The sequence below is a fragment of the Paracoccus tibetensis genome (assembly GCF_900102505.1).
Taxonomy (GTDB): domain Bacteria; phylum Pseudomonadota; class Alphaproteobacteria; order Rhodobacterales; family Rhodobacteraceae; genus Paracoccus; species Paracoccus tibetensis.
Window position 1 is genome coordinate 109,924 of the sequence record NZ_FMVT01000006.1, and the last position, 55,352, is coordinate 165,275.

The 55,352-nt window shown below is 70.5% G+C and carries 55 protein-coding genes (2 of these 55 only partly in view); 35 read left to right on the plus strand and 20 right to left on the minus strand.

What is annotated here, in order from left to right; translation table 11 throughout:
• Positions 1-84: the 3' end of a transporter associated domain-containing protein gene (locus tag BLP73_RS10005; RefSeq protein WP_090743438.1), read on the plus strand. The gene continues 816 nt to the left of window position 1, outside the view; the window shows 84 of its 900 coding nt (coding positions 817-900); its start codon lies beyond the left edge, outside the window; the stop codon is at positions 82-84.
• Positions 85-153: 69 nt separating this feature from the next.
• On the opposite strand, the gene BLP73_RS10010 is transcribed toward BLP73_RS10005, so the two are convergent.
• Positions 154-1,101 (minus strand): alpha/beta hydrolase, encoded by a 948-nt coding sequence (locus BLP73_RS10010; RefSeq protein WP_090743441.1) that lies wholly within the window; start codon positions 1,099-1,101, stop codon positions 154-156.
• 5 nt (positions 1,102-1,106) lie between these two features.
• Entirely contained in the window at positions 1,107-1,397 is a 291-nt protein-coding gene (locus tag BLP73_RS10015) for an SCP2 sterol-binding domain-containing protein (RefSeq protein ID WP_090743444.1), read from the minus strand.
• A 62-nt stretch (positions 1,398-1,459) separates the two neighbouring features.
• On the opposite strand from BLP73_RS10015, the gene BLP73_RS10020 reads away from it, so the two are divergent.
• The 11 genes from BLP73_RS10020 to BLP73_RS10065 all read left to right on the plus strand — a co-directional run bounded on the left by BLP73_RS10020 (position 1,460) and on the right by BLP73_RS10065 (position 11,052).
• On the plus strand, positions 1,460-2,053 hold the full coding sequence (locus BLP73_RS10020; protein ID WP_139165932.1) for a tetratricopeptide repeat protein: 594 nt from the start codon (positions 1,460-1,462) through the stop codon (positions 2,051-2,053).
• A 10-nt stretch (positions 2,054-2,063) separates the two neighbouring features.
• Positions 2,064-5,069 carry a helicase-related protein gene (locus BLP73_RS10025; protein WP_090743904.1) on the plus strand — a complete coding sequence of 1,002 codons (3,006 nt, stop codon included), beginning with the start codon at positions 2,064-2,066 and terminating at the stop codon, positions 5,067-5,069.
• A gap of 1 nt (position 5,070) precedes the next feature.
• Positions 5,071-5,391, plus strand: coding sequence for an RNA-binding S4 domain-containing protein (locus BLP73_RS10030; protein ID WP_090743453.1), 321 nt, complete (start codon positions 5,071-5,073; stop codon positions 5,389-5,391).
• 33 nt (positions 5,392-5,424) lie between these two features.
• Entirely contained in the window at positions 5,425-5,763 is a 339-nt protein-coding gene (gene fdxA / locus BLP73_RS10035) for a ferredoxin FdxA (protein ID WP_090743456.1), read from the plus strand.
• Between the two features lie 35 nt (positions 5,764-5,798).
• The gene (locus BLP73_RS19390; protein WP_175453303.1) at positions 5,799-5,954 is read left to right on the plus strand and encodes a hypothetical protein; all 156 of its coding nucleotides are present in this window, start codon (positions 5,799-5,801) and stop codon (positions 5,952-5,954) included.
• A 146-nt stretch (positions 5,955-6,100) separates the two neighbouring features.
• Positions 6,101-6,610 (plus strand): CarD family transcriptional regulator, encoded by a 510-nt coding sequence (locus BLP73_RS10040; RefSeq protein ID WP_090743459.1) that lies wholly within the window; start codon positions 6,101-6,103, stop codon positions 6,608-6,610.
• Between the two features lie 140 nt (positions 6,611-6,750).
• Positions 6,751-7,668: a manganese-dependent inorganic pyrophosphatase gene (locus tag BLP73_RS10045; protein ID WP_090743462.1), complete on the plus strand. Its 918-nt coding sequence runs from the start codon at positions 6,751-6,753 to the stop codon at positions 7,666-7,668.
• Complete coding sequence (locus BLP73_RS10050; RefSeq protein WP_090743466.1) at positions 7,668-8,537, plus strand: TIGR01459 family HAD-type hydrolase; 870 nt, start codon at positions 7,668-7,670, stop codon at positions 8,535-8,537. The genes BLP73_RS10045 and BLP73_RS10050 overlap by 1 nt, the downstream gene beginning before the upstream one ends.
• Before the next feature lie 105 nt (positions 8,538-8,642).
• On the plus strand, positions 8,643-9,572 hold the full coding sequence (locus BLP73_RS10055) for a bifunctional riboflavin kinase/FAD synthetase (RefSeq protein WP_090743469.1): 930 nt from the start codon (positions 8,643-8,645) through the stop codon (positions 9,570-9,572).
• On the plus strand, positions 9,572-10,012 hold the full coding sequence (locus tag BLP73_RS10060) for a YcgN family cysteine cluster protein (RefSeq protein ID WP_090743472.1): 441 nt from the start codon (positions 9,572-9,574) through the stop codon (positions 10,010-10,012). Before BLP73_RS10055 ends, BLP73_RS10060 begins: the two co-directional genes overlap by 1 nt.
• A complete protein-coding gene (locus BLP73_RS10065) occupies positions 10,009-11,052 on the plus strand; it encodes a threonine aldolase family protein (RefSeq protein WP_090743475.1) in 1,044 nt (347 codons plus the stop codon). The genes BLP73_RS10060 and BLP73_RS10065 overlap by 4 nt, the downstream gene beginning before the upstream one ends.
• A 79-nt stretch (positions 11,053-11,131) precedes the next feature.
• On the opposite strand, the gene BLP73_RS10070 is transcribed toward BLP73_RS10065, so the two are convergent.
• The 5 genes from BLP73_RS10070 to BLP73_RS10090 all read right to left on the minus strand — a co-directional run bounded on the left by BLP73_RS10070 (position 11,132) and on the right by BLP73_RS10090 (position 16,592).
• Positions 11,132-11,602 (minus strand): CinA family protein, encoded by a 471-nt coding sequence (locus BLP73_RS10070; protein WP_090743478.1) that lies wholly within the window; start codon positions 11,600-11,602, stop codon positions 11,132-11,134.
• Positions 11,599-12,093: a phosphatidylglycerophosphatase A family protein gene (locus BLP73_RS10075; RefSeq protein ID WP_090743481.1), complete on the minus strand. Its 495-nt coding sequence runs from the start codon at positions 12,091-12,093 to the stop codon at positions 11,599-11,601. The genes BLP73_RS10070 and BLP73_RS10075 overlap by 4 nt, the downstream gene beginning before the upstream one ends.
• 3 nt (positions 12,094-12,096) lie before the next feature.
• Positions 12,097-13,239 (minus strand): bifunctional 2-C-methyl-D-erythritol 4-phosphate cytidylyltransferase/2-C-methyl-D-erythritol 2,4-cyclodiphosphate synthase, encoded by a 1,143-nt coding sequence (locus BLP73_RS10080; RefSeq protein WP_090743484.1) that lies wholly within the window; start codon positions 13,237-13,239, stop codon positions 12,097-12,099.
• Positions 13,236-15,416, minus strand: a complete 2,181-nt coding sequence (purL, locus tag BLP73_RS10085) for a phosphoribosylformylglycinamidine synthase subunit PurL (protein ID WP_090743487.1) — start codon at positions 15,414-15,416, stop codon at positions 13,236-13,238. Before purL ends, BLP73_RS10080 begins: the two co-directional genes overlap by 4 nt.
• Before the next feature lie 270 nt (positions 15,417-15,686).
• Positions 15,687-16,592: a LysR family transcriptional regulator gene (locus tag BLP73_RS10090; RefSeq protein WP_090743491.1), complete on the minus strand. Its 906-nt coding sequence runs from the start codon at positions 16,590-16,592 to the stop codon at positions 15,687-15,689.
• Positions 16,593-16,751: 159 nt separating this feature from the next.
• Here BLP73_RS10090 and BLP73_RS10095 point away from each other — a divergent pair, with 159 nt between their 5' ends.
• The 8 genes from BLP73_RS10095 (at position 16,752) to BLP73_RS10130 (ending at position 26,057) form a co-directional block, all read left to right on the plus strand.
• Positions 16,752-20,147 (plus strand): indolepyruvate ferredoxin oxidoreductase family protein, encoded by a 3,396-nt coding sequence (locus BLP73_RS10095; protein ID WP_090743494.1) that lies wholly within the window; start codon positions 16,752-16,754, stop codon positions 20,145-20,147.
• Between the two features lie 66 nt (positions 20,148-20,213).
• Positions 20,214-21,026, plus strand: a complete 813-nt coding sequence (locus tag BLP73_RS10100) for a glutamate racemase (RefSeq protein WP_090743498.1) — start codon at positions 20,214-20,216, stop codon at positions 21,024-21,026.
• Positions 21,027-21,045: 19 nt separating this feature from the next.
• Positions 21,046-21,495 (plus strand): cytochrome c maturation protein CcmE, encoded by a 450-nt coding sequence (gene ccmE / locus BLP73_RS10105; RefSeq protein WP_090743907.1) that lies wholly within the window; start codon positions 21,046-21,048, stop codon positions 21,493-21,495.
• Between the two features lie 75 nt (positions 21,496-21,570).
• Positions 21,571-22,182, plus strand: coding sequence for a holin-associated N-acetylmuramidase (locus BLP73_RS10110; protein ID WP_090743502.1), 612 nt, complete (start codon positions 21,571-21,573; stop codon positions 22,180-22,182).
• The gene (locus BLP73_RS10115; protein ID WP_090743505.1) at positions 22,173-22,688 is read left to right on the plus strand and encodes a holin family protein; all 516 of its coding nucleotides are present in this window, start codon (positions 22,173-22,175) and stop codon (positions 22,686-22,688) included. The genes BLP73_RS10110 and BLP73_RS10115 overlap by 10 nt, the downstream gene beginning before the upstream one ends.
• Before the next feature lie 112 nt (positions 22,689-22,800).
• The gene (locus BLP73_RS10120; protein WP_090743509.1) at positions 22,801-24,768 is read left to right on the plus strand and encodes a heme lyase CcmF/NrfE family subunit; all 1,968 of its coding nucleotides are present in this window, start codon (positions 22,801-22,803) and stop codon (positions 24,766-24,768) included.
• Positions 24,768-25,223: a cytochrome c-type biogenesis protein gene (locus tag BLP73_RS10125; protein ID WP_090743909.1), complete on the plus strand. Its 456-nt coding sequence runs from the start codon at positions 24,768-24,770 to the stop codon at positions 25,221-25,223. Before BLP73_RS10120 ends, BLP73_RS10125 begins: the two co-directional genes overlap by 1 nt.
• A 66-nt stretch (positions 25,224-25,289) precedes the next feature.
• Complete coding sequence (locus BLP73_RS10130; protein ID WP_090743513.1) at positions 25,290-26,057, plus strand: enoyl-CoA hydratase-related protein; 768 nt, start codon at positions 25,290-25,292, stop codon at positions 26,055-26,057.
• Here the strand turns inward: BLP73_RS10130 and BLP73_RS10135 are convergent, their stop codons facing one another.
• The 3 genes from BLP73_RS10135 to BLP73_RS10145 form a co-directional block, all read right to left on the minus strand.
• The gene (locus BLP73_RS10135) at positions 26,058-26,738 is read right to left on the minus strand and encodes an NUDIX hydrolase (protein WP_090743911.1); all 681 of its coding nucleotides are present in this window, start codon (positions 26,736-26,738) and stop codon (positions 26,058-26,060) included.
• Positions 26,735-27,160 carry a DUF983 domain-containing protein gene (locus BLP73_RS10140; RefSeq protein ID WP_090743516.1) on the minus strand — a complete coding sequence of 142 codons (426 nt, stop codon included), beginning with the start codon at positions 27,158-27,160 and terminating at the stop codon, positions 26,735-26,737. The genes BLP73_RS10135 and BLP73_RS10140 overlap by 4 nt, the downstream gene beginning before the upstream one ends.
• A gap of 88 nt (positions 27,161-27,248) precedes the next feature.
• Positions 27,249-28,640, minus strand: coding sequence for a diguanylate cyclase (locus tag BLP73_RS10145; protein WP_090743519.1), 1,392 nt, complete (start codon positions 28,638-28,640; stop codon positions 27,249-27,251).
• A gap of 111 nt (positions 28,641-28,751) precedes the next feature.
• On the opposite strand from BLP73_RS10145, the gene BLP73_RS10150 reads away from it, so the two are divergent.
• The 3 genes from BLP73_RS10150 to BLP73_RS10160 all read left to right on the plus strand — a co-directional run bounded on the left by BLP73_RS10150 (position 28,752) and on the right by BLP73_RS10160 (position 30,738).
• Positions 28,752-29,036 carry a DUF3572 family protein gene (locus BLP73_RS10150; RefSeq protein ID WP_090743522.1) on the plus strand — a complete coding sequence of 95 codons (285 nt, stop codon included), beginning with the start codon at positions 28,752-28,754 and terminating at the stop codon, positions 29,034-29,036.
• 67 nt (positions 29,037-29,103) lie between these two features.
• Positions 29,104-29,673, plus strand: coding sequence for a hypothetical protein (locus BLP73_RS10155; protein ID WP_090743524.1), 570 nt, complete (start codon positions 29,104-29,106; stop codon positions 29,671-29,673).
• A 3-nt stretch (positions 29,674-29,676) separates the two neighbouring features.
• Positions 29,677-30,738: a GGDEF domain-containing protein gene (locus BLP73_RS10160; RefSeq protein ID WP_139165933.1), complete on the plus strand. Its 1,062-nt coding sequence runs from the start codon at positions 29,677-29,679 to the stop codon at positions 30,736-30,738.
• 49 nt (positions 30,739-30,787) lie between these two features.
• On the opposite strand, the gene BLP73_RS10165 is transcribed toward BLP73_RS10160, so the two are convergent.
• Both BLP73_RS10165 and BLP73_RS10170 read right to left on the minus strand, forming a co-directional pair.
• Positions 30,788-32,701, minus strand: coding sequence for a propionyl-CoA synthetase (locus BLP73_RS10165; RefSeq protein WP_090743530.1), 1,914 nt, complete (start codon positions 32,699-32,701; stop codon positions 30,788-30,790).
• 216 nt (positions 32,702-32,917) lie between these two features.
• Positions 32,918-35,197: an NADP-dependent malic enzyme gene (locus BLP73_RS10170; protein ID WP_090743533.1), complete on the minus strand. Its 2,280-nt coding sequence runs from the start codon at positions 35,195-35,197 to the stop codon at positions 32,918-32,920.
• A 113-nt stretch (positions 35,198-35,310) separates the two neighbouring features.
• On the opposite strand from BLP73_RS10170, the gene BLP73_RS10175 reads away from it, so the two are divergent.
• From BLP73_RS10175 to BLP73_RS10195, 6 genes are all read left to right on the plus strand, one after another.
• Entirely contained in the window at positions 35,311-35,721 is a 411-nt protein-coding gene (locus BLP73_RS10175) for a cytidine deaminase (protein WP_175453304.1), read from the plus strand.
• Positions 35,718-36,998: a thymidine phosphorylase gene (locus BLP73_RS10180; protein ID WP_090743539.1), complete on the plus strand. Its 1,281-nt coding sequence runs from the start codon at positions 35,718-35,720 to the stop codon at positions 36,996-36,998. Before BLP73_RS10175 ends, BLP73_RS10180 begins: the two co-directional genes overlap by 4 nt.
• Complete coding sequence (locus BLP73_RS19395) at positions 36,995-38,173, plus strand: phosphopentomutase (protein ID WP_175453305.1); 1,179 nt, start codon at positions 36,995-36,997, stop codon at positions 38,171-38,173. Before BLP73_RS10180 ends, BLP73_RS19395 begins: the two co-directional genes overlap by 4 nt.
• Positions 38,170-39,129, plus strand: a complete 960-nt coding sequence (locus BLP73_RS10185) for an adenosine deaminase (protein WP_175453306.1) — start codon at positions 38,170-38,172, stop codon at positions 39,127-39,129. The genes BLP73_RS19395 and BLP73_RS10185 overlap by 4 nt, the downstream gene beginning before the upstream one ends.
• Positions 39,129-39,758 (plus strand): uracil phosphoribosyltransferase, encoded by a 630-nt coding sequence (gene upp, locus BLP73_RS10190; protein ID WP_175453307.1) that lies wholly within the window; start codon positions 39,129-39,131, stop codon positions 39,756-39,758. The genes BLP73_RS10185 and upp overlap by 1 nt, the downstream gene beginning before the upstream one ends.
• 65 nt (positions 39,759-39,823) lie before the next feature.
• Positions 39,824-40,804: an SPOR domain-containing protein gene (locus BLP73_RS10195; RefSeq protein ID WP_090743547.1), complete on the plus strand. Its 981-nt coding sequence runs from the start codon at positions 39,824-39,826 to the stop codon at positions 40,802-40,804.
• On the opposite strand, the gene hemE is transcribed toward BLP73_RS10195, so the two are convergent.
• Complete coding sequence (gene hemE / locus BLP73_RS10200; protein ID WP_090743550.1) at positions 40,805-41,833, minus strand: uroporphyrinogen decarboxylase; 1,029 nt, start codon at positions 41,831-41,833, stop codon at positions 40,805-40,807.
• Between the two features lie 73 nt (positions 41,834-41,906).
• Here hemE and hemC point away from each other — a divergent pair, with 73 nt between their 5' ends.
• Positions 41,907-42,848, plus strand: coding sequence for a hydroxymethylbilane synthase (hemC, locus tag BLP73_RS10205; protein ID WP_175453308.1), 942 nt, complete (start codon positions 41,907-41,909; stop codon positions 42,846-42,848).
• 10 nt (positions 42,849-42,858) lie between these two features.
• On the opposite strand, the gene lexA is transcribed toward hemC, so the two are convergent.
• The 7 genes from lexA to BLP73_RS10240 all read right to left on the minus strand — a co-directional run bounded on the left by lexA (position 42,859) and on the right by BLP73_RS10240 (position 48,459).
• Positions 42,859-43,581 (minus strand): transcriptional repressor LexA, encoded by a 723-nt coding sequence (gene lexA, locus BLP73_RS10210; RefSeq protein ID WP_090743553.1) that lies wholly within the window; start codon positions 43,579-43,581, stop codon positions 42,859-42,861.
• Between the two features lie 94 nt (positions 43,582-43,675).
• Positions 43,676-44,854, minus strand: a complete 1,179-nt coding sequence (locus BLP73_RS10215) for a molybdopterin molybdotransferase MoeA (protein ID WP_090743556.1) — start codon at positions 44,852-44,854, stop codon at positions 43,676-43,678.
• Complete coding sequence (gene moaC / locus BLP73_RS10220) at positions 44,851-45,324, minus strand: cyclic pyranopterin monophosphate synthase MoaC (RefSeq protein WP_090743559.1); 474 nt, start codon at positions 45,322-45,324, stop codon at positions 44,851-44,853. Before moaC ends, BLP73_RS10215 begins: the two co-directional genes overlap by 4 nt.
• Positions 45,321-46,112, minus strand: coding sequence for an indole-3-glycerol phosphate synthase TrpC (gene trpC, locus BLP73_RS10225; RefSeq protein WP_090743562.1), 792 nt, complete (start codon positions 46,110-46,112; stop codon positions 45,321-45,323). The genes moaC and trpC overlap by 4 nt, the downstream gene beginning before the upstream one ends.
• A gap of 99 nt (positions 46,113-46,211) precedes the next feature.
• Entirely contained in the window at positions 46,212-46,856 is a 645-nt protein-coding gene (locus BLP73_RS10230) for a uracil-DNA glycosylase (RefSeq protein ID WP_090743563.1), read from the minus strand.
• On the minus strand, positions 46,853-47,872 hold the full coding sequence (trpD, locus tag BLP73_RS10235) for an anthranilate phosphoribosyltransferase (RefSeq protein WP_090743566.1): 1,020 nt from the start codon (positions 47,870-47,872) through the stop codon (positions 46,853-46,855). The genes BLP73_RS10230 and trpD overlap by 4 nt, the downstream gene beginning before the upstream one ends.
• Positions 47,869-48,459, minus strand: coding sequence for an anthranilate synthase component II (locus tag BLP73_RS10240; protein ID WP_090743569.1), 591 nt, complete (start codon positions 48,457-48,459; stop codon positions 47,869-47,871). The genes trpD and BLP73_RS10240 overlap by 4 nt, the downstream gene beginning before the upstream one ends.
• 195 nt (positions 48,460-48,654) lie before the next feature.
• On the opposite strand from BLP73_RS10240, the gene BLP73_RS10245 reads away from it, so the two are divergent.
• The 5 genes from BLP73_RS10245 to BLP73_RS10265 all read left to right on the plus strand — a co-directional run.
• Complete coding sequence (locus tag BLP73_RS10245) at positions 48,655-49,425, plus strand: hypothetical protein (RefSeq protein WP_139165934.1); 771 nt, start codon at positions 48,655-48,657, stop codon at positions 49,423-49,425.
• Positions 49,422-50,600 (plus strand): aminotransferase, encoded by a 1,179-nt coding sequence (locus BLP73_RS10250; protein ID WP_090743575.1) that lies wholly within the window; start codon positions 49,422-49,424, stop codon positions 50,598-50,600. Before BLP73_RS10245 ends, BLP73_RS10250 begins: the two co-directional genes overlap by 4 nt.
• A gap of 63 nt (positions 50,601-50,663) precedes the next feature.
• The gene (locus BLP73_RS10255) at positions 50,664-52,685 is read left to right on the plus strand and encodes a SurA N-terminal domain-containing protein (protein WP_245686623.1); all 2,022 of its coding nucleotides are present in this window, start codon (positions 50,664-50,666) and stop codon (positions 52,683-52,685) included.
• The gene (gene trpE / locus BLP73_RS10260) at positions 52,685-54,193 is read left to right on the plus strand and encodes an anthranilate synthase component I (RefSeq protein WP_090743578.1); all 1,509 of its coding nucleotides are present in this window, start codon (positions 52,685-52,687) and stop codon (positions 54,191-54,193) included. The genes BLP73_RS10255 and trpE overlap by 1 nt, the downstream gene beginning before the upstream one ends.
• Positions 54,194-54,289: 96 nt before the next feature.
• Positions 54,290-55,352 carry the 5' portion of an FAD-binding oxidoreductase gene (locus tag BLP73_RS10265; protein WP_090743581.1) on the plus strand. It continues 404 nt past the right edge of the window, so 1,063 of the gene's 1,467 nt are visible here — the first part of the coding sequence; it begins with the start codon at positions 54,290-54,292; the stop codon falls past the right edge of the window.

Genomic DNA, 55,352 nt, shown 5'->3' on the forward strand with positions numbered 1-55,352 from the left:
CGCGTCCGCCTGCGGATGCCGAACGTGGCCACCGCCACCGACCGGCCCAAGCGCGCCGAGGCGAAGGCGCAGGCCGCGGAATGACGATGACGGACGGAAACATCGTCACGGGTTAAGGCTGGCCGCCGGCCAGGTGGGGGCGCAAGCGCCCCCTCAAGCCGCCCCGAAGCGCCGCAGCGCCGCCTGGAGGAACAGGTCCCGCAGCGGGGCGACCTCCATCATCACCTCGTGCCGCGCGCCGGGCACCTCCAGCAGTTCGGCCCCCGGCCAGCGCGCCACCCGGTCGCGGATCGCCTGGCCCGACACGATCCGCTCCTCGCTGCCGAGCGAGACCAGCATCGGTACCTCGGGCGAGGCGATGCGCGAGAGCCGCGTGCATTCGTTCAGCGCCTTGCCGACCCAATCGAAGCTGGCCCCGCCGATGGTCAGGTCTTTCCAATGCGCCGCCTCGCGCAGCAGACGCGCCCATTCGTCGACGTCATGCGTCAGCAGGTTCTCCGAGAAGGACTCGTCCAGAAGGTAGGTGCGGATGCTGCCGCCGCTGCCGGGCGCGGGCAGGCCGCCCCGCCCGATGCGGCCCGCCAGATAGGCGATGCCGAGTGCCACGCCGTGCTGGATGCGGCGCAGGTTGATGCCCCACATCGGCGCCGAGAAGACGGCGCTGTCGACGGGCAGGTCGGCCTCCAGCGCGGCCAGGCCGATGCAGCCGCCCATCGAATGGGCCAGAAGATGCCAGGGGCGGGGAAGGTCCAGCTCGCCCGCGGCCACGACCATCTCGACCACGTCGCGCTGGTAGTCGGCGAAATCGCGGATATGGCCGGGGCGCGGATCAGCCTGCAGCCGGTCCGAGGCACCTTGCCCGCGCCAGTCGATCGCCAGAACGTGAAGGCCCGCCGCGGTGAGGCGGCGGGCGATGGGGGCGTATTTCTCGAGATACTCGGTGCGGCCGGGAAACAGCAGGACCGTTCCCGCGGCCGCGTCGGGGCGGTCGGCCTCCCACAGCCCGAGGCGCAGGCGCACCCCGTCGTCGCTGCGGACCCAGAAGGTCCGCGCCGGGACGAGCGGGTCGCCCGGCAGCTGGTGGAAGGGCGCCGGCTCCACGGAGATCAGGACAGCTTCTGGCCCAGCTGCATCGCGACGGCCATCGAGCCGTCCAGCGCCAGCTTGCCGGTCATGAAGGCGGTGGTCGGGTTCACGCTGCCGTCCATGATCCCCTCGAAGGTCTCGCGGCTGGCGGTCAGCGTCACCTCGGCCTCCTCGCCGTCCTCGGCCGGACGCACGCCGCCCTCGTCGATCATGATCGCCCCCTCGCCGGTGATCACGAACTTGGCGGAGCTGTCGAAGCTGTCGATCTTCTCGCTCAGTTTCTCGACGGCGGCATTCACGACTTCGCTCATGGTCTTCCTTTCACATGCGCTTTGGCTGGCGCCCGGCGCGCGGGCTGGGTTACACCTGTGATATGAGCGCCCTTCGGCCCGATTACCACAGTATCGTCACGGCATTCCGTCAAGGAGTTCTGACGATTTTCCTCGTCCTGACAACCGCTTTCGCGGCGTTCGGCCAGAACGCGGCGCGCGATGCGGCCCTCGACGAGGCCTTCGCGCGACTCGCCGCGCCCCAGGGCGAGGGCTGGCGCATCGCCGAGGCGGACATCCTGCGCGAATGGTCCCGCTCGGGCTCGGCGGCGATGGACGTGCTGCTGCGGCGGGGCGAGCAGGCGCTGGACCGCGGCGACATTCCGGCCGCGATCGGGCACCTGACGGCGCTGACCGACCATGCGCCGGACTTCGCCGCCGGCTGGCACACCCGCGCCGCCGCCTTCGCCCTGTCCGGGCAGGTCGGCCCCGCCATTTCCGATCTCGCCCGCACGCTCGAGCTGGAGCCGCGCCACTTCGCGGCCCTGACGCAGCTCGGCGCGCTTCTCGAGGACATCGGTGATCCGAAGGCCGCGCAGGCGGCCTATCGCGAGAGCTTGAGGATCCATCCGCACCAGCAGGAAGCCATCGATGGCCTCGCACGTCTGGAACGCGGCGATCAGGGCACCGATATCTGAGGCCATGAACATGACGACGCGCGGGCGGATCACCGCCATCCTTGGGCCCACCAACACGGGCAAGACGCATCACGCCATCGAGCGGATGCTGGGCCACCGGACCGGGGTGATCGGCCTGCCGCTGCGGCTTCTGGCGCGCGAGGTCTATGACCGGATCGTGAAGGCGCGCGGCCCCTCGGTCGTGGCGCTTGTTACCGGCGAGGAGCGCATCGTTCCCGACCGCGTGCAGTACTGGGTCGCCACGACCGAGGCCATGCCCGAGATCGGCGCCGACTTCGTCGCCATCGACGAGATCCAGCTCTGCGCCGACCCCGAGCGGGGGCATGTCTTCACCGACCGCCTGCTTCACATGCGGGGTCTCCACGAGACGCTGTTCCTCGGCTCGGACACGATGCGGCCCGCCATCGCGGCGCTGGTTCCCGAAACGCAGTTCGTGCGGCGCGAACGGTTCTCGGCCCTCAGCTGGGCGGGGTCCAAGAAGCTGTCGCGCATGCCTGCGCGCAGCGCCATCGTCGGCTTCTCGGTCGATGACGTCTATGCCATGGCCGAGCTGATCCGCCGCCAGAAGGGCGGCTGCGCCGTGGTCATGGGCGCGCTGTCGCCCCGCACGCGCAACGCGCAGGTCGAGATGTACCAGAACGGCGAGGTGGATTACCTCGTCGCCACCGATGCCATCGGCATGGGTCTCAATCTCGACATCCGCCACGTCGCGTTCAGCGCCACGCACAAGTTCGACGGCCGCCGCGTCCGCCCGCTCTTTCCGCACGAGATGGGCCAGATCGCGGGCCGCGCCGGCCGGCACACCGAATCCGGCACCTTCGGCGTCACCGGCGAGGCGCAGATCCTCGACGACGGCCTGATCGACGCGCTCGAGAACCACCGCTTCGCGCCCATCAGCCGCCTCATGTGGCGCAACGCGGCGCTGGAATTCGGCACAATGGACCGGCTGGTGCAGTCGCTGGAAACCGCGCCCGCGCATGAGTGGCTGTCGCGCGGGCGCGAGGCGGACGATCTGTCGGCGCTGAAGCTCCTGCGCGAGATGCCCGAGATCCGGGACCGCGTGCAGGGCGGCAAGGATGTGCGGCTGCTCTGGGACGTCTGCCGCGTGCCCGATTTCCGCGGCATTTCCAGCATGGAGCACGCGACGCTGCTGGCCCGCATCTACGGCTTCCTGCAGGAGGGGCACATCCCGGCCGACTGGCTGGAGCGCTCCATCGCGCGCATCGACCGGACGCATGGCGACATCGACGCCATCTCGAAGCGCCTCGCTTATATCCGCACCTGGACCTACGTGGCGCAAAGAACGGGCTGGGTGGCGGACGAAAAGCATTGGCGCGAACAAACGCGCGCTGTAGAAGACCGCCTGTCAGATGCGCTGCACGCGGCGCTGACCCAGAGATTTGTGGACCGGCGCACCTCGGTTTTGCTGCGCCGGCTCAACCAGAAGGAGAGCCTGGTGGCTGAAGTGAACGACAAGGGCGAAGTGACGGTCGAGGGCGAGTTCGCCGGCCGTCTGGAAGGGTTCCGCTTCCGCCCCGACCAGACCGGCTCGGCCGACGAGGCGCGGATGCTGAACCGCGCCAGCTACGAGGCGCTGCGCCCCGAGTTCCACCTGCGCGCCGACCGCCTCTACAACGCCCCCGACACCGAGATGGACTTCACCGAGCAGGGCGGCCTGATGTGGGGCAGCCAGGCGGTGGGCAAGCTGGTCAAGGGCAGCGATCCGCTGCATCCGGGCGTCGAGGCCTTCGTCGATGAGGAAGCCGGCCCCGAGATCACGGACAAGGTCCGCCGGCGCCTGCAGCACTTCATCGACCGCAAGGTCGCTGCCGCCTTCGAGCCGCTTCTGACGCTTCAGCGCGACGAGACGCTGACCGGCCTCGCCCGCGGCTTCGCCTTCCGCCTGGTCGAGGCGCTTGGCGTCCTGCCCCGCGAGGGCGTGGCGACCGAGGTGAAGGAGCTGGACCAGGACTCGCGCGGGGCGCTGCGCAAACACGGCGTGCGCTTCGGCCAGTTCACCATCTTCCTGCCCGCGCTTCTGAAGCCCGCGCCGACCCGGCTGCGGCTGGTGCTGTGGTCGCTGCATCAGGGACTGGACGAGTTCCCGGAAAGCCCGCCGCCGGGCCTCGTGACGATCCCCCACATTCCCGACGTGCCCTTCGGCTATTACATCCTGTCCGGCTACCGTCCGGCGGGCGAGCGCGCCATCCGCATCGACATGCTGGAGCGTCTGGCCGACATGCTGCGCCAGCAGGACACGCGCGGCGGCTTCGAGGCGATCCCGGACATGCTGTCGATCACCGGCATGACGCTGGAGCAGTTCGCGGGCCTGATGGAGGGCCTCGGCTACGCCGCCGAGCGCGGCGAGCGGCCGAAGACCCGCGCCGCCGAGCCCGCGCCGGTGGCGCCCGCGCCGGAGGCGCCCGCCTCGGACGCGCCGTTGACCGAGGAGGAGTCGGTGCTGGCCGCCGAGACCCGCGCCAAGTGGGAGGCCGAGCAGGCCGAGAAGCGCCGCGCCGAGGCCGAGGCCGCCGCGGCGGATGCGGAGGCGATGGCCGCCGAGACCGGCATCGAGCCGGCCGGCGAGGCGGTCGAGGCGCCCGCGCCGGCCGAGAGCGAGGTCTTCTACACCTTCCGTTGGGCGCCGAAGCCCCGCGGTCCGCGTCGTCCGCAGGGCGAGGGGCAGCAGCGCCGCGGCGCGCCGCGCCGCGACGCCCCGGCCGAGGGCGAGACACGCGAGGCTCGCGGGCCGAAACCGCCGCGCCGCGAGGGCGAGGGTGGCGGACGCCGCGAGGGTGACGGCGGCGGACGCCGTGAGGACCGCGGCGAGAAGCCGGGCGGCAAGTTCGGCGGCAAGCCGCGCCGCGAGGATGGCGGGCATCAGGGCGGGCCGCGCAAGGGCGGCAAGCCCCAGCATAACAAGCCGCAGACCTTCTCGTCGCGCCCCGAGCGCGAGAAGAAGGCCGATCCCGACAGCCCCTTCGCGATCCTCGCCGCGCTGAAGGACCGCAAATAGGGTGCAGCCCGCGCCTGTTCCCGGCCTGCGGCTGGACAAGTGGCTGTTCCAGGCGCGGGTCTTCAAGTCCCGCGCCCTGGCGGCCGAGCGGATCGAGAAGGGCGGCATCCGCATCAACGGCCAGTCCTGCGCCAAGCCCGGCCGCTTGGTGCGGGTGGGGGACGAGCTGGTCATCTCGGCCCATGGGCGGCTCAGGGTGCTGACCGTCGCCGCCCTGGGCGAACGGCGCGGCCCGGCGACCGAGGCGCGGCTGCTTTATGATGAGGCGCCGCAGCCGGGGACGGGGGACGGGTTGATTGATCCCGGTGAAGGGACTAGGTGAAGCCCGAAAGAGCAAAGCACGAGAGCGCGCCAGATGACCTATGTCGTGACCGACAACTGCATCATGTGCAAATACACCGACTGCGTCGAAGTCTGTCCGGTGGATTGCTTCTATGAGGGCGAGAACACGCTGGTCATCCACCCGGACGAGTGCATCGATTGCGGCGTCTGCGAACCGGAATGCCCCGCCGACGCGATCCGCCCGGACACCGAGCCGAACATGGACAGCTGGGTCGAGTTCAATCGCAAGTATTCCGAGCAATGGCCGGTGATCACGCGCAAGAAGGACCCGCTGCCGACCGCCGCCGAGATGGACGGACAGCCCGGCAAGCTGGAGAAATACTTCTCGGAAGCGCCGGGCGAGGGCGACTGACACCGCCCTTGGCGTGGGTGATTCGCGGCGCCGGGATGATCGACCTTGACTTGCAGATCGCGCAAGTCACCTGCGAACAAGGCAAAAACGCGCCGCCCGCCATGCGGCCGATGCCGCGACGCGGCGCTTTTTTCGGCGTCGTTTTTATGTTACGTTGTCTCTCGCTGCGCCATCAAGGATGCTTTGCGTAAAGGTCCCGGTGCGCCGCCCGGACTGCCATCCCTCGCCCTCTGCCGGGCTCGGGGCAACAGACATATAGGAAAATCGGATCGAAGGTGGCTGGCGCCGCTCTCGGTCCTTTGTGCCCTTGTCATGGGGCGCTGCAAGAGGAAGCCAGATGTCGAAAGCCAAGAAGAACGAATTCCGCCCCGATGACTTCGTCGTCTACCCGGCCCATGGCGTGGGCCGCATCGTGTCGATCGAGGAGCAGGAGGTCGCGGGGCTGCGGCTGGAAATGTTCGTCATCTCGTTCGACAAGGACAAGATGACCCTGCGCGTGCCGACCGCCCGCGCGGCCGAGATCGGGATGCGCTCGCTCTCGACACCCGACCTGATCGACCGCGCGCTCGAGACGCTGAAGGGCAAGGCCCGCGTGAAGCGTGCGATGTGGTCGCGGCGGGCGCAGGAATACGAGCAGAAGATCAACTCGGGCGACCTGATGTCCATCGCCGAGGTTGTGCGCGACCTGCATCGCGCCGACGACCAGCGCGAGCAGTCCTATTCCGAGCGTCAGCTCTACGAGGCCGCGCTCGACCGCCTGACCCGCGAGGTTGCCGCCGTGGGCGGCCTCGACGAGGGCGGGGCTCAGAAGCGCGTGGGCGAGGTCCTGCTGACCCGCGCCGCCTGAGCCGGCCTGTCCCTTTCCGTTCCGGGGCGCCCTTGTGGGCGCCCCTTTTCCATGCCCGCTTCGGCCGCGCGCGACGTGGACAACAACCGGCCCGCCGCCTATAAGGCGCGCGACACCGCATGACCCCAAGAGGCGCATCCATGATCAAGGTTTTCGGCCACACCGCTCCCGACACGGATTCCACCGGCTCGCCCATCATCTGGGCCTGGTATCTCTCCGAGGTCCGCAAGCAGCCGGCCGCCGCCGTCCTTCAGGGCGAGCCGAACACCGAAGCCGCGTGGATGCTGAACCGCTGGAACCTGACGAAGCCCGAGATCATCGCCGACGTTGCCAAGGGCGAGAAATGCGTGATCGTGGACACGAACAACCCGGCTGAGCTGCCCGCCTCGATCAACGAGGCTGACGTGATCGAGATCATCGATCACCACCTGCTGGCCGGCGGCATCAAGACCCGCAGCCCGATCAACATCACCATCCGCCCGCTGGCCTGCACCGCGACGATCATGCACGACCTGATCGGCGAGGACATGGCCCGCGCGCCGGAAGGCATCAAGGGCGCGATGCTGACCTGCATCCTGTCGGACACGCTGGAATTCCGCAGCCCGACCACGACCCCGCACGACCGCTTCGTGGCCGAGAAGCTGGCCGCCGAGCTGAACGTGAACATCACCGACTACGCCTCCGAGATGTTCGCGGCCAAGTCCGATGTCAGCGCCTTCTCGGACGAGGCCCTGCTGCGGATGGACAGCAAGGAATACGAGCTGGGCGGCAAGCAGCTGCGCGTCTCGGTCCTCGAGACGACCGCGCCGCAGACGATCCTGTCGCGCAAGGCGGCGCTGCTGGCGGCGATGCCCAAGGTCGCGGCCGATGACGGCGCCGACGAGGTGCTGCTGTTCGTCGTGGACATCCTGCGCGAGGAGGCGACGCTGCTGGTCCCCAACGACTTCGTCAAGCGCGTGGCCGAGCGCAGCTTCGCCGCCACCGTCACCGGCGACAGCGTGGTCCTGCCGGGCGTGATGAGCCGCAAGAAGCAGATCATCCCGGTCCTGGCGGTCTGATGACCCAGATCATCGGCGCGCTGTCCGAGATCGCGGCGGATTACGACGCGCTCTTCTGCGATCTCTGGGGGTGCCTGCACAACGGCAAGGCGGCCTATCCGGCCGCCGTCGCGGCCCTGCAGGGGTTCCGCGCGCAGGGCGGGCGGGTCTGCCTGATGACCAACGCCCCGCGGCCGAACAAGTACGTTGTCCAGCAGCTGGACCGCATGGGCGTGCCGCGGGACTGCTGGGACCTGGTCGTCAGCTCGGGGGATGCCGCGCAAGAGGCGATGTTCGCCGGCGCCGTCGGCCGCAAGGTCTGGCACATCGGCACCGACAAGGATGCCGGGTTCTTTACCGACGTGCCGCCCGAATTCGCGGACGCGCCGGCGATCGAGCGGGTTGGGCTGGACGAGGCCGAGGGCATCGTCGCTTCCGGCCCCTTCTACGAGGACAGCGAGACGCCCGAGCATTACCGCGCCCAGTTCCTGCTGGCGCGCGAGCGGGGGCTGCCGATGCTCTGCGCCAATCCCGACATCGTCGTGGATCTGGGCGAGACGCGCATCTACTGCGCCGGCGCGCTGGCCGAGTTCTACGAAAGCATAGGCGGCAAGGCCTTCTACTTCGGCAAGCCGCATCCGCCGATCTACGACCGCGCCCGCCGCCTGATGGAGCTGGGCGAGGATGCCCGCATCCTGGCCGTGGGCGACGGCATCGCGACCGACGTGAAGGGCGCCGCGCAGGAGGGGATCGACGCCCTCTTCGTGACCGGGGGCCTTGCCGCAGACGCCTTTGGCACCGATGTCGAGGCGCCCGTGCTGGAGGCGTTGCTGGCCTGGCTCAGGGTGCACCAGATGGAGCCGCGTTACGCCATCGGGCGGCTGCGTTAGGCGCGTGACGTGACGGGGTGGGCGCTTGCAACGGCGCCCCCTCCGCAATAGGTCGGGCGGACAGGCGGCTTTGAGATCCGCCGCGGCAGACCTGATGGGGGCGACTTGCAGATCCACCACGACTGGACCGGACTTCCCGCCTCGGCTCGCGGCGCCAGCCTCGCCATGGGGAACTTCGACGGCGTCCATCGCGGCCACCGCGCGGTGATCGACGCGGCCCGCGCCGCCGCCGATGCGCCCTTGGGTGTGCTGACCTTCGAGCCCCATCCCCGCCAGTTCTTCGTCCCGGGCGGCCCCGCCTTCCGCCTGATGAATGCCGAGGCGCGAGCCAACCGCCTCGCGCGGCTCGGCGTCGAGCAGCTTTACGAGCTGCCCTTCAGCGCCGTTCTCGCCGGCCTCACGCCCGAGGCCTTCGCGCGCGAGGTGCTGTGCGACGGGCTGGGCGCGGCGCATGTCACCGTCGGCGCGGATTTCTGCTTCGGCAAGGACCGCAAGGGCACCGCCGAGACGCTGGTGGAGCTGGGGCGGCAGATGGGCTTCGGCGTCACCATCCTGCCGCTGGTGGCGCAGGACGGCCACGAGTTCAGCTCGACCGCGGTGCGGCAGGCGCTGACCGAGGGGCGCACGCGCGACGCCGAGCGGATGCTGGGCCACTGGCACCGGATCGAGGGCGAGGTCGTCCATGGCGAGAAGCGCGGCCGCGAACTGGGCTGGCCGACCGCGAACATGCTGATGGACGGGCTGCACCTGCCGCGGCTCGGCGTCTATGCGGTGCTGGTCGATGTGCTGACCGGGCCGGACAAGGTGTCCTGCCAGGGCGTCGCCTCGCTCGGCGTCAGGCCGATGTTCGGCGAGAACGCCCCGAACCTTGAGGTGCATCTCTTCGACTTCTCGGGCGATCTCTATGGCAAGCACCTCTCGGTCGCGCTGGTCGAGTTCCTGCGCGACGAGGCGAAGTTCGAAAACCTTCAGGCGCTGATCGACCAGATCGCCGCGGATGCCGAGGACGCGCGCCGCGCCCTCAAGGGGGCCTGATGCGCGAGAGGTTCTGGGAGCTGCCGCTGCGACAGCTGACGGGCGAGGAGTGGGAGGCGCTCTGCGATGGCTGCGGCAAGTGCTGCCTGAACAAGATCGAGTTCGAGGACACGAACGAGCTGGCCTTCACCCGCATCGCCTGCAAGCTGCTGGACGGTCAGAGCTGCGGCTGCATGAGCTACCAGAACCGCCACGACTTCGTGCCCGATTGCGTGGTGCTGACCCCCAGGAAGATCGACGAGATCGCCTGGTGGCTGCCCGCGACCTGCGCCTATCGCCTGCGCCACGAAGGGCGGCCGCTCTATGATTGGCATTACCTCGTCTCGGGGGACCGCGAGGCGGTTCACGCGGCGGGTGCCAGCGTGCGCGGCTGGACGATCAGCGAACTGACCGTCCGCGAGGAGGATTGGGAGGACCACATCATCGAGGACCTGTCGTGAACTTCGCCTCGGACAATGCCTGGGGCGCGCATCCCGCGGTGCTGGCCGCGCTGGCTGCGGCCAATGACGGCGCGATGATGGGCTATGGCGCCGACCCGGTCACCGCCCGCGCCGAGGCCGCGATCCGCGAGGCGCTGGAGGCGCCCGAGGCGGTGGTGCGCTTCGTCTCGACCGGCACGGCCGCCAACGCGCTGGTCTGCGCGCAGCTCTCGCCGCCGCATGGCCGGATCTACTGCCACGAGGACGCCCATATCGAGACCAGCGAATGCGGGGCGCCCGAGTTCTTCTCGCACGGTGCCAAGTTGGTGACGCTGCCGGGGGCGGATGGAAAGCTGGCGCCCGAGACGCTGCGCCCGGCGCTGCGGGTCGGGGCGGGGGCGGGGCTGAACGGCGGGCTGAGCGCCCTGGTGTCGATCACCAACGCGACGGAATGGGGCACGGTCTATGCGCCGGCCGAAGTCGCGGCGCTGGCCGCGGCGGCGCACGAGGCCGGCGTGCCGCTGCACATGGACGGGGCGCGGTTCGGCAACGCGGTGGCCTCGGCCGGTTGCAGCGCGGCCGAGATGACCTGGCGGGCGGGCGTGGACGCGCTCTGCTTCGGCGGCACGAAGAACGGCGCCATGGCCGCCGAGGCGGTGGTGTTCTTCGATCCGGCCCATGCCGAGGGCTTCGACTATCGCCGCAAGCAGGCGGGGCATGTGTTTTCGAAGCAGCGCTTCCTGGCGGCGCAGATGCTGGCGCTGGTGGAAGGCGGGCTGTGGCTGCGCCTGGCCGCCGAGGCGAATGCCAAGGCGCAGGCGCTGGCCGAGGCGGTGACTGCGGGCGGCGGGCGGCTTCTGGCGCCGGTGCAGTCGAACGCGGTCTTCGCCGCCATTCCGGCCGAGACGCATGCGCGGGCCCGGGCGGCGGGGGCCATCTACCACCTCTGGCCCGACAAGTCGGCCGAGGGACTGGACCCGGCGCCGGTCCGGATGGTCTGTGCCTGGGACACGCCCGCGGCGGATGTGGCGCGGCTGGCGGCTATCCTGGCCGGGCACTGAAACCGGCGCAGGCAGGGGGCGCTGCCCCCGCCGCGCGTGCCGCGCGACCCCCCCGGGGTATTTCGGCAACGAAGAAGGCTCAGGCGCGCAGGGCGTGGAGGAGCATTTGCAGCGCGTGCTCGACGGTGGCGGCGCGGACGCGGTGGCGGCCGATGGCGCTGAATTCGACCGTCTCGGTGCGGGTGCCGAACGGGTCGGCGATGCCGAAGCAGACGCGGCCCTCGGGCTTGTGCTCGGAGCCGCCGGGGCCGGCGATGCCGGTGACGGCGACGGCGATGCCGGCGGCAGACTGGCGAAGGGCGCCGGAGGCCATCTCGGCGGCGATCTGTTCACTGACGGCGCCGTGGGCGGCGAGGGTTTCCGCGCGCACGCCCAGCATCTGCTGCTTGGCAGCGTTGGAATAGGTCACGAAGCCGCGGTCGAAGGCGTCGGACGAGCCGGGGGTTTCCGTCAGCGCCCCGGCGATGAGGCCGCCGGTACAGCTTTCGGCGGTCGCGATCATGACGCCGCGGGCGCGGGCGGCGTCGAGGACGTCGGCGGCGAGGCTCATAGCATCATCGGGATATGGAAGGCGGCGGCGGCGATCATGGTCGCGATGCCGGCAAAAAGGCCGGCCCAGAGGTCGTCCTCCAGCACGCCGCGGGCGTCGTGGCGGCGGTCGGCGCGGCCGACGAGCCAGGGCTTCCAGATGTCGAAGAGGCGGAAGAAGAGAAAGGCGGCGAGCCAGCCGGGATAGGGGAAGGTCTCGGCGGGCAGGCCCATCATCCAGAAGCCGAAGGAGGGGAAGAGGAGGGCGAGCCATTGGCCCGCAACCTCGTCGATGACGATCTCGCTGCGGTCCGGGTCGGCCATGCCGGCGGTGTGGGTGCGGATGGCCCAGAAGCCGATGATCGTGACCGCGACGGTCGCGACTGCCAGCAGGGGGAAATGCCCGATGCGGTGGATCAGAAGGCCGAGCGCGACGGCGACGGCCGAGCCCCAGGTGCCTGGGGCGGGCTTCAGCAGCCCGACGCCGAACCAGATGCAGAGGATGCGGGCCATGCGCTAGTCCTTGATGAGGGTGACGGTGGCGATGGCGGCAATGCCCTCGCGCCGGCCGGTGAAGCCGAGCCGTTCCGAGGTGGTCGCCTTGACGCTGGTGCGGCCGGGCTCGATGCCTGCAATCCCGCTGAGACGGTCCTGCATGGCGCTTGCATGGGGGCCGATCTTGGGCGCCTCGCAGATCAGCGTCACGTCGGCATTGCCGATGCGGAAGCCCTGCGCGCGGGCGAGGTCCGCAGCATGGGCGAGGAAGATCGCGCTGTCGGCGCCCTTCCATTGCGGGTCCGACGGGGGGAAGTGGCGGCCGATGTCCCCCTGCGCGAGGGCGCCGTAGATGGCGTCGGTCAGGGCGTGCATGCCGACATCGGCGTCGGAATGGCCGACGAGGCCGGCCTCATGCGGGATGCGGACGCCGCAGAGCCAGACATGGTCGCCGGGGCCGAAGGCGTGGACGTCGTAGCCGTTGCCGAGGCGGATATCCATGGCACCTCCCAAGATGCGTTCGGCCCGCGCGAAATCGGCGGGGAAGGTGATCTTCAGATTGTCCTCGTCGCCGGGCGTGATGTCCACCCGGTGCCCGGCCTTCAGCGCCAGTTCCACATCGTCGGCGGCGTCCTCGGGATGGGCGCGGTGGGCGGCGAGGATGGCGTCGAGGCGGAAGCCCTGCGGGGTCTGGGCGCGGTGCAGACCTGCGCGCGGTGCGGTGGCGGTGACGCGGCCGGCCTCGCCGCGCCAGAGGGCGTCGGAGATGGGCAGGGCGGGGGCGGCGGCCTTGGCGCCGGAGGTGAGCGCGTCGATGACGCTTTGGATCACCGCATCGCTGACGAGGGGACGGGCGCCGTCATGGATCAGGACATGGGTGGCCTGGCCCTCCAGCGCCTCGAGGCCGGCGCGGACGCTGGCGGCGCGGGTCTCGCCGCCGGTGACGAGCGTGACGGGGCCGGCATAGCGGGCCATCGCCTCGGCGATGTCGTCCGGGTGGACGACCAGCAGGACGCGCTGAAAGCCCGCGAAGGCGGCCAGCGCGTGGTCGAGGACTGGGCGGCCCTTGAGGGCGCGCCATTGCTTGGGCTGACCGCCGCCGGCGCGGGTGCCCCGGCCGGCAGCGGTGACGATGGCGGCGAAGCCCTGCGGCGCGCGGATCATGCGTGGTCGGGCATGTCGCCCCTGATCGCCTTGGCGAAGGCCGTGCGGTAGAGGTTCGACAGATCCGCCAGAGGCGCGCTGTCGCCGCCGAGGATCACGTCGGTGCCGCCGAAGCGGCCGACTTGCGTGACGGGGACGCCCGCAGTTTGTGCGGCGGCGAGAAGCGCCTCGGCTCCGGTCGCGTGGCAGGCGACGAGGTAGCGGGCTTGGTCCTCGCCGAAGAGCTGGGCGATGTCGGTCGGGTCCAGCGTGACGCCGAGGCCGGCGGCCTCCGCCATCTCGAAGGCCGCGAGCGCCAGGCCGCCATCTGAGAGGTCGGTCGCGGCGCGCAGCGCCTTGCGGTTCGCGCGGAGGAACTCGCCGTTCCGGCGCTCGGCGGCGAGGTCCACATGCGGGGCGTCGCCGACCTCGATGCCGAAAGCCTCGTAAGCAAGCGCTGACTGGCCCAGATGGCCGCGCGTCTCGCCGATGACCAGCGCCAGGTCGCCCTCGGACGGCAGGCCGGCGATCAGCTCGTCGAGGTCTACGATCAGGCCGACGCCGCCGATGGTCGGGGTGGGCAGGATGCCCTTGCCGTCGGTCTCGTTGTAGAGCGAGACGTTGCCCGAGACGATGGGGAAGTCGAGCGCGCGGCAGGCCTCGCCAATGCCCTTGATGGCTCCGACCAGCTGGCCCATGATTTCGGGCTTCTCCGGGTTGCCGAAGTTGAGGTTGTCGGTGGTGGCCAGCGGGGTGGCGCCGACGGTGGTCAGGTTGCGATAGGCCTCGGCCACGGCCTGCTTGCCGCCCTCATAGGGGTTCGCCTTGACGTAGCGCGGGGTCACGTCGCTGGTGAAGGCCAGCGCCTTGCGGGTGCCGTGGACGCGGACGACGCCGGCGCCCAGACCGGGGCGGCGAACCGTATCGGCGCCGACCTGCGTGTCGTACTGCTCCCAGACCCAGGCCTTGTGGGCGTGGTTCGGGCTGCCGATCAGCGCGCGGAGGGCGGCGATGGGGGCGATCTGCGGCAGGTCCGGTGCGGCGCCTGCGGGGGGCGTCTCGACCCAGGGGCGGTCGTATTCGGGCGCCGAGGAGGACAGTTTCGACAGCGGAAGGTCGGCCATGACCTCGTTGCCGTGCAGGATCAGGAAGCGGTCCTCGGGGATCGTCTCGCCGACGATGGCGAAGTCGAGGTCCCATTTCTCGAAGATGGCGCGGGCCTCGGCCTCTTTCTCGGGCTTGAGGACCATCAGCATCCGCTCTTGGGATTCCGACAGCATCATCTCGTAGGCGGTCATGTTCGTCTCGCGCTGCGGGACGTGGTCGAGGACCAGCTTGATGCCGAGGCCGCCCTTGTCGCCCATCTCGACGGCCGAGCAGGTCAGGCCCGCCGCGCCCATGTCCTGGATCGAGATGACCGAGCCGGAGGCCATCAGCTCCAGACAGGCTTCCAGCAGCTTCTTCTCGGTGAAGGGATCGCCGACCTGCACGGTGGGGCGCTTCTCCTCGATCGTGTCGTCGAACTCGGCGCTGGCCATCGTCGCGCCGCCGACGCCGTCGCGGCCGGTCTTGGCGCCGAGGTAAACCACCGGCATGCCGACGCCCGAGGCGGCCGAGTAGAAGATCTTGTCCGCATCCGCGAGGCCCGCCGCAAAGGCGTTAACGAGGCAGTTGCCGTTGTAGCTGGCATGAAAGCGCACCTCGCCGCCCACGTTCGGGACGCCGAAGGCGTTGCCGTAGGCACCGATGCCCTCAACCACGCCCTTGACCAGATGCGCGGTCTTCGGGTGCGAAGGCAGGCCGAAGGACAGCGCGTCCATCGCGGCCATGGGCCGGGCGCCCATGGTGAAGACGTCGCGCAGGATGCCGCCGACGCCGGTCGCGGCGCCCTGGTGCGGCTCGATGTAGCTGGGGTGGTTGTGGCTCTCCATCTTGAAGACCACGGCCTGGCCGTCGCCGATATCGACGACGCCGGCATTCTCGCCCGGCCCGCAGATGACCTGCGGCCCCTCGGTATGCAGCGTCCTCAGCCACTTCTTCGAGGACTTGTAGGAGCAGTGCTCGTTCCACATGGCGCTGAAGATGCCCAGCTCGGTAAAGCTGGGCTCGCGGCCGATGATCTGCAGGATGCGGTCGTACTCGTCGGGCTTGAGCCCGTGCGCGGCGATCAGGTCTGGGGTGATCGTCGGTTCCTGCATGATGGGCCCTTCCTGCGCATGAAATCACGCGCCTTTTAGGCGCAAGGGCGCAGCATGGAAAGGGCAGGCGCGCGAGCGGCAGCGCAAAAAAAAGCCGGGCACGAGGCCCGGCCTAAGTCCAACAGGGAGGTAGAAGGTGATGAGCGGTTAGGCTCGGGTTCGCCTTCTGAGCCCGATCTATGTGCAGTTTGTGAAGGCTTCAAGAGGTACGCGCCGAAACGACTGCATAGCGGCCATGCAGTTGCGGAATGGCTACACGCATCGGTTGTTCTACAGCAGCCCGGCCTCGGTCTGCGCCCGGCGATAGGCCTGGATCTCCTCCAGCACGAAGTCGCGGAAGACCGCGACGCGGCGGGTCTGGCGCAGCTCCTCGGGATAGGCGAGGAAGACCGGCACCTCGCCGGACTCGGTGTCGGGCAGCACGCGCACCAGCTCGGGGTTGTCGGCGGTCAGGTAGTCCGGCAGCACGCCGATGCCAAGGTTGGCCAGCACCGCCTGAAGGACACCGAAATAGTTGTTCACGGTTAGGGTCGAGCCGACATTCTGGGCCATCAGCTCCTGCACCAGCCGGGCGCCGGCGGCGACCTGCGGCTGGTCGGGCTTCTGGCAGATGAGGCGGTGCTTAGTCAGGTCGGCCAGCGTCTCGGGCGTGCCGCGATGGGCGAGATAGTCCGGGCTGGCGTAAAGGCGCATGCGGATGTTCAGCAAGCGCCGGCGGATGAGGTCGGACTGGCTGGGTTCCTTCATGCGGATGGCGACGTCGGCCTCGCGCATGGGCAGGTCCAGCACCCGCTCCTTCAGCATCAGGTCGATGCGCAGGTCGGGGAACTTCTCGTAGAGCTTGACCAGACGCGGCGCGAGCCACAGCGTGCCGAAGCCCACCGTCGTCGTCACCTTCAGCTCGCCAAAGACGTTCTCTTCGCTATCGCGGATGCGGGCCGAGGCGCTGTCCAGCTTGCGGGCCATCGAGGAGGTCGCCTCGAACAGCAACTCGCCCTGCTCGGTCAGAATCAACCCGCGGGCGTGGCGGTGGAACAGGGTCGTGCCAAGCGAATCTTCCAGCGCGCGGATCTGCCGGCTGACCGCCGACTGCGACAGGTGCAGCGTGTCGCCGGCATGGGTCAGGCTGCCCGCGTCGGCCACCGCGTGAAAGATTCGTAGCTTGTCCCAGTCCATCGGCGTTACATTCCTGTCATGCCTGCCATGCGTCCTTTGCAGGTCTGACCTTCCCTGCGTTTGCGCGAACAGAACGTCAAGACAAGATTTTTCGACTTCTTCGGTCAGCGTTTCTGACCTATAATCCTACCCAGCCATCGCGCATTGGAGGAGAGCAAGATGAGCAAGCAAGAGTTCTCGCTGGCCGACCGCTTCGACCTGTCGAAGCCCGAGGTCCTGCTGAACGGCACGCAGGCACTGGTGCGGCTGATGCTGATGCAGGCGGCACGGGACAAAGCGGCGGGCCTGGATACGGCGGGACTGGTCACGGGCTATCGCGGATCGCCATTGGGGGGTGTCGATCTTGCGATGATGCGCGAGGGCAAGCGGCTGGAGGCGTCGCAGGTGCGCTTCATGCCGGGCCTTAACGAGGATCTTGCGGCCACGGCGATCTGGGGCAGCCAGCAGGCCGAGCTGCGCGGCGAGGGGCGGCATGACGGCGTCTTTGCGCTGTGGTACGGCAAGGGGCCGGGGGTCGACCGCACGGGCGACGTGATGCGCCATGCGAACATGGCCGGCTCCTCGCGTCATGGCGGCGTCGTGATGGCGATGGGCGACGATCACACGGGCGAAAGTTCGACCGTGCTGCACCAGTCGGATTGGGCGATGGTGGATGCTTATATCCCGGTCCTGTCGCCGGCGGGGGTGCAGGAGATCCTCGATTTCGGCCTCTACGGCTTTGCGCTGTCGCGCTATGCGGGGGTCTGGACCGGCCTCAAGACGATGAAGGACACGGTCGAGGCGACGGCGGTGGTGAACGGCGATCCGAACCGGATGCGCTTCGTGCTGCCGCAGGATTTCCCGATGCCCGAGGGCGGGCTGAACATCCGCCTCGGCGACTCGCCGGTGGCGCAGGAAGCGCGGATGATCGACCACAAGCGGTGGGCGGCCGAGGCCTTCAGCCGCGCCAACCGGATCGACCACCGGGTCTGGGGCAAGCCCGGCGCCAAGATTGGCTTCGTCGCGGCGGGCAAGAACTGGCTGGACCTGGTGCATGCGCTGTCGCTGCTGGGCATCGACGAGGCCGAGGCCGAGCGGCTTGGCCTGACCACGTACAAGGTCGGGCAGACCTGGCCGATGGACATGAAGTCCATCCAGGAATGGTCCGAGAACCTCGAGCTGATCATCTGCGTCGAGGAGAAGCGCAAGCTGATCGAGGTACAGCTGAAAGAGGCGATCTTCGACAATCGTCGCGGCCGCCGCGTCCATGGCTGGAAGCACGACCGCACGGGCGAGGAGCTGTTCCCGACCCGCTACGCGCTGGACCCCGTCATGATTGCCCAGAAGATCGGCGCCATCCTGATCGAGGAAGGTCGCGGCACCGAGCATATCCGCGCCGGCCTCACGCGCCTGACCGAGGTGCGGCGGGCTGACAACGCACCTGAGATAGCGACGCGAACCCCTTGGTTCTGCTCGGGTTGTCCGCATAACAGCTCGACCCGCCTGCCCGAGGGCAGCCGCGCCTATGCCGGGATCGGCTGCCACTACATGGTGCAGTGGATGGGCCGCGAGACCGAAGGCTTCACCCACATGGGCGGCGAGGGCGTCAACTGGGTCGGCGAGGCGCCGTTCAGCACAAGAAGCCATGTATTCCAAAACCTTGGCGACGGAACCTACAACCATTCCGGGTCCTTGGCGATCCGGGCCGCCTTGGCAGCAGGCACGAACATCACCTACAAGATCCTCTACAACGACGCCGTCGCCATGACCGGCGGGCAGCCGAACGAGGGCGGCTTGACCGCGCCGCAGATCGCGCGCGAGCTGGTGGCGATGGGCGTCTCGCCCCTGGTCGTCGTCTATGACGAGAAGGAGGATGTGGACCGCGCTCAATTCCCCTCGGGCCTGCGCTTCGAGGAGCGGGCCGAGATGATCGCCGTCCAGCGCGAGCTGGAAGAGGCGAAGGGCGTCAGCGCGATCCTCTACATCCAGACCTGCGCTGCCGAGAAGCGGCGCCGGCGCAAGAAGGGACAGTTCCCCGACCCCGACCGCCGCATCTGGATCAACCCGGAGGTCTGCGAGGGCTGCGGCGACTGCTCGGTCCAGTCGAACTGCGTTTCGGTCGTGCCGCTGGACACCGAGCTTGGCCGCAAGCGCCAGATCGACCAGTCGAGCTGCAACAAGGATTTCAGCTGCGTCAAGGGCTTCTGCCCGAGCTTCGTCTCGGTCAAGGGCGGCAAGCTGCGCCGGCCCAAGGCGGAAAGCTTCGAGCTGCCGCTGCTGCCCGAGCCCACCCTGCCCGCGATCACCGGCACGCATAACATCGTCATCACCGGCGTCGGCGGCACCGGCGTCGTGACCATCGGTGCGGTGCTGGCGCAGGCGGCCCATATCGACGGCAAGGGCGCCGGGATGATGGAGATGGCGGGCCTCGCCCAGAAGGGCGGCGCGGTGCATATCCACCTGCGTCTGGCGGAGCGGCCCGAGCATATCAGCGCCATCCGCGTCGCCACGGGCGAGGCCGATTGCGTCATCGGCGGCGATCTGGTGGTCACGGCCGGCGCCAAGACCGTCGGGCTGATGACCCAGGGCCGCACCGGCGCGGTGGTGAACGATCACGAGATCATCACCGGCGATTTTACCCGCAACCGCGACTTCCAGGTCCCCTCGGACCGGCTGAAGATGTCGCTCGAGGCGCGGTTGCAGGAGCGGGTTGCCTTCTTCGACGCCAGCGATTTGGCGCTGCGGATGCTGGGGGACTCGATCTATTCCAACATGCTGGTGCTGGGCGCCACGTGGCAGCAGGGGCTGATCCCGCTGAGCGAAGAGGCGATCCTGAAGGCGATCGAGCTGAACGGCGCCAAGGTCGCCGAGAACCAGCGCGCCTTCCAGATCGGCCGGTGGGCGATGGCCTTCCCGGACCAGACCCGGAGGCCGGCCGAGGTCACGCAGCTGCCGGTGGACCCGGTCGAGTATCGCGCCGCGCGGCTGGTCGGCTACCAGAACCAGCGCCTCGCCCGCCGCTTCCGCAAGCTGGTGGACGCCGCGCCCGCGCCGCTCCGCGAAAGCGTCGCAAGAGGCTACTACAAGCTGCTGGCCTACAAGGACGAATACGAGGTCGCGCGGCTGCACCAGATGACCCGCGATGCCATCGCCGAGAAGTGGGAAGGAGACGTCGAGCTGACCCTTCACCTCGCGCCGCCGGTCATGGGCGGGGGGCTGGATGCCGAAGGGCGGCCGAAGAAGCGCGAGTTCGGGCCGTGGATGCTGCGCGCTTTCCGCGTGCTTGCGAAGCTGAAGGGGCTGCGCGGCACGCCGCTCGATCCGTTCGGCTACACCGCCGAGCGGCGCATGGAGCGTCAGATGATCCGCGACTTCGAGGCCGACATGGCCGAGATCCTGCCGAACGTCACCGACGCCACGATGCCCGTCGCCATCGAGCTGGCCGAGCTGCCGCTGTCCGTGCGCGGCTATGGCCCGGTGAAGCACAAGGCGGCCGAGCAGGCGGCGCTGCGGCGGGCCGAGCTGCTGGCGCAGTTCCGCGCCGGCGGCGCACCCATCCGTGAAGCCGCCGAATGATCCAGATCATTTGCAAAGCCCGCGTGGCGCCGTATGAAGGGCGCCACGGGATAGGCGGGGGCAGGCATGGCGGTAGGGGTCTTCGATAGCGGTCTGGGCGGGCTGACGGTCCATCAGGCCATTGCCGCTCGGCTGCCGGACGTGCCCCTCGTCTATCTAGGCGACAACGCTCATGCCCCTTACGGGGTGCGGACCGCCGACGACATCTTCGATCTGACCTGCGCCGGCGTGCAGCGCCTGTGGGACGAGGGCTGCGACCTGGTGATCCTCGCCTGCAACACCGCCAGCGCCGCCGCCCTGCGCCGGATGCAGGAGACCTGGCTGCCGGCAGACAAGCGCGTCCTCGGCGTCTTCGTGCCCATGATCGAGGCGCTGACCGAGCGGCGGTGGGGCGACAATTCTCCCCCGCGCGAGGTGGCGGTCAAGCATGTCGCGCTGTTCGCGACCCCCGCCACCGTCGCCAGCCGCGCCTTCCAGCGCGAGCTGGCCTTCCGCGCGGTCGGCGTCGATGTCGAGGCGCAGCCCTGCGCGGGGGTGGTCGATGCCATCGAGTTGGGCGACGAGATCCTGGCCGAGGCGCTGGTCACCAGCCATGTCGAATCGCTGCTGCGCCGGATGCCCCATCCCGAGGCCGCGATCCTCGGCTGCACTCATTACCCGCTGATGGAGGAGGCCTTCCAGCGCGCCCTAGGGTCGCAGGTGGCCGTTTACAGTCAGGCGGGGCTGGTCGCCGAGAGCCTGGCGGATTATCTGGTCCGGCACCCCGAGTTCCTGGGGACGGGGCAGCAGTCGAAATATCTGACGACGGGCGATCCGCAGCGCGTCTCGGGCAAGGCCACGCAGTTCCTGCGCCGCCCGATCCGCTTCGAGGCCGCCTGAGGAGAGCACAATGGCCGGCATGAAATCCCTGAAGAAGCAACGCCGCATCCAGGTGATCGCCGCCGCCTCGGTGGCGCTGGTGCTGGCCGTCGGCCTCATCGGCTACGGCTTCAGCGACGGCATCAACCTCTACCGCTCGCCGACCCAGGTCAGCGAGAACGCCCCCGATCCCGAGGAGTTCTTCCAGCTGGGCGGCTTGGTCGTCGAGGGCTCGATCGTGAACGGCGAAGGGGTGGCCTTCGACTTCGCCATCACCGATGGCGACGTGGTGATCCCGGTCAGCTATGTCGGCCGCGACCCGCGCCCGGATCTCTTCAGCGAAGGGCAGGGTACCATCGCCAAGGGCTGGTATCGCGAGGGCCGCTTCGAGGCGCGCGAGATCCTGGCCAAGCACGACGAGACCTACATGCCGCGCGAGGTGGTCGAGACGCTGAAGGCGACGGGCCACTACCAGGACCCCAACAGCTAGGCGCAACGCACGCAGGGTTAAGGAGGCGTTAAGGCGCCCACGCCAGGATTCCCCGGGTCAAGGAAGGGGAATCTCATGCAGAGCGTGGAGCAGATCGCGCGCGAGATCGTGCGGCGCGAGGGCGGGTTCGTGAACGATCCCGATGATCCGGGCGGGGCGACGAATTACGGCGTCACCATCGGTACGATGAAGGCGCTGAAGAAGGACCTGAACCGGGACGGGCGCGTGGATGTCGCCGATGTCCGCGCCCTGACCCGCGCCCAGGCCGAGCAGATCTTCGTCGAGCACTATTTCCACCGCCCGCGCCTGGCCGAGCTGCCCGAGGCGGTGCAGGCCAGCGTCTTCGACATGTATGTGAATGCCGGCGCCAACGCGGTGAAGATCCTCCAGCGGCTGCTGACGCGGATGGGTTTTCCGACCGCGGACGACGGGCAGGTGGGGCCGAAGACCGTCGCCGCCGCCCGCGCCGCCGCCGCGGCCGCGCCCCGGCATTTGGCCGACGCCTATGCCATCGCCCGGCGCAACTACTACTACGCGCTGGCCGACCAGCGCCCCGCCAGCCGCAAGTTCGCGCGCACGAAGGCGGGCGGCAAGGGCGGCTGGATCACCCGCGCCGAGGAATTCATGTCTCCCCGCTTCCGCCTGACGGACGCGCAGCACCGCGAAAGGACCGCCAGATGGGCATGATGGGCCGCATCATCGGGATCGCCCCGACCGTCACCGCACTGGGCCAGGCCGCGACCGGCATGGCCGAGGTCTTCACCCAGAACGCCACCAAGCGGATGGAGCTGGACGAAGAGGCTTATGCCCGCGCCATCGCCCAGCACGGGCAGGAGTTCCTGATCCAGCGCCCCGGCTGGTTCGACGGCTTCGTGAACGGCCTCAACCGCCTGCCGCGCCCGCTGCTGGCCCTCGGGACGATGGGCCTCTTCATCTATGCCATGGTCGAGCCGGCGGGCTTCGGGGTCCGGATGGTCGGCCTCCAGCAGGTGCCCGAGCCGCTCTGGTGGCTCTTGGGCGCCATCGTCGGCTTCTACTTCGGCGCGCGCGAGGCGCATTACCTTCGCAACCGCGTCTGGCCCCAGCAGGCGGCGCCGCAACCGGCGTCCGAGACCGCGGCCCCGCAGCCATCCGGCACGGACGGCTTCGCCGACAACGCCGCGCTGCGGGAATGGGCGGCGCTGCGCGGTTAGGCCGCATCGGGCGGACCCGCTTCTGACGCGAAACTGACCGGTCAGGACGAAGGGGGGACTTTTCCCCCCTTTGTCACATGCCTATGCTGGCGGCAACGAAAAGGACCGCCCCATGATTGCCGAGCTTGGCCATTTCGCCCTCATCCTGGCCTTCGTGCTGTCGCTCTACCAGATGACGGTGCCGATGGTGGGCGCCGCCAAGGGTTGGCACGGCTGGATGGAAAGCGCACGGCCCGCGGCCTTGGCCCAGCTGATGCTGATGGCGGTCAGCTTCGCGGCGCTGACGGTGGCCTTCGTCACCTCGGACTTCTCGGTGCGGCTGGTCTACGAGAACTCGCACACGACGAAGCCGCTCATCTACAAGATCAGCGGGGTCTGGGGGAACCACGAGGGCTCGATGCTGCTCTGGGTGCTGATCCTGGCGCTGTTCGGGGCGGCTGCGGCGCTGTTCGGCGGAAACCTTCCGCCCACGCTGCGCGCGCGGGTGCTTGGGGTGCAGGCCTCGGTCAGCGCGGCCTTCTACGCCTTCATCATTTTCACCTCCAACCCCTTCTGGCGCATGGGCAATCCGCCCTTCGACGGCACCGACCTGAACCCGCTGCTGCAGGACCCCGGCCTCGCCTTCCACCCGCCCTTCCTCTACCTCGGCTATGTCGGCCTTTCGATGGCCTTCTCCTTCGCCGTCGCCGCCCTGATCGAGGGTCGGGTGGACGCGGCCTGGGGCCGGTGGGTGCGGCCCTGGACCCTGGCGGCCTGGGTCTTCCTGACCATCGGCATCGCGCTCGGCTCGTGGTGGGCCTATTACGAGCTGGGCTGGGGCGGCTTCTGGTTCTGGGACCCGGTCGAGAACGCCAGCTTCATGCCCTGGCTCCTGGCCGCCGCGCTGCTGCATTCCGCCATCGTCGTCGAGAAGCGCGAGGCGCTGAAGAGCTGGACGATCCTTCTGGCGATCATGGCCTTCGGCTTCTCGCTGATCGGCACCTTCATCGTGCGCTCGGGGCTCATCACCTCGGTCCACAGCTTCGCCAACGATCCTGAGCGGGGCATCTTCATCCTCGCCATCCTCGTCTTCTTCACCGGAGGCGCCCTGACGCTCTACGCCTTCCGCGCGGCCGAGATGACGGCCAAAGGCGTCTTCGCGCCCGTCTCGCGCGAGGGGGCGCTGGTGCTCAACAACGTGCTGCTGGCGGTCTCGGCTTTTGTTGTCTTCGTCGGCACCATGTGGCCGCTTCTGGCCGAGATGTTCTGGGGCCGCGTCCTGTCGGTCGGCCCGCCCTTCTTCAACCAGGCCTTCACGCCCTTCATGGTCGTCCTGGCGCTGGTCCTGCCGATCGGCTCGATCATGCCGTGGAAGCGCGGCGGCATCGCCAAGGCGCTGCGGCCCCTGCGCGGCGCGCTGGTGCTGACGGCGGCGGTGATGCTGCTGGTCTTCGCCGTCTCGACGGGCCATTCGGCGTTGGCGGTGATCGGCGCCGGGCTTGGCTCGTGGATGGTGTTCGGCGCGGGCGCGGAACTCGTGCACCGGACGGGCAGCGCGGGCCTCTCGCGCCTGGCCCGCCTGCCGCGCGCCGATTGGGGCAAGGCGGTCGCCCATTCCGGGCTTGGCATCACCTTCATCGCCATCGCCTTGATCCAAGCCTGGCAGGTCGAGGATGTCCGCGTGGCCGAGATCGACGAGCCCTTCACCGTCGGCGCCTACGAGGTGACGCTGCGCGGCGTCGACCGGGCGGACGGGCCGAACTACATCTCGGCCATGGCCCGGCTCGAGGTGACTCGCGACGGCCGGCACGTCGCCACGCTGCGGCCCGAGAAGCGGGTCTATCCAGTGCAGAACATGCCGACGACCGAGGCCGCCATCGACTACGGCTTCTTCCGCGACGTCTACCTGGTGCTGGGCGACCAGCAGCCGGGGGGCGGATGGGCCGTGCGCAGCTACGTCAAGCCCTTCGCGAACTGGATCTGGGGCGGGGCGATCCTGATGGCGCTCGGCGGGCTGATCAGCCTCTCGGACCGTCGCTACCGCGTTGCCGCGGGCGCCGCGCGTGCGGTGCCGCCGCGCCAGGGGATGCCGGCAGAATGATGCGCCGCCTCGCCCTGATCCTGGCGCTGGCGCTGCCCGCCCCGGCGCTTGCGGTCCAGCCGGACGAGATCCTCTCGGACCCCGCGCTCGAGGCGCGGGCGCGCGAGATCTCGCAGAAGCTGCGCTGTCCCGTCTGCCAGGGCGAGAACATCGACGAATCCAACGCGCCGATCAGCCGCGACCTGCGGCTCTACGTGCGCGAGCGGCTGACCGATGGCGACAGCAACGACCAGGTGCTGGACGCCGTCGCCGAGCGCTTCGGCGAGTTCGTCCTGTTCGAGCCGCGGGCCGCCGGGGTCAACTGGCTCCTCTGGCTGGCCGGTCCGCTGATGGCGCTGATCGCGGGGTTGATCGCCTGGCGCTTCCTGGCCGCCCGCAACCAGGCCGCGCTGCCCGAGCGGCGTCTCGACGAGGCCGAGAAGGCGCGGCTCGACGAGATCATGCGCGGCGACTGACGCGCCGTCGCGCTTTTCCCGCCCGTGCTTTGCTGCATCATTGCGGCGAACAAGAAGGGGGGCAACATGCTTGAGACGATCGAGGTGACGACGGACAACGGGGTCATGCGGGTGGTGCTGAACCGTCCCGAGCGCATGAACGCCCTGAACCGGACCATGCGGGCCGAGCTGACCGGGGCGCTGCGCGATCTGCCGGACGAGGTTCGCTGCGTGGTGCTGACGGGGGCGGGGCGGGGCTTCTGCTCGGGTCAGGACCTGACGGATGCCGGCGCGGCGCTGGATCTGGAGGCGACGCTGCGCGACGAATACGAGCCGATGCTGCACGCTGTCCGCGACTGCCGTGCGCCGGTCATCGCGGCCGTCAACGGCGTGGCCGCCGGGGCGGGCGCGAACCTCGCCCTCGCCGCCGACATCGTCATCGCCGCCGAGAGCGCCAGCTTCATCCAGGCGTTCACCCGGATTGGGCTGGTTCCCGACGCAGGGGGCACCTGGTTCATCCCGCGGCAGGTCGGCGCGGCGCGCGCCATGGGAATGATGCTGCTGGCCGAGCCGGTCCCGGCGCGCCAGGCCGCCGATTGGGGCCTGATCTGGGAGGCGGTGCCGGACGCGCGCCTCGAGGAGGTCGTCGCCGCCCGCGCGGCGCAACTCGCCGCAGGCCCCACCGGATGCTACCGCGCCATCCGCGAGGCGCTGGCCGCGGCGTTCCAGCAGGATCTCGCCGCGCAGCTGGCGCTCGAGGCGCGCCTTCAGGGCGCGGCGGGCCGCGGCGCCGACTTCCGCGAGGGTGTCGCGGCCTTCCTCGAGAAGCGGCAGCCGCGCTTCACCGGGCGCTGATCAGTCGATCTGCACGAAGCGGGGGCTGGGACCGCGATTGTCGAAGAAGGGCACGCTGGCCGGCACGGGCAGCGCCTCGTCCGGCGCCGCGGCGGCAGCAAGGGCCGACAGCTCGGCCAGCACGACCTCGGTGATGAAGGGCAGGTCCAGCCGCCGCGCCTCGTCCAGCGCCACCCAGTGCAGGTGCGACAGCTCATCGCAGGCGCGGCCAAAGTCGTCGGGGTCTCCGACGAGGCTGGCCGCATCGGCGACGAAGAAATGCGCGTCGAAGCGCCGCGGCCGGCCGGGCGGGGTGATCGCGCGGAAGAGATAGGTCAGCGTCCCCGCATCGGGCCAGAGGCCAGCCTCGGCGAAGGGCGCGGGCGCCTCCGTGCCCGCGGCCGGGCGTCCGATCAGCAGCCCCGTCTCCTCGGCCAGCTCACGCAGGCCGGCGGCGGCAATGGCGCCCGGCGAGGCGGCGCCCGACGGCTCGACCAGCAGGCGGCGCCGATGCGGCTCGGCCAGCGGGCGGGCCAGCGGGGTCCGGCCGTCGCCGGGATCGACGGCGCCACCGGGAAAGACGTATTTCGAGGGCATGAACGCGGCAGATTGCCCGCGCATGCCCATCAGGACGGCGGCTCCGCGAGGCGTGCGGCGCAGCAGGATCAGGCTGGCCGCGTCGCGGATCGCGGGTTCGGTCATGTCGTCGCGGGCGCGGCGGGCGCCGCAGGCGCGGCGGGAAGGCCGAAGCCGTGCATCCGGCGCGCCCATTGCAGCCCCACCATGCCGCCCTTGATGACCGGCAGCATCGCCAGCGACAGGACCACCGCGCCGAGGCCGAAGGCCAGAAGCATCGTCATCGCGCTCGGGCGCCACGCCATGTAGCTGGCCATCAGCAGCGGCGCGCCCAGATGCGAGACGATCAGGATCGTCAGATAGGCCGGGCCATCATCCGCGCGCTGGTGGTGCAGCGCCTCGCCGCAGGCCGGGCAGTGGTCGGCGACCTTGAGGAAGGACGTGAACAGCCGTCCCTCGCCGCAGGCCGGACAGCGCCCAAGCGAGGCCCGCTTCATCGCAAGCCCGGTCGGGCGCTCGTCGAGGTCGGACGGGATGGTCTCGCTCATGGCAACATGTCTCCGGCAGGGGCGCGCCGACAGATGTACCCGAGGGCGCGGCAGCATGCCAGATACCGCGGCAGACTGTCCCGCCGCCTCAGGCCGCGATATCGGCCTGCGAGACGACGATGCGGTTGCGCCCGCTGGCCTTGGCGGCCATCAGCGCGCGGTCGGCCCGTTCCAGCGTGCGGCGCGCCAGCTCGTCCGGCCAGTTGTCGTGGCTGCCCGCCGCCACGGCGACGACGCCGATCGAGGCCGTCACCCGCGTGCTGCCTCCGCCCGAGAGCCGCGGCAGCTCGATCGGCAGGTCCTGGATGGCAAGGCGCACCCGTTCGGCGATGCGCTGCACCTTCTCGGCGCCCGCGGCAGGCAGGGCCAGCAGGAACTCCTCGCCGCCGATGCGGGCGGCGAAGCCTTCCGCGCCCAGGGCCGCCTTCAGCCGCTGCGCGACGTCCGTCAGCACCGCATCCCCCGCGGCATGGCCGTGGCGGTCGTTGATGGTCTTGAAATGGTCCAGATCCACCGCGATGACGCTGAAGTCGCGGCCGTCGATGATGGCATCGCGCGCGATCTCGGACAGTTTCGGCAAAGCGTAGCGGCGGTTGTAGAGGCCGGTCAGGGGGTCCGTATGGGCCCAGACCAGGTGGCGCTTGACCTCCTCGCGCCTCAGATCGCAGCGCGACTTGCGCGAGAGCTGCAGGCCGATCGCCATGGCCGCCGTCTCGATCCCGGCGGGGTCGAACATCGTCTCGGGCAGGACATCGCCCGCGCCCAGATCCAGCGCGATCGCGGCCATCTCCTCGCGCTCGGGGGCGATGGTGACGACAAAACCGGCATCGCGCGAGCCCTGGCGCGAGCGCAGCTCCGAGAGCAGGCGCAGGCCGTCGCCCCGCGCCTCCAGGTCGGCCGAGATGATATAGACATCGGCCGCGGCGCCCGAGCGCACGCCGACCAGCGCCTCATCCGCGCCGCGGATGTCGTAGCGCGCCGCCAGCCGGCCCGCCAGAAGCTGCCGCCAGCGCAGCGCCCGGCCCGCGCTGTCGGCGACAAGCACGATCTGCGGCACGCGCGCGGCGTCGAAGACGGCCGGCGCCTCGGCCAGGCCCAGCTCGGCCGTGGTCTGAAGATCGGCGTCGCGCAGGATGCCGCGGACGCGGGCCAGAAGCATCTGGTCTGTGATCTCGGGGTCCAGCGCGGCCGCAGCGCCTGCCTGCAGCGCCGCCAGCCGGCGGTCCGTCCGGGCCAGCATCAGCACCGGTATGCCGGCCGAGCGAGGCTCGGAGGTCAGGCGCCGGCAGATGTCGATCGCGCAGGCGTCGGGCAGGCTGCCCCCCAGCACGATCAGGTCCGGCAGGTCCTGCTGCAGCAGATCCAAGATCTGCGCGGCACTGGCGGCGGTGACGACATCGTAGCACGCCGCGGCAAGCCGCACCTTCAGCGTGATCCGGGTGGTCGCGACGCCATCGGCAACGAGTATTCGCGCGGTCATCTGCCCTTCCAGTCCGAACGCCCACTTGTCCTCTTTGCGCCAAAAAGCTTAACAAAGAGTTGCCGCGCCGCCGGCTCATGATCAATTCGTAAAGATTTCCGGAAGGTCTCGATGAATCCCAGCCAAGCCGCGCTGCTTGCCGCGGAGGTGCTCGTCCATCTTGCGCAGCGTCCTGACCAGTTTCTGGCCTTTCTCGAGGCCACGGGCCTGGCGCCGGACGACCTGCGCGGGCTGGCGCAGTCTCCCGATCTGGCGGCAGCAGTCCTGGATCACGTGCTGCAGAGCGACGAGACGGCCCTCGACTGCGCCGAGGCTGTCGGCGTGCCGCCGGCCCGCCTGATGCAGGCGCGAACGGCCCTTGCGGGCCCGGGAAGCTACGGCTGGTCCGTCGACTGAGGACGTCGCGTCGTCTTTGCGCTTTCTTTACCCCCTGCGCCTATCCTCGCCCCAAACGAGGTGAAGCATGCACGGCCTGATCGATCGCGCTGTCGAGGAATATCTGCGAAGCGCCTATGGCGAAGGCTTCGCCCGTCTGCCGCGCGGCCCGCAGGCGGAGCAAGGCGGGGGCGCCGCCTGCCGCGGCATCGAGCGCGGCCATGACGCGCTGTGCGCGGCGGCAAGCCTGCTCGGCAAGCCCGCCAGCGAGATGCTGGAGGATCTGGGCGCATGGCTGGCGCGAATCGAGCCTGTGCGCCGGCTCCTGCGCTTCTCGGGGCGCGACTTCCGCGACTTCCTTCTCAGTCTCGAGGAATTGCCGGGCCGGGCCGAGCTGGTCCTGCCGAGCCTTCTCGTGCCCCGCCTTCGAGCGACGGCCGCAGGCGACTGCGTCACCATCCGGCTTCTCGAGCCTGACATGCGCTGGCAGGACGTCCTCACGGGGCTGATCCGGGGGATGGCGGACGATTACGGCGCGCTCTGCCTCATCTCCAGCGAGAAGGGGGGGATCACGGTCGACATCTGGGAAGACAGGTTCGCGGAGGGCCGGCAGTTCACGCTGCACCTGGCCGGCGCCGTCGGCGCGGGCGGGGCCTGACAGGTGCCGCAAAGCAACATCGCCCTCTCGTGCCGCGCATTGTCGCGGCTGCTGCCCATGCATCTGTGGCTGGCGCAGGACGGCGCCGCGCTGTCGGTCGGCTCGACCCTGACGAAGCTGGTGCCCGACCTTGCGGCCCATTGGCAGGACCGCCTGAAGGACGCGCGCGGCACGTCCGGCACCGGGCTTCTGGAGGCCGTCCAGACCGCGGCGCGCGACCATAGCCGCCTTTTCCTGCGCGTCGAGGAGATGCCTGATCTGGTCCTGCGCGGGCACGCCATGCAGGTCGAAGATGGCTCGATCCTGGTCAACCTGGGCTTCGGCATCACGCTCTACCGCGCGGTGGCCGAGGCCGGGCTGACGGATGCCGACTTCGCGCCGACGGATCTTGCGATCGAGCTGCTGTTCCTGCACGAGGCGAACCTTGCCGTGCGCTCGGAACTTGCCCGCTTCACCGAGCAGCTGGAGCGTGACCGGCAGGTGGCCCTGGCGCAGGCCCACAGCGATCCGCTGACGGGGCTCGGCAACCGGCGCGGGCTGGAATTGGCGCTGTCCGCCCTGTTGCCCGCAGGCGGGTCCGATGCGCACGACGCCCAGCACGAACCGTTCGCCGTCGTCCATCTGGACTTGGACCGCTTCAAGGAGGTGAACGACCGCCTCGGGCACAGGGCGGGCGACGACCTGCTGCGCGATGTCGGCCAGGTGCTGCGCCACGCGCTGCGCCGGGGGGATGCCGCCGCGCGCACCGGGGGCGACGAGTTCGTGTTCCTGCTGCGCGGCGAGACCGTGCCCGAAAATCTCGAGCATCTGGCGCGCCGTGTCATCACCTCGATCGAGAAATGCAGCCCCGCCGGCGCGACGCAGGTGACCGTCTCGGCCAGCATCGGCATCGCGATCTGGCAGCCGGGCTGCATCACCGATCCGCAGGCCATCATCGAGCTGACGGACGTGGCGCTCTACCAGTCCAAGAATGCCGGCCGTGGACGCGCGACCATCGTGCGTTGCCCGCCTCAGCCGCTGATCCTCGCGGCAGCTGGAAATGACGACGATGCGCCCGCATCCTGAGGCGCGGGTGGCGCTGCCGGTCGGCCGATGCGGCGCCACGACCAGCTCGCTAGGCTTGCGGATTGTCCGCTTCCTCGCGACGCCCGAGGCCGATACGGCGCAGGGCCGCGCCGACCTCGTCGAGGATCACCGGGTCGTCGATGGTGGCGGGCGTCTTCACCTCCTCGCCATCCGCGATCTTGCACATGGTCGCGCGCAGGATCTTGCCCGAGCGGGTCTTCGGCAGGCGCTCGACGATGCAGGCGCTCTTGAAGGCGGCCACCGGGCCGATCTGGTCGCGGACCATGCGGACGACCTCGGCGATGATCTGCTCGTGCGGGGTCTCGACACCCTTCTTCAGGCAGAGGAGCCCAAGGGGCGCCTGGCCCTTCAGCGGGTCGGACACGCCGATCACGGCGCATTCGGCGACGGCCGGATGGGCGGCGAGGACCTCCTCCATCGCGCCGGTCGAGAGGCGGTGGCCCGCCACGTTGATCACGTCGTCGGTGCGCGCCATGATGTAGAGATAGCCGTCCTCGTCCACATAGCCCGCATCCCCCGTCTCGTAGAAGCCGGGGAAATGCGACAGGTAGGCCTTGCGGAAGCGGTCCTCGGCGTTCCAGAGCGTCGGCAGCGTGCCCGGCGGCAACGGCAGGCGGATGGCGATGGCGCCGAGCGTGCCCGGCGGCACGGGCTCGCCCGTCTCGTCCAGCACCTGCACGTCATAGCCCGGCATCGCGACCGAGGGGCTGCCCTTCTTCTGCGGCAGCAACTCGACCCCCAGGGGGTTGGCGGCGATGGCCCAGCCCGTCTCGGTCTGCCACCAGTGGTCGATCACCGGCACGCCCAGCTTCTCGGCCGCCCAGGCCACGGTGTCGGGATCGGCGCGCTCGCCGGCGAGGAACAGCGCCTTGAGGCCCGAGATGTCGTGATCGCAGATCAGCGCGCCCTCGGGATCGTCGCGGCGGACCGCGCGGATCGCGGTGGGGGCGGTGAAGAAGCTGCTGACGCCATGCTCGGCGATCACGCGCCAGAAGGTGCCGGCGTCGGGGGTGCCGACCGGCTTGCCCTCGAAGACGATGGTGGTGGCGCCGGCCAGCAGCGGGCCGTAGCAGATGTAGCTGTGCCCGACCACCCAGCCCACGTCCGACGCCGCCCAGAAGACGTCGCCCGCGCCGATGTCGTAGATGTGGCGCATGGACCAGGCCAGCGCGACCATGTGCCCGGCGGTGTGACGCACCACGCCCTTAGGCTGGCCGGTCGTGCCCGAGGTATAGAGGACATAGGCCGGATGGTTGCCCGCCACCGGCACGCAGTCGGCCGGCGCGACGCCGGCCTGGAAGCCGTGCCAGTCGAGGTCGCGGCCGGGGATGAGGGCGGCAACCTCCTGTTCCCGCTGGAAGATCACGCAGAAGTCGGGCTTGTGCCGCGCCTCGTCGATGGCGCGGTCGAGAAGGGGCTTGTAATGGACCACGCGCCCCGGCTCGAGCCCGCAGGAGGCCGCGATGATCGCCTTGGGCCGCGCGTCGTCGATGCGGACCGCCAGCTCATGGGCCGCGAAGCCGCCGAAGACGACCGAGTGGATGGCGCCTAGCCGGGCGCAGGCCAGCATCGCCTCCAGCGCCTCGGGGACCATCGGCATGTAGATGATGACGGTGTCGCCGGGCGCGATGCCGCGGGCGCGAAGGGCGCCGGCGAGGCTGGCGACGCGTGCCTGAAGCTGCGCGTAGGTCAGCTTGTGGACGCTGCCGCTGATCGGGCTGTCATGGATGATGGCGAGGCGGTCGCCATGCCCAGCCTCCACGTGGCGGTCCACGGCGTTCCAGCAGGTGTTGCCCATCGCGTCGGCGAACCACTCGCCGGCCGGGCCGGTGTCGGTGAAGGCGCGGGACGGCGGGCGGGTCCAGTCGATGGCGGTGGCAGCCTGCATCCAGAACGCCTCGGGATCGGCCTTCCAGCCCTCGTAGATGTCGCGATAGGTCATGACGCCCCTCCCTGGCCCTGATGATTTGTGTCGCAGGAAGGGGCGGTTCGCGCAACTCTGTTAGCGGCCGTCCGCCAAGCGGATCAGCCGCGGCTGGCCCTTGCGGCCGCCAGGTGCGGGATGCGCCTTTGCAAAGATGCTGCAGGCGCGAACTGACGGCGCCGTCGCCCCGCGGCTTTGCAAAATGGGCGCGCCTATGCGGCGCGCCCTGATTCGTCAGCCGTAATGGGCGACCGGCGTGCCGGCGAGAACGCTCATGTTCAGAAGGCCCCGCGTGGTGATCGAGGGCGTCACGATATGTGCGCGATTGCCCATGCCCATCAGGATCGGCCCGACCTCGAGCCCGCCCGCCTTCATCTTCAGCGCGTTCCTGACGGCCGAGGCCGCGTCGGCGTTTGCAAAGATCAGGATGTTCGCCGCGCCGTCCAGCCGCGCGCCCGGGAAGATCCGCTCGCGGATCGCGGGGTCCAGCGCGCTGTCGACGTGCATCTCGCCGTCATACATGAAGTCCGGCTCGCGCGAATCCAGAAGCTGCATCGCGTCGCGCATCTTGCGCCCCGAGGCGCTGTCGAGATTGCCGAACTGCGAATGGCTGCAGAGCGCGACCTTCGGGGTCAGCCCGAAGCGCCGGACGTGGCGTGCCGCACCGATGGCGATGTCGCGGATCTGCTCGGGCGTCGGGTCCTGGTGGACCTGCGTGTCGGCGATGAAGAGCGGGCCGTCCTCGAGGATGATCATCGACAGCGCGCCCTGCGGCCGCAGCCCGCCCGAGGCCAGGATCTCGCGGATGTAGCGCAGGTGCCACGAGAATTGCCCGAAGGTGCCGCAGATCAGGCTGTCGGCCTCGCCGCGCTGGACCATGACGGCGCCGATGGCCGTGGTGTTCGTGCGCATGATCGCCCGGGCGATGTCGGGGCTGACGCCGCGGCGCGCCATGATCGTGTGGTAGGTTTCCCAGTAGTCGCGGTAGCGGGGGTCGTTTTCCGGGTTCACGATCTCGAAGTCGCGCTCGGGGCGGATCGGCAGGCCGGCGCGCTCGGCGCGCATGGCGATGACCTCGGGGCGGCCGATCAGGATCGGGATGTCGGTCGTCTCCTCCAGCATCGCGTTGGCGGCGCGCAGCACGCGCTCGTCCTCGCCCTCGGCGAAGGCGATGCGACGCTCGGCGGTGGCGGCGGCCTCGAAGACGGGGCGCATGATCATGGCCGAGCGGAAGACCGAGCTGTCGAGCTTGCGCTTGTAGGCGTCGAGATCCTCGAGCGGTCGGGTGGCGACGCCGGATTCCATCGCGGCCTTCGCGACGGCGCTGGAGACGATGCCGATGAGGCGCGGATCGAAGGGCTTCGGGATCAGGTAGTCGGGGCCGAAGGTCAGCGTCTCGCCGCGATAGGCGGCGGCCGCTTCGGCGGCGGTGGTGGCGCGGGCCAGCGCCGCGATGCCCTCGATGCAGGCGATCTTCATCTCGTCGTTGATGGTCGTCGCGCCGACGTCCAGCGCGCCCCGGAAGATGAAGGGGAAGCAGAGGACGTTGTTGACCTGGTTCGGAAAGTCGCTGCGCCCGGTGGCGATGATCGCGTCGGGGGCGACGGCGCGGGCGTCATCGGGCTGGATCTCGGGGTTCGGGTTCGCCAGGGCGAAGATGATCGGCCGCGGGGCCATGCGCCGCACCAGGTCGGGCGACAGGACGCCCGGGCCGGAGAGGCCGAGGAACAAGTCCGCGCCGTCGACCACCTCGGCCAGCGTCCGTTTCTCGGTCGCCTGCGCATAGGCCGCCTTCTGCGGGTTCATGTCGATCTCGCGGCCCTGATGGACCAGCCCGTGAAGATCGCAGAGCCAGACATTCTCGCGCTTGACCCCCAGCTTCAGCAGCATGTCGAGGCAGGCGATCCCCGCCGCCCCGCCGCCGGTCGAGACGATCTTGATCTCCTCGAAGCTCTTGCCGGCGATGCGCAGCGCGTTGGTCGCGGCCGCGCCGACCACGATGGCGGTGCCGTGCTGGTCGTCGTGGAAGACGGGGATGTTCATCCGCTCGCGGCAGAGCTTTTCGACGATGAAACAGTCGGGGGCCTTGATGTCCTCGAGGTTGATCGCGCCGAAGGTCGGCTCGAGCGCGCAGACGATGTCGGCGAGGCGCTCCGGGTCGCTCTCGTCCAGCTCGATGTCGAAACAGTCGATGTTGGCGAATTTCTTGAAGAGGACGGCCTTGCCCTCCATCACCGGCTTGGAGGCCGCCGCTCCGATATTGCCGAGGCCCAGCACCGCCGTCCCGTTCGTGACGACGGCGACGAGGTTGCCGCGCGCGGTGTAGCGGCTGGCATTGGCCGGGTCGGCCTTGATCTCCAGACAGGCCTCGGCGACGCCCGGCGAATAGGCGCGGCTGAGGTCGCGCCCGTTCGCCATGGGCTTGGTCGCGCGGATCTCCAGCTTCCCGGGGCGGGGGAACTCGTGATAATCCAGCGCCGCCTGACGCGCGTTGTCCTGCCTGCGTTCTTCCATCTTTGTCCCGCCAGTTCTGCAAATATGGTTTACCGTTAAACCAGATTTCCGCGAGTGAACAGGCGTCAACCACCCGCTTGCGCCTTGCGGCGCGGGGGCGCAGAAATGGGCGCATGCAACACGAGGGAACGATGTCACTTCTGGATGCGGCGCGCGAAGTGCGCGAGCGGGCCTATGTGCCCTATTCCAAGTTCAAGGTCGGCGCGGCAATCCGCGGCGCCTCGGGGCAGGTTTATCGCGGCTGCAATGTCGAGAACGTCGCCTATCCCGAGGGGACCTGCGCCGAGGCCGGCGCCATCGCCGCCATGGTCGCGGCCGGCGAGACCGAACTGGTCGAGGTCGCGGTGATCGCGGACAGCCCGAGCCCCGTGCCGCCTTGCGGCGGCTGCCGGCAGAAGCTGGCCGAGTTCGGGCGCGGCGCGGTGCCGGTGACGCTCGCCACGACCGATGGCGGCATCTTCGAGACCACGATCGAGGCGCTGCTGCCCGGCAGCTTCGACATCGGCCACATGGCCCGCACATGACCGACCCGCGCCCGGTGATCGCGGCGGTGCGCGACGGGCGCGGCCTCGACGGGCCGGGCGCGGCGCTGATCGCGCAGGGCCTGGCCGACGGCTCGGTCAGCGACGCGCAGGCCGGGGCCTTCGCGATGGCGGTGCTCACGCGCGGGATCGGGCCGAAGGGGCGCGTCGCGCTGACCCGCGCCATGCGCGATTCGGGCGACGTGCTGCAATGGGACCTTGGCGGGCCGGTCGTCGACAAGCACTCGACGGGCGGCATCGGGGACACGGTCAGCCTGATCCTCGCGCCGCTGCTGGCCGCCTGCGGCTGCTATGTCCCGATGATCTCGGGGCGCGGGCTGGGCCATACCGGCGGCACGCTGGACAAGCTGGAGGCGATCCCCGGCTTTCTCTGCGAGCAGTCCGAGGACGCCTTCCGCCGCATCACCCGGCAGGTCGGCTGCGCCATCGTCGCCGCCTCTGGCGAGTTCGCGCCGGCCGACCGGCGGCTCTACGCGATCCGCGACGAAAGCGGGACGGTGGAGTCGATCGACCTGATCACCGCCTCGATCCTGTCCAAGAAGCTGGCGGCGGGGCTGGATGCGCTGGTGCTAGACGTCAAGGCCGGCTCGGGTGCGTTCCTGCGCACGGCCGAGGCCTCCAAGCGCTTGGCCGAGGCGCTGGTCGAGACGTCGAACGGCGCCGGCTGCCGGACCGCGGCGCTGATCACCGACATGGACCAGCCACTGGCCCGCAGCGCCGGCAACGGGCTGGAGGTGGCCGAGGCCATTCGTGTCCTGCGCGGTGAGGCCGGCGCGCTGCGCGATCTGACCCTCGCGCTGGCGGCCGAGGCGCTGACCCTTGCCGGGCGGGACACGGATGGCCTTGCGGCGGCGCTGGACCGCGGCGCTGCGGCCGAGCGTTTCGCGCGCATGGTTGCCGCCCAGGGTGGGCCGCGCGATCTGCTGGACCGGCCCGAGGCGCATCTGCCCGCCGCCCCCGTGATCCGCCCGGTCCCCGCGCCGGAGGGCCGCGTCGCCCGGATCGAGGTCGCCGCGCTCGGCCATGCGGTCGTCGCGCTTGGCGGCGGGCGCGTGCGCGCGGGCGAGCGGATCGACCACCGCGTCGGCCTGTCTGATCTCGCCAAGCTGGGCGAGGCGGTCGGCACGCGCCCGCTGGCGATGGTCCATGCCGCCGACGACACGGCTGCCGAGATCGCCATTGCCGCGGTGCAGGCCGCCTATGACCTGGGCGAGGACGGGGCCGCCGGGCCGCTGATCCGCGAAAGGCTCCGCCCATGAGCCGTGCCTTTCTGATCGTCATGGACAGCGTCGGCATCGGCGGCGCCCCTGACGCGGACAGCTTCTTCAACGACGGCCTGCCCGATACCGGCGCCAACACCGTCGGCCATATCGCCGCCGCCCGGCCGCTGGAGATGCCGACCCTCGCCAGCCTCGGCCTCGGCTCCGCGGTGCGGCTTGCGTCGGGCGTCGTGGCGCCGGGGCTGACGGTGCCGCCCGCCGGCCTCTGGGGCGCCGCGACCGAGATCTCGCGGGGCAAGGACACCCCCTCGGGCCATTGGGAGATCGCCGGCGTGCCGGTGCCGTGGGAGTGGCACTTCTTCCCCGATACCCATCCCGCCTTTCCGCCCGAGGTGACCGCACGCATCTGCCAGCTCGCCGGCAGCGACGGCATCCTCGGCGATTGCCACGCCTCGGGCACCGGGATCATCGATGCCGAGGGCGCGGCGCATCTGCGGACCGGGCGCCCCATCTGCTACACCTCGGCCGACAGCGTGCTGCAGATCGCCGCGCATGAGGAGGCTTTCGGCCTCGACCGCCTAATCGCGCTCTGCCAAGCGCTGGCACCCATGCTGCACGGGATGCGCGTCGGCCGCGTCATCGCCCGGCCCTTCACCGGCCAGCTGGGCGCGTTCCAGCGCACCGCCAACCGCCGCGACTTCGCCATCGCCCCGCCGGGCCGCACGATCCTCGACATCGCCCAGGCCGAAGGCCGCATCACCCATGCCGTCGGCAAGATCGGAGACATCTTCAGCCATCGCGGCATCACCCATCTGCACAAAGGCGCCTCGGATGCCGTGCTCGCCGATCACCTGCTGCGCCTGGCGGACACGTCCGAGGAGGGCAGCCTGACCTTCGCCAATTTCGTCGAGTTCGACAGCAACTTCGGCCACCGCCGCGACATTCCCGGCTATGCGGGGCAGCTGGAATGGTTCGACACCGTCGCCGCCCGGCTGATCGCGGCGCTGCGCCCCGGCGATCTGGCCGTCTTCACCGCCGATCACGGCAACGATCCCAGCTGGGGCGGCACCGACCATACGCGCGAGCGTGTCCCCGTCCTGATCCACGGCGCCGGCACCGGCGAGGTCGGCCATGTCGCCTTCGCCGATATCGGCGCCTCGGTCCTGGCCCATCTCGGCCTGCCCGCCCCCGACCACGGAAGGTCCTTCCTGTGAAGAAGATTGAACTGCATCTGCATCTGGAGGGCGCCGCGCCACCCGCCTTCATCCGCGCCCTCGCGCAGGAGAAGGGCGCCGACCTCTCCGGCGTCTTCGACGAACGCGGCCACTACGCCTATGACGGCTTCAAGGGCTTTCTCGCATGCTACGAGGCCGCGACCAGCGTCCTCAAGACCCCCGCCGACTATGCGCGCCTTCTGGGAGAAGTGCTGGAACGCTCGGCCGAGGAGGGGGTGATCTATACCGAATTCTTCGTCTCGCCCGAGTTCTGCGGCGGCGGCGACGTGGCGGCCTGGCGCGACTACCTCGCCGCCATGACCGAGGTCGCGGACAAGGCGCGCGAGCAGGGCATCGACAGCCGCGGCATCGTCACCATCATCCGCCATTTCGGCGCCGACCGCGCCAGGAAGACCGCTCTCTGCGCCGCCGAGACCGCGGGGACCTGGATCACCGGTTTCGGCATGGGCGGGGCCGAGCAGGTCGGCCGCGCCACCGACTACGCTTGGAGCTACGACTGCGCCCGCGAGGCCAGGCTCGGCCTCACCTGCCATGCCGGGGAATGGGGCGGGCCGACCAGCATCCGCGATGCGCTGGCCCTCGGCTGCACCCGCATCGGCCATGGCGTGCAGGCCATCGAGGACGAAGGCCTCATGCGCGATCTGCGCGACAAGGACATCACGCTCGAGGTCTGCCCCGGCTCGAACGTCGCGCTCGGCGTCTATCCGGGCTGCTCCGCCCACCCCATCGCACGGCTTGCCGATGCAGGCCTTCGCGTCACCGTCTCGACCGACGATCCGCCCTTCTTCCACACCACGATGCGCCATGAATACGACCGGCTTGCATCCACCTTTGGCTGGGGCGATACCGAGTTCCGCCAGATCAACCGCTTCGCCGCCGAGGCCGCCTTCTGCGACGCCGCCACGCGCGAAGGACTTCTGAAGGAATTTGCCTGATGCAGCACCTCACCATCGTCGATCACCCGCTGGTGCAGCACAAGCTGTCGATCATGCGCCAGAAGGACGTCTCGACCGCGGGCTTCCGGCGCCTGCTGCGCGAGATCAGCCTGCTTCTGGCCTACGAGGTCACGCGCGAGCTGGAGCTGACGATGATGCGCATCGAGACCCCGTTGACCGAGATGGACGCCCCCACGCTGGAGGGCAAGAAGCTGGCCCTCATCTCGATCCTGCGGGCGGGCAACGGCCTCCTGGACGGGATACTCGAGCTGATCCCCGGCGCACGGGTGGGCTTTGTCGGCCTCTACCGCGATCCCGAGACGCTGAAGCCGGTCGAATACTACTGCAAGGTGCCGAAGGAACTGGACGCCCGCATGACGATCGTCGTCGATCCGATGCTGGCGACGGGCAATTCCTCGGTCGCGGCCATCGACATGCTGAAGGAGCGGGGCGCCAAGAACCTGCGCTTCCTCTGTCTTCTGGCCGCGCCCGAGGGGGTCGAGCGGATGCGGCAGGCCCATCCGGACGTGCCGATCTTCACCGCCTCGCTGGACGAGCGGCTGGACGATCACGGCTACATCGTGCCGGGCCTCGGCGATGCCGGGGACCGGATGTTCGGCACGAAGTAGGGCCGGCTTAACTGCCTGTTCACGACTTTCGGCTAGAAGTCCGAAAGGATCACCGGGATGGGCAGATGACACGCCTCTGGCAGCTTCTCTTTCTATGCGCCGCAGGGCCCGCCCTTGCGGCGCCGGTCCCTCCGCCGCCTGCGGATTTCGCGGGGGCGCAGTATATCGACGGCCAGGGATGCGTCTTCACCCGGACGGGCGATGGCTGGAGCCCGCGGCCCGACCCGGCAGGCGGCCAGCTCTGCGGCTTTCCGCCCTCGCTGGACGTCCGCCGCCTCGACCCCGACACGGTGGACGTGCTGCCGCCGCTGAACCCGCCGCCCCCGGCCGACCCGGCCGCCATCCTGGCCGAGCGTCTGGCGGAAGAGCTGCGGCGCGCCGACATCGACGGGCAGACCCTGGCGCCGCCCGACCTGCCGAAGGGCCGCCCCGATCCCATGCTGACCGAGCTGTCGACCATGGTCGAGGCATCGGGCGCCGTGACCTCCAGCCTTGCCACGCTGACAGGCGCGCCAAGCGACATCTGCCTCCGCATGGGCTACCGGATGGAGCCGCTGCCGGACGGGCAGCGCGACCCCACCGGCCTCTGTCCGGGCCTGCGACCGCCAACGCCGGAGCCGCGTCATTCCGTCGGCGCCGCGCAGCGCGTCGCGGCCTCCGACCCGGTTTCGCCCGCCACGCCAGCTGCGGCCGAAGCGACCTCCCAGCCCGCCCGGCCGGCACGGGCGCGCCCGGCGGCGGCCCCCGCCCCGGCCCGGCCCGCGGCAGTACGGCCCGCGGCGCCAGCCCCGGCCCGCGAGGCGGCTCAGCAGGATGTCGAGATGATCCCGGCGAGCGCGCGCTTCGTGCAGATCGGCAGCTTCACCGAGGCAGCGGCGGCCGATGCCGCGATCCGCGCGCTGACGGCGCAGGGACTGCCCGCCGCGCGCGGCAAGTCCAGCGCGGGCATAGCCGTGATGGCCGGGCCCTTCGCGGATCGCCGCTCGCTGATCGCGGCGCTCAGCCGCCTGCGCGCCGGCGGCTGGCCCGGCGCGACAGCCCGCTGATCAGGCGCTGCGTACAGCCGCGATCATGGCAGCCACGTTCTCGGGATCGGCATCCGGCGTGATTCCATGCCCGAGATTGAAGATATGCGGACCGCCGCGCAGCGCTCGCGTGATCCGCTGTGCCTCGGCGACCAGATCAGGACCGCCCGTCACCATGTGTCGCGGGTCCAGATTGCCTTGGACGCATCCGTCGACCTGAACATGGTCCGCCGCCCAATCGGCCGAGACCGAATTGTCCAGCGCCACGCAGTCGGCCCCCGTCGCGCGGGCAAAGCCGACGTAGCGCTCGCCGGCCTCGCGCGGGAAGGCGATGATCGGAACATCCGGATGGCGCGCCTTCAGCGCCGCGATGATCGCGCGGGCCGGGGCGATGGCGAAATCGTCGAAATCCGCTCCCTTGAGGCTGCCGGCCCAGCTGTCGAACAGCTTGACCACCTCGGCGCCCGCGTCGATCTGCGCCGACAGATACTCGATCGTGGCCGCCGTGATGCGCTCGATCAGCGCCGAGAAGGCTGCCCGATCCTCGCGCATGAAGGCATGGGCCGGTCCCTGGTCACGCGTGCCGCGCCCCGCGACCATGTAGGTGGCGACGGTCCAGGGCGCGCCGGCAAAGCCGATCAGCGCCGTCTCCGCCGGCAGTTCGCGCCGCAGGATCTTCAGCGTCTCGTAGATCGGCGCCAGCCGGTCATGCACATCGGCGGCCGGCTTCAGCGCGGTGACCTCCGCCGCCCGGGTGACGGTGGAAAGGCGCGGCCCCTCGCCGGTCACGAACCACAGATCCAGCCCAAGGGCCTGCGGAACAAGAAGGATGTCCGCGAAGAGGATCGCGGCGTCGAAGCCGAAGCGGCGGATCGGCTGCAGCGTGACCTCGGCCGCAAGTTCGGGGTTGTAGCAGAGCGACAGGAAGTCCCCCGCCTCGGCCCGCGTCGCGCGGTATTCGGGCAGGTAGCGCCCGGCCTGGCGCATCATCCAGATCGGCGGGGTCGGCAAGGTCTCGCCCGCGAGGGCACGCAGCAGCAATTTGGTCATCTCGCCTCCTGCCGCCCCTTCAAGGCGAGGCGAGGGGCGTTGTCAAGCGCGGCCCCCCCGGCTATGGGGGCGCATGACCTGGATGCCCGACCCCTCCCGCCCGCTGCGCATCGGAACCCGCGGCTCGGCCCTGGCCCTCGCGCAGGCGCATGAGACGCGGCAACGCCTGATGGCGGTGCATGGCCTGACGCAGGACGCGTTCGAGATCGTCGTGATCAAGACGACCGGCGACCGCATCACCGACCGGCCCCTGAAGGAGATCGGCGGCAAAGGCCTCTTCACGCGCGAGATCGAGGACGCCCTGAGCGGGGGCGCCATCGACATCGCCGTGCACTCGATGAAGGATATGCCGACGCTGCAACCCGAGGGGCTGGTCATCGACTGCCTGCTGCCGCGCGAGGACGTGCGCGACGCCTTCATCAGCGAGCGCTTCGGCGCAATCGACGAACTGCCGCAAGGCACGGTCGTTGGCTCATCCAGCCTGCGGCGCCGGGCACAGCTTGCGCATCGCCGGCCGGACCTGCGCCTCGTGGAGTTTCGCGGCAATGTCCAGACGCGCCTGACGAAGCTGGCGGACGGGGTGGCCGATGCGACCTTCCTGGCGATGGCGGGGCTGTCGCGGCTCGGCCTGCCCGAGATCGCGCGCGGGGCGATCTCGCCCGACGAGATGCTGCCCGCCGTGGCGCAAGGCGCCATCGGCATCGAGCGGCGCAAAGAGGATGATGGCGTTGCGCGGCTGCTCGCGCCCATCGATGACGGCGCGACGAGCCTGCGCATCCAGGCCGAGCGCGCCTATCTGGCAAGGCTCGATGGCTCCTGCCAGACCCCTATCGCGGGGCTGGCCGAGCTGGAGGGCGAGCGCCTGCGGCTTCGGGGCGAGATCCTCAGCCCCGACGGCCGGTTGTCCTTCTGCGGAGAGCGGCACGGCCCTGCGTCGGACGGCGAGGCGATGGGCCGGGATCTGGCCGAGGAGCTTCTCGGCCGCGCCGGCTCCGACTTCCTAGCCGCCGGCTGAGGCCGGCGCCCTAGTAGCTGCGGATCAGTCCCACAAGGCGGCCTTGGATGCGCACGCGATCCTCGGGCAGGATGCGCGTCTCATAGGCGGCATTGGCCGCCTCAAGGCCGATCATCGCGCCGCGGCGGCGATAGCGCTTCAGCGTCGCTTCCTGGTTGTCGACCAGCGCCACGATGATGTCGCCATTGTCCGCCGTGTCCTGTTCGCGGATAACCACGATGTCGCCGTCGTTGATGCCGGCATCGATCATCGAATCGCCGGTGACCTCGAGCGCGTAGTGATGTTCGCGCCCGGTGAGCATCGTGCCGGGAACGGCGATGTGATGCGCGACCTCGCTGATGGCCTCGATCGGGACGCCCGCAGCAATCCGGCCCATCAGGGGCAGATCGACCGCCGGGCTGTCGGCGACAGCCATGGCGCCGCGGGGACGGGAGGGGCGGAAATTCGGCACCACGCGAGGCGTGAAGCCGCCCGCGCCCGCGGCCTCGGCCGGGGCGGCCTGGTCCAGATGCGCCAGCGCGTCGGGAAGGCGGACGACCTCGAGCGCGCGTGCCCGGTGCGGCAGGCGCCGGATGAAGCCCCGCTCCTCGAGCGCGGTCACGAGGCGGTGGATGCCGGACTTGGACCGCAGGTCCAGCGCGTCCTTCATCTCATCGAAGGAGGGCGGCACGCCGTCGCGGGCCATGCGCTTCTGAATGAACTCCAGCAGCTGGATCTGCTTCTTCGTCAGCATCGGCCCTACCTTCCTCAGTTCCCTAAACGTTCTAAATGATCGCCCGAATCGCGTCAATGAAGAGAACAGAGCAGGGTGAAAAAAAGATTAATGCTCAGCGGGAAAGGGGCAGGCAGAGCATGATCTCGCCCGCCGCGCGCGCGGGATCAGCGGCCGGCCGGATCATCAGCGCGTCGGCCTGCGACAGAAGCGACAGCCGCGCCGAATCCTGGTCGTCGAACGGGCTCACCAGCGGCAGGTCGTCGCCCTCCGAGAGCCGCGCGCGAAGGTAGTGCTGGCGCGGCCCCTCGGCGGGCAGCGCCTTGGAGAGCCGGGCGCGCAGCAGCGGCCGCTCCGGCGGAAGGCCTTGCATCGCGCGGATGAGCGGCTGCATGAAGATGATGCCGCAAGCCATTGCCGAGACAGGATTTCCCGGAAGGCCGAGCATGGGCATTCCGCTCAGTTGCCCGGCGAGCAGCGGCTTTCCCGGCCGCATCGCGACCTTGTAGAACTGGCGCTCGAGGCCGAGGCCGGCTGCGACGCGGCCGACGAGGTCGTGATCCCCGACCGACGCGCCGCCGATCGTCACCAGAAGGTCGGCGCTCGCGGCGGCCACGAAGCCGGCGCGCAGGCTTTCCTCGGTGTCGCGGGCGAGGGGCAGGATGCGCGGTATGCCGCCAGCCTCGGCCACGAGTGCGGCGATGGCGAGATCGTTCGAGCTGACGATCTGGCCATCGGTGAGGGGCGTGCCCGGCAGGACCAGTTCGTCGCCGCTGGCGAGAATGGCGACGACGGGGCGGCGTGCGACGGTGACGTCCGGAAGGTTCATCGCGGCCAGAAGACCGATGTCGGCCGCGTTGATCCGGCGTCCCGGCGCAAGCTGGGTGCCTGCGCGGAAGTCGCTGCCGGCGGCGCGGATATGGGTGCCGCGTGAGGGCTCGCGCACGGTGATCTGCGCCCCCTCGCGCAGGACGTTTTCCTGCATCTCGACGCGGTCGTAGCCCGGCGGGACCGGGGCGCCGGTGAAGATGCGGATGGCGGAGTGGGGGCGGGCGGTGCCCTTCCAGGGCCGACCGGCGGCGGCCTCGCCGATGACCTCCAGTGGGCCCGGCAGGTCGGCGGCGCGCAGGGCGTAGCCGTCCATCGCCGCGCTGTCGAAGGGCGGCTGGCTCAGCTGCGTCGCCGGCGCCGAGAGGAGGGCGCGGCCCAAGGCCTCGGCAAGGGGGATGGCCTCGGGCGTCGGCGCGGGGGCCAGGGCCAGCACGCGGGCCAGCGCCTCGGCGACCGTGATCACGGCGCGGCCTCGAAGGTGCCGGACTTGCCGCCGGTCTTCTTCAGAAGGCGGATGCCCTCGATCCGCATGTCCTTCTGCGCGGCCTTGAGCATGTCGTAGATTGTGAGGCAGGCGACCGTCACGGCGGTCAGCGCCTCCATCTCGACGCCGGTAGGGCCGGTCGTGCGGACCGTGGCGCTCACGCGGATGCCGGGCAGGGCGGGGTCGGCGGCGAGGTCCAGCGCGACCTTGGCGAGCGGCAGCGGGTGGCAGAGCGGGATCAGATCGGCCGTGCGCTTGGCGCCCATGATGCCGGCGAGCCGCGCCACGCCGAGAACGTCGCCCTTCGCCGCGCCGCCCTGCGCTAAAGCCAGCGTCTCGGGCGACATCAGCACCAGCCCCTCGGCGACGGCCTCGCGCGCGGTGGCGGCCTTGTTCGAGACGTCGACCATATGCGCTTGGCCGCTGGCGTCGAAATGCGTGAGGCTCATGCGGGGACATCCAGGATGGCGCGGGTGGCCGCGGTCACGTCGGCCTGGCGCATCAGGCTCTCGCCGATGAGGAAGCGCCGGGCGCCGACCTGCATCATCGCCGCGAGGTCGTCGGGGCTGAAGAGGCCGCTTTCGCAGACGATGTCGCGGCCCGCGGGGATGCGCGGGGCGAGATCGCGCGTCACGTCGAGGCTCAGCTCGAAGGTCTTGAGGTTGCGGTTGTTGATGCCGATGAGCGGCGAGTTCAGCCGCAGCGCGCGGTCCAGTTCCGGCGCGTCATGGACCTCGATCAGCGCATCCATGTTCCAGTGGCGGGCCGCGTCCTCGAGTTCGGCGGCAAGCGCGTCATCGACCGAGGCCATGATGATCAGGATGCAGTCGGCGCCCCAGGCCCGGGCCTCGGCGACCTGGTAGGGATCGTAGAGGAAGTCCTTGCGCAGCACCGGCAGATCGCAGGCCGCACGGGCGGCGGAGAGGAAGCCAGGAGCGCCCTGGAAGCTGGGCCCGTCCGTCAGGACCGAGAGGCAGGCGGCGCCGCCCTGCTGATAGGAGCGGGCGAGGGCCGGCGGGTCGAACTCGGCGCGGATCAGGCCCTTGGAGGGGCTGGCCTTCTTGATCTCGGCGATGAGGGCGGGGCCGGTTCCGGCCGCGCGGGTCAGGGCGTCGGCGAAGCCGCGCGGCGGGCTGGCGGCGCGGGCTTCGGCCTCGATTCCGGCGAGCGGGCGCGCCGTCTTGGCGGCGGCGATCTCGTCGAGCTTGTAGGCCTTGATCTTGTCGAGGATGTCCATGACCCGAGGTGTAGCTCTCTGTGGCCGGCGGGGGAAGGGGGGCGCTGCCCCCCATCGCTGGCGCGATTCCCCCGGGATATTTCGGCACAGGAGAGAGGGTCAGCCGGTCCAGTCGATGGGCGGCCGGTCTTGTGCGGCGAGCCAGGCGTTGATGCGGCTGAAGGGGCGGCTGCCGAAGAAGCCGCGGCGGGCGGAGAGGGGCGAGGGATGGGCGGTGGCGATGACGAGGTCCTGGGCGCGGGGCAGGCCGGCCAGTGCCTTTCGGGCGTGATTGCCCCAGAGGAGGAAGGCGAGCGGGCCATGCCGCTGCGCCTCGGCCACGGCCTGGCGGGCGAGGCGGTCCCAGCCCCATCCGGCATGGGCGCCGGCCGTGCCTGGCGCGACGCTGAGCGCCGTGTTCAGCAGCAGGACGCCCTGCGCGGCCCATTGCGAGAGATCGCCCGTGGCGGGGCAGGCGCCCAGATCGTCCCGCAGCTCGGCGAAGATGTTGGCGAGCGAGCGCGGCAGCGGTGTTTCCGGCGTGACCGAGAAGGCAAGGCCGTTCGCATGGCCGGGGGTCGGGTAGGGGTCCTGGCCGAGGATGACGACGCGCACCGCCGCGGGCGGCGTCGCCTCGAGGGCGGCGAAGAGGCGGGCGGGGCCGGGCAGCCAGCCGGGCGCGGCTTCGAGGCGGGCGGCGAGGGCGGGCCAGTCAGCCTGGAAGAAGGGCAGGTGCGACCAGGCGGCCGGCGCGGCGAGGGTCATGCCTCGGGGGCGCCGGTCACCTCGGCCAGCGCGGCGAGCTTCTCGCGTGCGGCGCCGCTGTCGATGGCGGCGGCGGCCATGTCCGCGCCCTCGCGAAGGTCGGCGGCGCGGCCCGCGACCAGCAGCGCGGCGGCGGCGTTCAGCAGCACCGCGTCGCGATAGGCGCCCGGCTCGCCCGACAGGAGCGCGCGGAAGGCGGCCGCGTTCTGCGCCGGCTCGCCGCCCACGATCGCCTCGAACGGGTGCCGGGAGAGGCCGGCCTCCTCGGGCGTGACGGTGAACTCGGTGACGGTGCCGTCCTTCAGGGCGGCGACATGGCTCTCGCCGGCGATGCTCAGCTCGTCCGTGCCGTCGCTGCCATGGACGAGCCAGGCCGCATCCGAGCCGAGATCGCGCAGCACTTCGGCCATCGGGCGCAGCCAGGCGGCGCTGAAGGCGCCGGTCAGCTGGCGCCTGACCCCGGCGGGGTTCGTGAGCGGGCCGAGAAGGTTGAAGACCGTGCGCGTGCCCAGCTCGGCGCGGGGCGGGCCGACATGGCGCATCGCCGGGTGGTGCATCGGCGCCATCATGAAGCAGATGCCCGCCCGGTCGAGCGCCTGCTGCGCCACGAGCGGGCCGCCCATCACGTTTATGCCCATATGGGTCAGCGCGTCGGCCGCCCCGGATTTCGAGCTGAGGTTGCGGTTGCCGTGCTTGGCGACCGGCACGCCCGCGCCGGCGACGACGAAGGCGGTGGCGGTCGAGATGTTCAGCGTGCCCTTGCCGTCGCCGCCGGTGCCGACGATGTCCATCGCCCCCTCGGGCGCGGTGACGCGGTTCATCCGGGCGCGCATGGCGCGGGCGGCGGCAGCGATCTCGTCCACCGTCTCGCCGCGCACGCGCAGCGCCATCAGCAGGCCGCCGATCTGGGCCGGGGTCGCCGCTCCGTCGAAGAGGGCCGAGAAGGCGGCCTCGGCCTCGGGGGCCGTCAGCGGGCGCTCGGCGGCGATCCCGATCAGCGGGCGGATGTCGGTCATGCGGCGTCCTTGCGGGCGGGGCAGCGGGCCAGGAAGCTGCGGATCATCTCGTGCCCGTATTCCGAGGCGATGGATTCGGGATGGAACTGCACGCCCTCAATGGGCAGCTCCGCATGGACCAGCCCCATGATCGTGCCGTCGCCCGAAGTGGCGGTGACGCGCAGGCAGTTCGGCAGGCTCTCGGGCTCGACCGTCAGCGAATGGTAGCGGGTGGCATTGAGGGGCGAGGGCAGGCCGGTGAAGACGCCGGTGCCGTCGTGGCTGATTGCGTCCACCTTGCCGTGGAGGATCCGGTTCGCCCGCACCACCTTGCCGCCGAAGGCCTCGCCGATGGCCTGGTGCCCGAGGCAGACGCCCAGCAGCGGCATGGCCCGGTCGGCGGCCGCGCGGATCAGCTGAAGGCAGATGCCGGCCTGGGCCGGATCGCAGGGGCCGGGCGAGATGACGATCCCGTCCGGGTCCATCGCGAGCGCCTCCTCGACGGTGATCTGGTCGTTGCGGCGGACCACGACCTCTGCCCCGGCCTCGCCCATGTAATGCACCAGGTTCCAGGTAAAGCTGTCGTAGTTGTCGATCAGAAGGATCATGGGCCACCTTGTGCGGCTGAAGGAAGCGGTCATCGGCGCGGCGCGGCAGGGGGCGGTTTCCCCCCGTGCGGGCGTCGGCTATAGATGGGCCAAAGCGCCTTGAAGGGTCAAGGGCGGCAGGGCAGGAAAGCCTCGGCCGACAGCCTTCGGGCCGCAGAACAGGGGCCGCCGGCAGGGCGGCAGGATATGGGGACGATGGCAGGCGGGTTCTTCTGGGGGTTTGCGCAGGGTGCTGCGCTGAGCGTGATCGCCCTGGCGGGCCTGTCGCTGATGACGCCTGTCGAGGTGCCGCAGGACGATGCACCGGCCGCGGCGGCGCCTGAGGTTGCGCCCGCGCCCGAGGTTGCGCGCGAGCCTGAGGTTGCGCCCGCGCCTGCCACGCCCGCGCCAGCGGATTTGGCGCCGGCCGAACCTGCTCCGGCCGAAGCCGCTCCTGTCGCGCCGTCTCCGGCCGCGCCGGGGCCGGCGGCGGGCAGCGTCGATCTGCCGGTCGGGTCCGAATTCGGGCGCGCCGGCGATCTGCCCCCACGCCTGCCCGACATGGCCACCGGCTCGGCCCCGGCCGAGGCCGGTCCCGCTCCTGCCATCGCCGCCCCCGCCGCCGAGGCCGAGACCGCGCCCAGCACCGATGCCGGCCAGCGGGCGCGCCCCGAGCCGCTGCCGGACCCGGCCGCGCCCGCGCAGCCCGATCCCGGCGCGAGCGAGGCCAGCCCGGACGTCGCCCGGCCGCAGAGCCAGGCGGCCGGCAGCGCCGCGCCCGTGGCCGTGCCCGTGCTGCGCCCGAGCGAGACGCGCGACGACAGCCCGCGCCTGCCGGCCGCCGATGCCGCGCCGGAGGCGCCGCGTCCACAGGCGGCGGCGCCGCAGGAGGGCGGCAGCCGTGCGCCCGGCCTTCCGCGCCCGGCGCTGGACCTTTCCCTGCCGCCCGATCTTTCGGACCTGCGACGACTGGAGCGCGACCCATGAGCATGCCGCTGAACCCTGCCCTCGCCGCCACCTTCGCGCCGCCCGTGATGGAGGCGCGGCGCTGGCTGGAGGGCGTCACCTTCCCGCCCGACCGGCCGCTGATCAATGTCAGCCAGGCCGCGCCCGTCGATCCGCCCCCCGAGCCGCTGCGCCGCGCTATCGCCGAGGCCGCGCTGCACCGGCCCGAGGCGCATCTCTACGGGCCGGTCCTCGGAAACCCGGACCTGCGCGAGGCCTTGGCCGAGAGCTTCTCGGAGGCTTATGGCGGCAGGATCGAGGCGGCGGAGGTTGCCATCACGCAGGGCTGCAACCAGGCGTTCTGCGCCGCGATGGCGACGCTGGCGGGGCCGGGGGACCAGGTGATCCTGCCGACGCCGTGGTACTTCAACCACAAGATGTGGCTCGACATGGGCGGGGTCGAGGCGCTGCCGCTGCCTTGCGGCGACGACCTGCTGCCGGACCCGGACCGCGCAGCCGCCATGATCGGGCCGCGCACCCGCGCCATCGTGCTGGTGACGCCGAACAACCCCTCGGGGGCGGAATACCCCGCCGCGCTCGTCGCCCGCTTCCACGAGATCGCGGCGCAGGCCGGCATCGCGCTGGTGCTGGACGAGACCTATCGCGACTTCGACAGCCGCAGCGGGCCGCCGCACGGGCTGCTCGCCGCGCCGGGCTGGCAGGGGACGGTCATCCAGCTTTACAGCTTCTCAAAGGCCTACCGGCTGACCGGGCACCGCGTCGGGGCCGTCGTGGCGGGCACCGCGCGCCTCGCGCAGATCGAGAAGTTCCTCGACACCGTCTCCATCTCGACCTCGCAACTGGGGCAGATCGGGGCGCTCTGGGGGCTGCGCAACCTCGGGCCGTGGCTCGCGGGCGAGCGCGAGGAGATCCTGGCCCGGCGCGCCGCCTCGGCCGAGGCGCTCGGCGCCTTGGACGGCTGGCGGGTGAAAAGCGTCGGCGCCTATTTCGCCTGGATCGAGCATCCATTGGCGGAAAGTTCTGCCGAGCTGGCCCGGCGCATGGTCCGCGAGATCGGCGTGCTGGCGCTGCCCGGCACGATGTTCACGCCCGAGGGCGATCCCGTCGGGCCGCGCCACCTGCGCATCGCCTTCGCCAATGTCGACGCCGCGGGGATCGGTCAACTTGCCGAAAGGCTGGGGGAACTCGGCCGCTGACGGGCTTGCCGCGCCCCGGCCCGCGCCCTAAGACGGGCGCCGAGGACAGAAGGGGACGAATGCATGGCCAGCCTGCGCACCAAGGGAAAATCGACCGTCGTCTGGATCCTGATGGGTCTGATGGTGCTGGGCCTCGGCGGCTTCGGGGTCACCAGCTTCTCGGGCGGGACCAGCGCCGTGGGGCAGGTGGGCGAGACGAAGGTCACCGCCGATGAATATGCCCGGGCCCTGCGCGGCCAGATGATGGACTACATGCGCCAGACCGGCCAGCCGCTGTCGATGGCCGAGGCGCAGGCGATGGGCCTGCCGCAGATGGTCCAGGCGCAGCTCTTCACCGGCGCCTCGCTCAGCGAGGAGGCCCGCCGCATCGGCGTCTCGGTCGGCGATGCGCGCGTTGCCCAGACAATCGCCGAGGCCGAGGCGTTCCGCGGCCCGAGCGGGCGCTTCGACCGCGCCGCCTATGGCGAGGTCCTGCGCCGCGAGCGCCTGTCCGAGGCCGATTTCGAGGCCAGCGTCCGCGACGACGAGGCGCGGCTGCTGCTGCAGCGCGCCGTCGCGGGCGGCGTCGCCGCGCCCGACCCGGTGGTGGACCAGACCGTCCGCTGGCTTCTGGAGACGCGCGATTTCAGCTGGCGCGAGCTGACCGAGGCCGATCTCGCCTCCTCCGTCACCGAGCCGGACGAGGCGACGCTGACGGCCTGGCATGCCGCCAATGGCGAGCGCTTCACCGCCCCCGAGCTGCGCCGGATCACCTATGCCTGGGTCACGCCCGAGATGCTGGCCCCCGAGGTCGCGCTGGACGAAGAGGCCCTGCGCGCCGCCTACGACCAGAACATCGCCGAGTTCCAGCAGCCCGAGCGGCGGCTGGTCGGCCGGCTGGTCTTTGCCTCGGCCGAGGAAGCCGAGGCCGCCCGCGCCGCCATCGAGGCGGGCGAGCAGCCCTTCGAGGCCTTCGTGCTGCAGCGCGGGCTGACGCTGGACGACATCGACCTCGGCGCGGTCAGCCAGGCGCAGCTGGGCGCGGCGGGCGAGGCCGTCTTCGCGCTGGAGCAGCCGGGCGTCGTCGGCCCGCTGCAGACGGACCTGGGTCCCGCGCTCTTCTCGGTGAACGCAATCCTCGATCCGGTGGACATTCCCTTCGAAACCGCGCGCGAGGATCTTCGCGCCGAAGCCGCGCTGAGCCGCGCCGCCCGCGTGATCCAAGACCGCGCGGCCGAGTTCGAGGACCTGCTGGCCGGCGGCGCCAGCCTCGAGGATCTCGCGGCCGAGACCGAGATGGAGCTGGGCCAGATCGACTGGCGCGCCGACCTGGAGGCGCCCGAGGGCAGCATCGCCGGCTACGAGGCCTTCCGCGAGCGGGCGCAGGATGTCGCCCCCACGGACTTCCCCGAACTGGTGGAGCTGGTCGATGGCGGCGTCTTCGCGCTGCGCCTCGACGAGGTGGTGCCGCCCGCGCTGATCCCCTTCGCCGAGGTGCGGGACGAGGTGCTGGCCGACTGGCGCCGCGCCGAGGTGCAGCGGCAGCTTCTGGAACTGGCCGATGCCGAGCGGCTGGCGGCGGTGGCCAGCGCGGTGCCGGCCACGGCCGACGCCGCGACGGCGGGCGTCAGCGCGCTGGTCGCCAACCCCGCACCGCCGGATGCCGCGGCAGCGCCGCCGGCCGAGGCCGCGGCCATGCAGGACGCCGGCCCGCAGACCGGCGCCGCGCCGGACGCAGGTCCCGACGCCGCAGAGGCCGAGGCGCCGGCAGGCCCGGCCTGGACCTCCGAGACTGATGTGACGCGCAACGGCTGGCTGCAGACCCTGCCGCAGCAGGTGCTCGAGACGGTCTTCACGCTTTCCGAGCCCGACGAGGTCGAGGTGGTCGAGGCCGAGGGCCGGGTGCTGCTGGTGCGGCTCGACGCGGTGCAGGATGCCGATCTTGGCGGAGAGGACGCGGCCCGCATCCGCGACGCCGTGGCGGCCCGGATCGGGCAGTCGCTTCAGGGCGACGTCTTCGACTACTATGCCCGCCACCTGCAGCGCGAGAACCGGATCGAGGTCAACCAGTCCGTCATCAACGCCGTCAACACGCAGGTCCAGTGATGCAGCTGGCGCCCGATTTCGACGCCTTCCAGCGCGCGTGGCAGGCCGGCCGCAACCAGCTGGTGACGATCCGGCTGGCGGCCGATCTGGACACGCCGGTCAGCCTGATGCTGAAGCTGGCCGAGGCCGCGCCGCACAGCTTCATGCTGGAATCCGTGACCGGGGGCGAGCTGCGCGGCCGCTATTCCATCGTCGGGATGAAGCCGGACCTGATCTGGCAGTGCCGCGACGGGCGCGCCAGCATCAACCGCGAGGCGCGCTTCTCGACCGACTTCCAGCCGGTGGAGGACGGGCCGCTCGACAGCCTGCGCAGCCTCATCGCCGAGAGCCGGATCGAGCCGATGCCCGAGGGCGTGCCGCCTGTCGCGGCCGGCCTCTTCGGCTATCTCGGCTATGACATGATCCGCCTGGTCGAGCATCTGCCGGACGTGAACCCGGACCCGCTGAACCTGCCCGACGCCATCCTCATGCGCCCGACCGTGGTCGCCGTGCTGGACGGGGTGAAGGGCGAGGTGACGCTCTGCGCGCCCGCCTGGCACGACGGCAGCGACAACGCCCGCGCCGCCTATGCCCGCGCGGCCGAGCGGGTGATGGAGGCGCTGCGTTCGCTGGACCGCCAGCCCTCCGAGCCGCGTGCCCTGGGCGAGGCGGCCGAGATCGGCACCCCGGTGTCGAACTTCGCCAAGGAGGACTACCTGGGCGCGGTCGAGAAGGCCAAGGACTACATCCGCGCGGGCGACATCTTCCAGGTCGTCCCGAGCCAGCGCTGGCGCATGGACTTCCCGCTGCCGCCCTTCGCGCTCTATCGCAGCCTGCGGCGCACCAACCCCTCGCCCTTCATGTTCTACCTGAACATGGGCGGCTTCCAGATCGTCGGCGCCTCGCCCGAGATCCTCGTGCGGCTGCGCGACAGCGAGGTGACGATCCGCCCCATCGCCGGCACCCGCCCGCGCGGGCGCGACGAGGCCGAGGACAAGGCGCTGGAGGCGGACCTGCTGTCCGACCAGAAGGAGCTGGCCGAGCACCTGATGCTTCTGGACCTCGGCCGCAACGACGTGGGCCGCGTGGCGCGCCCCGGCACCGTCCGCCCGACTGAGCAGTTCGTGATCGAGCGCTACAGCCACGTCATGCACATCGTCTCGAACGTGGTGGGCGAGCTGCGCGGCGGCGAGGACGCGCTGTCCGCGCTTCTGGCCGGACTGCCGGCGGGCACCGTGTCCGGCGCGCCCAAGGTCCGCGCGATGGAGATCATCGACGAGCTGGAGCCGGAAAAGCGCGGCGTCTATGGCGGCGCGGTGGGCTATTTCGCGGCCAATGGCGAGATGGACATGTGCATCGCGCTCAGGACCGGGGTGGTCAAGGACGGCGCGCTCTACATCCAGGCGGGCGGTGGGGTCGTCTATGACAGCGACCCCGAGGCCGAGTTCCAGGAGACGGTAAACAAGTCCCGCGCCCTGCAACGCGCCGCCGAGGATGCCGCCCGCTTCGTGCGGGGCGACAACCGCTGATCCCGCCGGCCCGCCCGAGGGGGCTGGCGCAGCGGGGCAAAACCTAGTCTGCTTGTCTGATGACCGGGGCGTCTCCGGGTGATCGGGAGGGGGCAGATGGCGGATGACATGGCGGGGCAGGTGGGGGACGCGGAGCAGCTGCGCGCGCGCCTCGGCCCGGACCTCGTGCTGACGGGCGAGGCCGTCCTGCCCTATTGCCGCGACTGGCATGGCGACGTGCAGGGGCAGGCGCTGGCGGTGCTGCGCCCGCGCAGCACGTCCGAGGCGCAGGACTGCATGCGCGCGGCCGCCGCGCTGAAGCTGCGCGTGGTGCCGCAGGGCGGCAATACCGGCCTCGTGCTGGGCGCGCTGCCCGAGGATGGCGCGGCCGAGGTCGTCATCAGCCTCGAGCGGATGACCCGCATCCGGTCGCTGGACGCGGACAACTTCTCTGCCGTGGTCGAGGCGGGCGCGGTGCTGGAGCAGGTCATGGCCGCCGCCGAGGCCGAGGGGCTGTTCTTCCCGCTGACGCTCGGTGCGCAGGGCAGCTGCCGGATCGGCGGCAACGTGTCGACCAACGCGGGCGGCGTGAACGTCCTGCGCTACGGCATGACGCGCGAGCTGGTCCTGGGGCTGGAGGTCGTGCTGCCGGACGGGCAGCTCTTCGAGGGGCTGTCGCTTCTCCGCAAGGACAATCGCGGCATCGACCTCAAGCAGCTGTTCATCGGCGCTGAGGGGACCCTGGGCCTGGTCACCGCCGTCGCGCTGAAGCTGCTGCCGCGCCCCGAGCAGGTGGCGACGGCCCTTGTCGCGCTGGACGGGCTGGAGGAGGTGATCGCGCTCTACCGGCAGGCGCGGCGCGACTGCTGCGACCTGATGTCGGCCTTCGAGTTCATGCCGCCGCTGGCCATCGAACTGGCGTGCGAGGCGATGCCGGACCTGCGCCCGCCCTTAGACGCCGCGCATCCGGCCTATGCGCTGATCGAGATCTCGGGCTCGGGGCTGGTCGACATCGACGACCTGATGACGCGCTTTCTCGAGGGGGCGCTGATGTCGGGCCTGGCGCGGGACGGCGTCGTCGCGCAGTCGCGGGCGCAGGCCGCGGGCCTCTGGGCGATCCGCGAGGGGATGAACCTCGGGCAGGCGATGCGGGGGCGGCACCTGCGCACCGATGTCTCGG

Coding starts and splice junctions, on each gene's coding strand:
- BLP73_RS10015 (WP_090743444.1), bottom strand. CDS start 1,397: ATGAGCGAAGTCGTGAATGCCGCCGTCGAGAAACTGAGCGAGAAGATC.
- BLP73_RS10020 (WP_139165932.1), top strand. CDS start 1,460: ATGAGCGCCCTTCGGCCCGATTACCACAGTATCGTCACGGCATTCCGT.
- BLP73_RS10025 (WP_090743904.1), top strand. CDS start 2,064: ATGACGACGCGCGGGCGGATCACCGCCATCCTTGGGCCCACCAACACG.
- fdxA (WP_090743456.1), top strand. CDS start 5,425: ATGACCTATGTCGTGACCGACAACTGCATCATGTGCAAATACACCGAC.
- BLP73_RS19390 (WP_175453303.1), top strand. CDS start 5,799: ATGATCGACCTTGACTTGCAGATCGCGCAAGTCACCTGCGAACAAGGC.
- BLP73_RS10040 (WP_090743459.1), top strand. CDS start 6,101: ATGTCGAAAGCCAAGAAGAACGAATTCCGCCCCGATGACTTCGTCGTC.
- BLP73_RS10045 (WP_090743462.1), top strand. CDS start 6,751: ATGATCAAGGTTTTCGGCCACACCGCTCCCGACACGGATTCCACCGGC.
- BLP73_RS10050 (WP_090743466.1), top strand. CDS start 7,668: ATGACCCAGATCATCGGCGCGCTGTCCGAGATCGCGGCGGATTACGAC.
- BLP73_RS10060 (WP_090743472.1), top strand. CDS start 9,572: ATGCGCGAGAGGTTCTGGGAGCTGCCGCTGCGACAGCTGACGGGCGAG.
- BLP73_RS10070 (WP_090743478.1), bottom strand. CDS start 11,602: ATGAGCCTCGCCGCCGACGTCCTCGACGCCGCCCGCGCCCGCGGCGTC.
- BLP73_RS10075 (WP_090743481.1), bottom strand. CDS start 12,093: ATGGCCCGCATCCTCTGCATCTGGTTCGGCGTCGGGCTGCTGAAGCCC.
- BLP73_RS10080 (WP_090743484.1), bottom strand. CDS start 13,239: ATGATCCGCGCGCCGCAGGGCTTCGCCGCCATCGTCACCGCTGCCGGC.
- purL (WP_090743487.1), bottom strand. CDS start 15,416: ATGCAGGAACCGACGATCACCCCAGACCTGATCGCCGCGCACGGGCTC.
- BLP73_RS10090 (WP_090743491.1), bottom strand. CDS start 16,592: ATGGACTGGGACAAGCTACGAATCTTTCACGCGGTGGCCGACGCGGGC.
- BLP73_RS10095 (WP_090743494.1), top strand. CDS start 16,752: ATGAGCAAGCAAGAGTTCTCGCTGGCCGACCGCTTCGACCTGTCGAAG.
- BLP73_RS10100 (WP_090743498.1), top strand. CDS start 20,214: ATGGCGGTAGGGGTCTTCGATAGCGGTCTGGGCGGGCTGACGGTCCAT.
- ccmE (WP_090743907.1), top strand. CDS start 21,046: ATGAAATCCCTGAAGAAGCAACGCCGCATCCAGGTGATCGCCGCCGCC.
- BLP73_RS10110 (WP_090743502.1), top strand. CDS start 21,571: ATGCAGAGCGTGGAGCAGATCGCGCGCGAGATCGTGCGGCGCGAGGGC.
- BLP73_RS10115 (WP_090743505.1), top strand. CDS start 22,173: ATGGGCATGATGGGCCGCATCATCGGGATCGCCCCGACCGTCACCGCA.
- BLP73_RS10120 (WP_090743509.1), top strand. CDS start 22,801: ATGATTGCCGAGCTTGGCCATTTCGCCCTCATCCTGGCCTTCGTGCTG.
- BLP73_RS10125 (WP_090743909.1), top strand. CDS start 24,768: ATGCGCCGCCTCGCCCTGATCCTGGCGCTGGCGCTGCCCGCCCCGGCG.
- BLP73_RS10130 (WP_090743513.1), top strand. CDS start 25,290: ATGCTTGAGACGATCGAGGTGACGACGGACAACGGGGTCATGCGGGTG.
- BLP73_RS10135 (WP_090743911.1), bottom strand. CDS start 26,738: ATGACCGAACCCGCGATCCGCGACGCGGCCAGCCTGATCCTGCTGCGC.
- BLP73_RS10140 (WP_090743516.1), bottom strand. CDS start 27,160: ATGAGCGAGACCATCCCGTCCGACCTCGACGAGCGCCCGACCGGGCTT.
- BLP73_RS10145 (WP_090743519.1), bottom strand. CDS start 28,640: ATGACCGCGCGAATACTCGTTGCCGATGGCGTCGCGACCACCCGGATC.
- BLP73_RS10150 (WP_090743522.1), top strand. CDS start 28,752: ATGAATCCCAGCCAAGCCGCGCTGCTTGCCGCGGAGGTGCTCGTCCAT.
- BLP73_RS10155 (WP_090743524.1), top strand. CDS start 29,104: ATGCACGGCCTGATCGATCGCGCTGTCGAGGAATATCTGCGAAGCGCC.
- BLP73_RS10165 (WP_090743530.1), bottom strand. CDS start 32,701: ATGACCTATCGCGACATCTACGAGGGCTGGAAGGCCGATCCCGAGGCG.
- BLP73_RS10170 (WP_090743533.1), bottom strand. CDS start 35,197: ATGGAAGAACGCAGGCAGGACAACGCGCGTCAGGCGGCGCTGGATTAT.
- BLP73_RS10175 (WP_175453304.1), top strand. CDS start 35,311: ATGCAACACGAGGGAACGATGTCACTTCTGGATGCGGCGCGCGAAGTG.
- BLP73_RS10180 (WP_090743539.1), top strand. CDS start 35,718: ATGACCGACCCGCGCCCGGTGATCGCGGCGGTGCGCGACGGGCGCGGC.
- BLP73_RS19395 (WP_175453305.1), top strand. CDS start 36,995: ATGAGCCGTGCCTTTCTGATCGTCATGGACAGCGTCGGCATCGGCGGC.
- upp (WP_175453307.1), top strand. CDS start 39,129: ATGCAGCACCTCACCATCGTCGATCACCCGCTGGTGCAGCACAAGCTG.
- BLP73_RS10195 (WP_090743547.1), top strand. CDS start 39,824: ATGACACGCCTCTGGCAGCTTCTCTTTCTATGCGCCGCAGGGCCCGCC.
- hemE (WP_090743550.1), bottom strand. CDS start 41,833: ATGACCAAATTGCTGCTGCGTGCCCTCGCGGGCGAGACCTTGCCGACC.
- hemC (WP_175453308.1), top strand. CDS start 41,907: ATGACCTGGATGCCCGACCCCTCCCGCCCGCTGCGCATCGGAACCCGC.
- lexA (WP_090743553.1), bottom strand. CDS start 43,581: ATGCTGACGAAGAAGCAGATCCAGCTGCTGGAGTTCATTCAGAAGCGC.
- moaC (WP_090743559.1), bottom strand. CDS start 45,324: ATGAGCCTCACGCATTTCGACGCCAGCGGCCAAGCGCATATGGTCGAC.
- trpC (WP_090743562.1), bottom strand. CDS start 46,112: ATGGACATCCTCGACAAGATCAAGGCCTACAAGCTCGACGAGATCGCC.
- BLP73_RS10230 (WP_090743563.1), bottom strand. CDS start 46,856: ATGACCCTCGCCGCGCCGGCCGCCTGGTCGCACCTGCCCTTCTTCCAG.
- trpD (WP_090743566.1), bottom strand. CDS start 47,872: ATGACCGACATCCGCCCGCTGATCGGGATCGCCGCCGAGCGCCCGCTG.
- BLP73_RS10240 (WP_090743569.1), bottom strand. CDS start 48,459: ATGATCCTTCTGATCGACAACTACGACAGCTTTACCTGGAACCTGGTG.
- BLP73_RS10245 (WP_139165934.1), top strand. CDS start 48,655: ATGGCAGGCGGGTTCTTCTGGGGGTTTGCGCAGGGTGCTGCGCTGAGC.
- BLP73_RS10250 (WP_090743575.1), top strand. CDS start 49,422: ATGAGCATGCCGCTGAACCCTGCCCTCGCCGCCACCTTCGCGCCGCCC.
- BLP73_RS10255 (WP_245686623.1), top strand. CDS start 50,664: ATGGCCAGCCTGCGCACCAAGGGAAAATCGACCGTCGTCTGGATCCTG.
- trpE (WP_090743578.1), top strand. CDS start 52,685: ATGCAGCTGGCGCCCGATTTCGACGCCTTCCAGCGCGCGTGGCAGGCC.